General features: G+C 64.2%; 47 protein-coding genes and 1 pseudogene (1 of these 48 running past the window's edge). 31 read left to right on the forward strand and 17 right to left on the reverse strand.

The genetic code is table 11. The features are described from left to right. A pseudogene (locus tag AC27E8_RS11790) lies at nt 1-338 on the reverse strand (hypothetical protein); the annotation flags it as partial. A gap of 858 nt (nt 339-1,196) precedes the next feature. On the opposite strand from AC27E8_RS11790, the gene AC27E8_RS11795 reads away from it, so the two are divergent. Genes AC27E8_RS11795 through AC27E8_RS11805 form a run of 3 tightly spaced genes read left to right on the forward strand, consistent with a single transcriptional unit; the run spans nt 1,197 to nt 5,472 of the window. Further along, nucleotides 1,197-3,539 carry a hypothetical protein gene (locus tag AC27E8_RS11795; RefSeq protein ID WP_487098943.1) on the forward strand — a complete coding sequence of 781 codons (2,343 nt, stop codon included), beginning with the start codon at nt 1,197-1,199 and terminating at the stop codon, nt 3,537-3,539. Beyond that, nucleotides 3,536-4,255 carry an ABC transporter ATP-binding protein gene (locus AC27E8_RS11800; protein WP_487098944.1) on the forward strand — a complete coding sequence of 240 codons (720 nt, stop codon included), beginning with the start codon at nt 3,536-3,538 and terminating at the stop codon, nt 4,253-4,255. The genes AC27E8_RS11795 and AC27E8_RS11800 overlap by 4 nt, the downstream gene beginning before the upstream one ends. Then, complete coding sequence (locus tag AC27E8_RS11805) at nt 4,252-5,472, forward strand: ABC transporter permease (protein ID WP_487098945.1); 1,221 nt, start codon at nt 4,252-4,254, stop codon at nt 5,470-5,472. Before AC27E8_RS11800 ends, AC27E8_RS11805 begins: the two co-directional genes overlap by 4 nt. Nucleotides 5,473-5,537: 65 nt before the next feature. Here AC27E8_RS11805 and AC27E8_RS11810 read toward each other — a convergent pair whose 3' ends face one another. After that, the gene (locus tag AC27E8_RS11810) at nt 5,538-6,275 is read right to left on the reverse strand and encodes a hypothetical protein (RefSeq protein WP_487098946.1); all 738 of its coding nucleotides are present in this window, start codon (nt 6,273-6,275) and stop codon (nt 5,538-5,540) included. Nucleotides 6,276-6,371: 96 nt separating this feature from the next. Between AC27E8_RS11810 and AC27E8_RS11815 the strand changes: the two genes are divergently transcribed. The 3 genes from AC27E8_RS11815 to AC27E8_RS11825 all read left to right on the forward strand — a co-directional run bounded on the left by AC27E8_RS11815 (nt 6,372) and on the right by AC27E8_RS11825 (nt 12,349). Further along, entirely contained in the window at nt 6,372-7,307 is a 936-nt protein-coding gene (locus AC27E8_RS11815) for a ribokinase (protein WP_487098947.1), read from the forward strand. Between the two features lie 96 nt (nt 7,308-7,403). Then, on the forward strand, nt 7,404-8,681 hold the full coding sequence (locus AC27E8_RS11820; RefSeq protein WP_487098948.1) for an exonuclease SbcCD subunit D: 1,278 nt from the start codon (nt 7,404-7,406) through the stop codon (nt 8,679-8,681). Then, nucleotides 8,678-12,349: an AAA family ATPase gene (locus tag AC27E8_RS11825; RefSeq protein WP_487098949.1), complete on the forward strand. Its 3,672-nt coding sequence runs from the start codon at nt 8,678-8,680 to the stop codon at nt 12,347-12,349. Before AC27E8_RS11820 ends, AC27E8_RS11825 begins: the two co-directional genes overlap by 4 nt. Before the next feature lie 144 nt (nt 12,350-12,493). On the opposite strand, the gene AC27E8_RS11830 is transcribed toward AC27E8_RS11825, so the two are convergent. After that, on the reverse strand, nt 12,494-13,759 hold the full coding sequence (locus AC27E8_RS11830) for an MFS transporter (RefSeq protein ID WP_487098950.1): 1,266 nt from the start codon (nt 13,757-13,759) through the stop codon (nt 12,494-12,496). Nucleotides 13,760-14,118: 359 nt separating this feature from the next. On the opposite strand from AC27E8_RS11830, the gene AC27E8_RS11835 reads away from it, so the two are divergent. Next, nucleotides 14,119-16,512 (forward strand): heavy metal translocating P-type ATPase, encoded by a 2,394-nt coding sequence (locus AC27E8_RS11835; protein ID WP_487098951.1) that lies wholly within the window; start codon nt 14,119-14,121, stop codon nt 16,510-16,512. A 19-nt stretch (nt 16,513-16,531) separates the two neighbouring features. Here the strand turns inward: AC27E8_RS11835 and AC27E8_RS11840 are convergent, their stop codons facing one another. The 7 genes from AC27E8_RS11840 to AC27E8_RS11870 form a co-directional block, all read right to left on the reverse strand. Next, nucleotides 16,532-18,067, reverse strand: a complete 1,536-nt coding sequence (locus AC27E8_RS11840; RefSeq protein ID WP_487098952.1) for a class I adenylate-forming enzyme family protein — start codon at nt 18,065-18,067, stop codon at nt 16,532-16,534. Nucleotides 18,068-18,237: 170 nt separating this feature from the next. After that, nucleotides 18,238-18,990 (reverse strand): anti-sigma factor domain-containing protein, encoded by a 753-nt coding sequence (locus tag AC27E8_RS11845; RefSeq protein ID WP_487098953.1) that lies wholly within the window; start codon nt 18,988-18,990, stop codon nt 18,238-18,240. Further along, complete coding sequence (locus tag AC27E8_RS11850; RefSeq protein ID WP_487098954.1) at nt 18,987-19,526, reverse strand: RNA polymerase sigma factor; 540 nt, start codon at nt 19,524-19,526, stop codon at nt 18,987-18,989. Before AC27E8_RS11850 ends, AC27E8_RS11845 begins: the two co-directional genes overlap by 4 nt. A gap of 64 nt (nt 19,527-19,590) precedes the next feature. Next, the gene (locus AC27E8_RS11855) at nt 19,591-20,232 is read right to left on the reverse strand and encodes a hypothetical protein (protein WP_487098955.1); all 642 of its coding nucleotides are present in this window, start codon (nt 20,230-20,232) and stop codon (nt 19,591-19,593) included. Nucleotides 20,233-20,308: 76 nt separating this feature from the next. Continuing rightward, complete coding sequence (locus AC27E8_RS11860) at nt 20,309-21,433, reverse strand: molybdopterin-dependent oxidoreductase (RefSeq protein WP_487098956.1); 1,125 nt, start codon at nt 21,431-21,433, stop codon at nt 20,309-20,311. A 4-nt stretch (nt 21,434-21,437) separates the two neighbouring features. Continuing rightward, nucleotides 21,438-22,178, reverse strand: coding sequence for a twin-arginine translocase subunit TatC (gene tatC / locus AC27E8_RS11865; protein ID WP_487098957.1), 741 nt, complete (start codon nt 22,176-22,178; stop codon nt 21,438-21,440). Next, nucleotides 22,175-22,456, reverse strand: a complete 282-nt coding sequence (locus AC27E8_RS11870; RefSeq protein WP_487098958.1) for a twin-arginine translocase TatA/TatE family subunit — start codon at nt 22,454-22,456, stop codon at nt 22,175-22,177. The genes tatC and AC27E8_RS11870 overlap by 4 nt, the downstream gene beginning before the upstream one ends. 384 nt (nt 22,457-22,840) lie before the next feature. On the opposite strand from AC27E8_RS11870, the gene AC27E8_RS11875 reads away from it, so the two are divergent. From AC27E8_RS11875 to AC27E8_RS11950, 16 genes are all read left to right on the forward strand, one after another. Beyond that, the gene (locus AC27E8_RS11875; protein WP_487098959.1) at nt 22,841-23,782 is read left to right on the forward strand and encodes a hypothetical protein; all 942 of its coding nucleotides are present in this window, start codon (nt 22,841-22,843) and stop codon (nt 23,780-23,782) included. 326 nt (nt 23,783-24,108) lie between these two features. Next, nucleotides 24,109-25,068 carry an MTP-1 family protein gene (locus AC27E8_RS11880; protein WP_014463280.1) on the forward strand — a complete coding sequence of 320 codons (960 nt, stop codon included), beginning with the start codon at nt 24,109-24,111 and terminating at the stop codon, nt 25,066-25,068. 124 nt (nt 25,069-25,192) lie between these two features. Beyond that, nucleotides 25,193-25,813 (forward strand): tetratricopeptide repeat protein, encoded by a 621-nt coding sequence (locus AC27E8_RS11885; protein ID WP_487098960.1) that lies wholly within the window; start codon nt 25,193-25,195, stop codon nt 25,811-25,813. Between the two features lie 117 nt (nt 25,814-25,930). Further along, the gene (gene panD, locus AC27E8_RS11890) at nt 25,931-26,338 is read left to right on the forward strand and encodes an aspartate 1-decarboxylase (protein WP_487098961.1); all 408 of its coding nucleotides are present in this window, start codon (nt 25,931-25,933) and stop codon (nt 26,336-26,338) included. Between the two features lie 151 nt (nt 26,339-26,489). Then, nucleotides 26,490-27,572, forward strand: coding sequence for a homoserine dehydrogenase (locus AC27E8_RS11895; RefSeq protein ID WP_487098962.1), 1,083 nt, complete (start codon nt 26,490-26,492; stop codon nt 27,570-27,572). Between the two features lie 79 nt (nt 27,573-27,651). Beyond that, nucleotides 27,652-28,716 (forward strand): retroviral-like aspartic protease family protein, encoded by a 1,065-nt coding sequence (locus AC27E8_RS11900; protein ID WP_487098963.1) that lies wholly within the window; start codon nt 27,652-27,654, stop codon nt 28,714-28,716. 36 nt (nt 28,717-28,752) lie between these two features. After that, the gene (locus AC27E8_RS11905) at nt 28,753-30,417 is read left to right on the forward strand and encodes a GspE/PulE family protein (RefSeq protein WP_487098964.1); all 1,665 of its coding nucleotides are present in this window, start codon (nt 28,753-28,755) and stop codon (nt 30,415-30,417) included. 15 nt (nt 30,418-30,432) lie between these two features. Next, complete coding sequence (locus AC27E8_RS11910; protein ID WP_487098965.1) at nt 30,433-31,671, forward strand: type II secretion system F family protein; 1,239 nt, start codon at nt 30,433-30,435, stop codon at nt 31,669-31,671. A gap of 150 nt (nt 31,672-31,821) precedes the next feature. Continuing rightward, the gene (locus AC27E8_RS11915) at nt 31,822-32,346 is read left to right on the forward strand and encodes a type II secretion system protein (RefSeq protein ID WP_487098966.1); all 525 of its coding nucleotides are present in this window, start codon (nt 31,822-31,824) and stop codon (nt 32,344-32,346) included. Between the two features lie 142 nt (nt 32,347-32,488). Next, the gene (locus AC27E8_RS11920; protein WP_487098967.1) at nt 32,489-33,349 is read left to right on the forward strand and encodes a type IV pilus modification PilV family protein; all 861 of its coding nucleotides are present in this window, start codon (nt 32,489-32,491) and stop codon (nt 33,347-33,349) included. 1 nt (nt 33,350) lies between these two features. Continuing rightward, nucleotides 33,351-34,094, forward strand: coding sequence for a hypothetical protein (locus AC27E8_RS11925; protein WP_487098968.1), 744 nt, complete (start codon nt 33,351-33,353; stop codon nt 34,092-34,094). Nucleotides 34,095-34,118: 24 nt separating this feature from the next. Further along, a complete protein-coding gene (locus AC27E8_RS11930) occupies nt 34,119-34,652 on the forward strand; it encodes a hypothetical protein (RefSeq protein ID WP_487098969.1) in 534 nt (177 codons plus the stop codon). A 74-nt stretch (nt 34,653-34,726) separates the two neighbouring features. Continuing rightward, nucleotides 34,727-35,695 (forward strand): type IV pilus biogenesis protein PilM, encoded by a 969-nt coding sequence (pilM, locus tag AC27E8_RS11935; RefSeq protein ID WP_487098970.1) that lies wholly within the window; start codon nt 34,727-34,729, stop codon nt 35,693-35,695. Between the two features lie 3 nt (nt 35,696-35,698). After that, complete coding sequence (locus AC27E8_RS11940; RefSeq protein WP_487098971.1) at nt 35,699-36,304, forward strand: PilN domain-containing protein; 606 nt, start codon at nt 35,699-35,701, stop codon at nt 36,302-36,304. Next, on the forward strand, nt 36,301-36,891 hold the full coding sequence (gene gspM, locus AC27E8_RS11945; RefSeq protein ID WP_487098972.1) for a type II secretion system protein GspM: 591 nt from the start codon (nt 36,301-36,303) through the stop codon (nt 36,889-36,891). The genes AC27E8_RS11940 and gspM overlap by 4 nt, the downstream gene beginning before the upstream one ends. Before the next feature lie 54 nt (nt 36,892-36,945). Then, the gene (locus AC27E8_RS11950; RefSeq protein ID WP_487098973.1) at nt 36,946-37,686 is read left to right on the forward strand and encodes an NERD domain-containing protein; all 741 of its coding nucleotides are present in this window, start codon (nt 36,946-36,948) and stop codon (nt 37,684-37,686) included. A 154-nt stretch (nt 37,687-37,840) separates the two neighbouring features. Here the strand turns inward: AC27E8_RS11950 and AC27E8_RS11955 are convergent, their stop codons facing one another. Continuing rightward, on the reverse strand, nt 37,841-38,881 hold the full coding sequence (locus AC27E8_RS11955) for a type IV pilus twitching motility protein PilT (RefSeq protein ID WP_487098974.1): 1,041 nt from the start codon (nt 38,879-38,881) through the stop codon (nt 37,841-37,843). A 131-nt stretch (nt 38,882-39,012) separates the two neighbouring features. After that, nucleotides 39,013-39,798, reverse strand: coding sequence for a prepilin peptidase (locus tag AC27E8_RS11960; protein ID WP_487098975.1), 786 nt, complete (start codon nt 39,796-39,798; stop codon nt 39,013-39,015). A 178-nt stretch (nt 39,799-39,976) separates the two neighbouring features. Here AC27E8_RS11960 and AC27E8_RS11965 point away from each other — a divergent pair, with 178 nt between their 5' ends. Together AC27E8_RS11965 and AC27E8_RS11970 are read left to right on the forward strand one after the other, a co-directional pair. Next, nucleotides 39,977-42,622 (forward strand): DEAD/DEAH box helicase, encoded by a 2,646-nt coding sequence (locus AC27E8_RS11965; RefSeq protein ID WP_487098976.1) that lies wholly within the window; start codon nt 39,977-39,979, stop codon nt 42,620-42,622. Nucleotides 42,623-42,759: 137 nt separating this feature from the next. Further along, nucleotides 42,760-44,076 (forward strand): ArnT family glycosyltransferase, encoded by a 1,317-nt coding sequence (locus AC27E8_RS11970; RefSeq protein WP_487098977.1) that lies wholly within the window; start codon nt 42,760-42,762, stop codon nt 44,074-44,076. A 125-nt stretch (nt 44,077-44,201) separates the two neighbouring features. On the opposite strand, the gene AC27E8_RS11975 is transcribed toward AC27E8_RS11970, so the two are convergent. Next, nucleotides 44,202-45,545, reverse strand: a complete 1,344-nt coding sequence (locus AC27E8_RS11975) for a sigma-54 interaction domain-containing protein (protein ID WP_487098978.1) — start codon at nt 45,543-45,545, stop codon at nt 44,202-44,204. A 153-nt stretch (nt 45,546-45,698) separates the two neighbouring features. Between AC27E8_RS11975 and gabT the strand changes: the two genes are divergently transcribed. After that, nucleotides 45,699-47,021, forward strand: a complete 1,323-nt coding sequence (gabT, locus tag AC27E8_RS11980; RefSeq protein WP_487098979.1) for a 4-aminobutyrate--2-oxoglutarate transaminase — start codon at nt 45,699-45,701, stop codon at nt 47,019-47,021. Further along, complete coding sequence (locus AC27E8_RS11985) at nt 47,008-48,498, forward strand: aldehyde dehydrogenase family protein (RefSeq protein ID WP_487098980.1); 1,491 nt, start codon at nt 47,008-47,010, stop codon at nt 48,496-48,498. The genes gabT and AC27E8_RS11985 overlap by 14 nt, the downstream gene beginning before the upstream one ends. Nucleotides 48,499-48,556: 58 nt before the next feature. Here AC27E8_RS11985 and AC27E8_RS11990 read toward each other — a convergent pair whose 3' ends face one another. Then, nucleotides 48,557-49,495, reverse strand: a complete 939-nt coding sequence (locus AC27E8_RS11990; protein WP_487098981.1) for a hypothetical protein — start codon at nt 49,493-49,495, stop codon at nt 48,557-48,559. Between the two features lie 267 nt (nt 49,496-49,762). Here AC27E8_RS11990 and AC27E8_RS11995 point away from each other — a divergent pair, with 267 nt between their 5' ends. The 3 genes from AC27E8_RS11995 (at nt 49,763) to AC27E8_RS12005 (ending at nt 52,699) form a co-directional block, all read left to right on the forward strand. Next, the gene (locus AC27E8_RS11995) at nt 49,763-51,199 is read left to right on the forward strand and encodes a transglutaminase-like domain-containing protein (RefSeq protein WP_487098982.1); all 1,437 of its coding nucleotides are present in this window, start codon (nt 49,763-49,765) and stop codon (nt 51,197-51,199) included. A gap of 28 nt (nt 51,200-51,227) precedes the next feature. Next, the gene (locus AC27E8_RS12000) at nt 51,228-52,283 is read left to right on the forward strand and encodes a glycoside hydrolase family 130 protein (RefSeq protein WP_487098983.1); all 1,056 of its coding nucleotides are present in this window, start codon (nt 51,228-51,230) and stop codon (nt 52,281-52,283) included. A 134-nt stretch (nt 52,284-52,417) separates the two neighbouring features. Then, on the forward strand, nt 52,418-52,699 hold the full coding sequence (locus AC27E8_RS12005) for a hypothetical protein (protein WP_487098984.1): 282 nt from the start codon (nt 52,418-52,420) through the stop codon (nt 52,697-52,699). Between the two features lie 68 nt (nt 52,700-52,767). On the opposite strand, the gene rocF is transcribed toward AC27E8_RS12005, so the two are convergent. From rocF to pruA, 3 genes are read right to left on the reverse strand one after another with little or no spacing between them, the layout of a single operon-like run. Beyond that, complete coding sequence (rocF, locus tag AC27E8_RS12010) at nt 52,768-53,664, reverse strand: arginase (RefSeq protein WP_487098985.1); 897 nt, start codon at nt 53,662-53,664, stop codon at nt 52,768-52,770. Between the two features lie 15 nt (nt 53,665-53,679). Next, on the reverse strand, nt 53,680-54,891 hold the full coding sequence (locus tag AC27E8_RS12015) for an ornithine--oxo-acid transaminase (RefSeq protein WP_487098986.1): 1,212 nt from the start codon (nt 54,889-54,891) through the stop codon (nt 53,680-53,682). 44 nt (nt 54,892-54,935) lie between these two features. Further along, the gene (pruA, locus tag AC27E8_RS12020; RefSeq protein WP_487098987.1) at nt 54,936-56,486 is read right to left on the reverse strand and encodes an L-glutamate gamma-semialdehyde dehydrogenase; all 1,551 of its coding nucleotides are present in this window, start codon (nt 56,484-56,486) and stop codon (nt 54,936-54,938) included. A 262-nt stretch (nt 56,487-56,748) separates the two neighbouring features. Between pruA and AC27E8_RS12025 the strand changes: the two genes are divergently transcribed. After that, nucleotides 56,749-57,671, forward strand: the 5' portion of a protein-coding gene (locus tag AC27E8_RS12025) for a sigma-54 interaction domain-containing protein (RefSeq protein WP_487098988.1). Its footprint extends 541 nt past the window's final position; only the first 923 of its 1,464 coding nucleotides appear in the window; its start codon is at nt 56,749-56,751; the stop codon falls past the right edge of the window.

Consider the following 57,671-nt stretch of genomic DNA (forward strand, 5'->3'; position numbering starts at 1 on the left):
CAGAGGTCCGCGCGTCGTAGCGCCTCCTCGAAGGAGGAAGCGTCGACAATCACACGGTTACGGTCAAGCCAGTTGGTCAAGACGACATATGCCACGAAGACGCTGCCAGCGCAAAGTAGATATGCATATGCAACCCATCGCCAGTGTTCTGGACTGTGTGTGTCATGCATGGCCATCGGGAGGGCTTTGAGCCCGTGCCACACCAGGATCGCTGCGAAAACAATCGCAGCCATGAACAACACCGGATGGCGACGCGCCTCTCGCCATGCCCACCGGAAGAAACCTGCGACAAAGTCGAAGAATTGCTCCAAGTCCGAAGAACGCGTGTTCATGCTCATGACCTTCACCTTCTTCTGTGTTCATTTCATCCACCAAGGGAGATGCAGGACAGAAGCTTGTCCTCATGGCACAAGCTCCGTCTGGGCTTGGGCATGTTGCGACCCAAATGGTCGCACCCCGTGACGACCTGCGATGAATTGCATTTCTTTCTCCGTTGCAAGAAATTCCATCGGCGAACAGCCCAAGGACTCTGCGAGTTGGCCCAGATACACATCCGTCACACAAGCTTCGGGCGCCAGGCTACGGACCAACGCCCACTTGGCCAATAGCGTTTGTCGCTACCGAGCCACGGTTTCGACATCAAACGCTGGGCCTGGCAAAACGCGTTCGAAGGACTCCGAATCTTCGACCACCGATTCGATCACGTGTTGCCACATCGGGTCCCATGGCCAACGTGAGCGGTTCAGATCCTCCGTCGGTTGCCGAAGGACAGTCACGGGAGAAACCAGCATCGGAGGCATTTCGGGAAATGTGTCACCACTTCGTCGACTTCCATCTCCGCGAAGGTCCGCGTACCGTGGCGGAGCTGATGGAACACCTCGCGACGGAGTTCAATTTCCGCGCGCCATACGGGTGCGCCGGTCCAGCCGTTTCGCTCCCATAAGTGCAAGAAGAATTTCGCCTTCGCAGACTTTCGACTCGAGCACAACTCATGGTGCATATCGTAAATCCTTTCTTGCAAATTCAATACTCCTTCAATCCACTCGCCCTACATTATGTTTCGAGAGCCATAGCAGAGGGGCATTTGCCGCATTCTAGCGAGACGGGTGTGGGGTGAAGCTGTGATGGCCATCGAGCCTGGATCCAATCCAAGAGTTCGAATCCACCGCGTTGGGCGTTCGCGGCGGAGGTGGATCTTGACAGGCGCCGCTGTCGTAGTCGTTTTAGGCGTCGGGATTCCTGTCGGGCTGAGTCTGACGAAGTCAGGAAGTACGGTGTATGCCGGCACAGAGTACACAGTGGGCTACCGTAGCATCACAGAGACCGTGAGCACGTCCGGTACAATCGCGTCGCCGTCCACGTACAATCTCGATTTCCTGTTATCCAATGCGCCGGTCAGTGCCATCTACGTGAAAGTGGGACAGCCTGTGCGTGCCGGACAGGTGCTCGCCAAACTGGACGATTCGTCGGAACAAGTGCAGTTAGAACAGGCTGAGGCGGCTGTGACGGAAGCAAGAGCACAGCTGATGTCCGCAGAGGCGAAACTGGCTCAAGATAAGTCAGGGGCAACACCTCAGACGATTGCGCTCGACAAGAACGCCATAGCCGACGATGAAACCGCTGTCCAACAAGCAAAGCAGGCATATCAACTGGCCTTGCAGGCGTATAACGACCGCTCGTCGCAAGAGGAGGCCGTTCAACAGGCCGAGTTGAACCTGGCGGAGGCCAAACAGCAAGAGAACGCCGCGTCCGACGCGGTGCAGCTGGACGAGCAGCAAATTGCGGCCGATCAAGCTGCCATCAAGAACGCCGAGCAGCAGTTGCAGAGTGATCAACAATCGGCGTCGAATTCACAGACGCTTGCCCAACAAGCTCTCCAATCGGACGAAGTTACGCTCCAGGCTGATCAGGAACAACTGCAACAAGATGAGCAACAGCTTCAGAAGGACGAGAATAACCTGCAGGTTGTCGAGCAGGAGAACCCGAATGTGACCCAACAGCAAGTGGAGCAGGCATACGAGCAGTATCAACAGGAATTGAGCTTCTACAACAGTTGGGCGCAAGGCGGTTATGCGGGAACGAATCCGTATCAAACTGCTGTCAACAATGCTCAACAGATTTACGACAACCTGAATAACGCGTATCAATCCATACAAAACGCGCAGAATCAAGTGACTCAAGATCAGGAGAAGGTGAATCAGGACGAGGATGCTATCCAACAGGTACAGTTGAACATCTCAAAGGACCAGGCGGAGTTACAGCAAACCCAATTAAATAGCCAGCAGACGGTGTCCAAGGACGAACAGACCATCCAAAGTGATGAGCAACAACTTCAGAACGAGGAGATCGTGCTGCAAAACGACGAACAACAAGCCAAGCTCAATGAAGAGAAGGCACAGGATACTGTGCTGCAGGACGAACAAGCGCTGCAGGCGGCCGAACAAGCGTACAACGACCGTACGAGCGCAGAACAGGCGTTGCAACAGGCCAAGAACAACGTGACGCAGGCGGAAGAACAGCTTCGAACTGCTGAGCTTCAGTTGCAAAACGATCAACAGCCCGCGACGGCATCGACCATCGCGTCCGATGAGGCTGCGGTGGCCAACGCGCAGGGGCAACTCACGAGTGCGGAGGCGAATCTCCAGGCGGCCGAACAGTCGGAATCGGAGACCGTATTGCGCGCGCCTATTGCAGGCGTGGTCACCGCAGTCAATGGCCAGGTGGGCGAATTGCCGTCGCAAGGGGGTTCGGCGTCCGGCACATCCAGCGGAAGCGCGGGAAGTACTGGATTTATTCAACTCGAGGATCTGAATCCCTCTGATCTCCAGGTCGATCTGGAAGTCAACGAATCGCAAATCGGTCAGGTAAAGGCTGGAGATCCCGTGACGTTCACCGTCGACGCTTATCCCAACAGGACGTTCTCGGGCACCGTCGTGCAAGTGTATCCAACACCGACCACAACGAATGACGTCACGCAATATGAGGTGGTCGCGAATGTGGACAATGCCGGCGGACTTTTGAAGCCGGGTATGACAGCGAGTGCTGACATCGTGACGTCAACGCTTCAACACGTGCTTGCGGTTCCGGCCATTGCCTTGCACCAGGTGGGATCCTTGGAAGGTGTCTTTGTCGTCGGATCGCGTCCTGTTGGCGGTGCCTTCTCGGGCGGGAATCAAGCCCCAATCCGTCAGTTTGGTAACGGAACCGGCGGTGGGACATCCAGTGGCCTGGGGAATGGAAACGAAAACACGAGCGGTGGGCAGGGTGGCTTCTCGACTTCCGGGCGCGGAGCATTCCGGATCAGCAGCTTCGCCCCAAAAGGGACCTACTTTCAGCCCGTTCAGGTCGGCGTCATGGGCAACAACTTGGTGCAAATCGTCGCTGGACTGGTACCTGGTGAAAAGATTCTCTTGACCTTGCCTGAGTCCACGGCAAGCGCCCTTGTGCAGAGCGAGTCCTCGACATCTCCGTTCCGGTTTGGAGCCGGATTTGGTGGAGGCTTTGCCGGCGGCGCCGCTCGGGGAGGCCGTCAAGGATGAGTCTCTCAACCGAACGTCATCCCCTCGTGCACATGGACCATATCGTGAAGGAATACGTCCTCGGCGACCAAGTCATTCGGGCACTCAATGACGTGACCCTCGACATATGGCCAGGCGAGTTCGTCGCCATCATGGGTCCGTCGGGATCGGGCAAATCGACCATGATGAACGTCATGGGATGTCTGGACGTGCCTACGAGCGGAACGTACGTACTGGACGGCGTGGAAGTGTCGATGCTGTCGGAGGACGAGCTTGCCGCGGTGAGGAATCAGAAGATCGGTTTCATCTTTCAAAGTTTTAATCTCTTGCCGCGAATGACTGCTCTCGAAAACGTTGAACTTCCGATGCTGTACATGGGCGTTCCGCCTCGACAACGGCGCGAGCGAGCGATGGAAGCGTTGGACCTGGTCGGCCTGAAGGAGCGAGCGCACAACCGCCCAAACGAACTTTCGGGTGGGCAGCAGCAACGCGTCGCCATAGCTCGGGCGCTCGTCAATCAGCCGGACATCATTCTTGGAGACGAACCCACCGGCGCCTTGGACAGCAAGACGACCGAGGACATCCTCGCGCTACTCCATCAGTTGCACGAGCAGGGCAACACCATCATTTTGGTCACGCACGACGCTGAGGTCGGTCGCCACGCGGAACGGATCATCCGATTTCGCGACGGGCGCGTTGAGTCAGATACCGCCGTGGCCTATGAGGGGGAGCGATGATGTTCGTCGAGATCGTCCGCGTGGCGTGGAGAAGCATCCAAGCGAATAAGATGCGTTCGTTTCTAACGATGCTCGGTATCATCATCGGTGTCATGGCGGTTATCCTGAGTTCTGCGATTGGCCTCAGTGCGAAAGCGGGCGTGACCAAACAGGTGGAGAGCCTTGGCTCGAACATCCTGACCGTGCTGCCAGGGGCGGTCACCGTGGGTGGTGTCAGTCGAGGGTTTGGAGCCGTGTCCACGCTCACTGTGGCGGACGCCCAGGCCATCCTCGCGCAGGACCCGGATGTGGCGTATGTATCGCCAATGGTGACGGCGAATGAACAGGTGATCTACGGCGACAACAACCTGAACACGTCCATCGAAGGCACGAGCGCCGATTACCCGTCTATCCGCAATGTCACGATGGCCATGGGACGCTACTTCCTCCCTTCAGAAGTACAGGACGCGTCTGATGTGGCCGTGTTGGGCAGCCAGGCATACCAGAGCCTCTTTTCGGGAACTACCGTCAATCCCATCGGACAAACCATTGACATTGGGGGAATTCCGTTTACGGTTGTCGGCGTAGCAGCGAGCCAGGGTGCGAGCGGCTTTTCGAATCAAGACGATGCCATCGCGATTCCGTACACGACAGCGATGAACCTGTTTGCAAGTGGTAACACGGTGAACGAGATTCTGGTGGCGGCGAAATCGCCGGACGTGATGGACCGGGCGCAACTCGAGATGGAGTCGACGCTACGGGCGATGCACCAACTGGCCCCGGGGGCGTCCGACGATTTTCAGATTGTCAACCAGGCCACCATCCTGAACGCGTTGAGCGGTGTTTCGCGCATTCTCACATTGTTATTGGACGGCATCTCCGCCATCTCCCTGCTCGTCGGCGGCATTGGGATCATGAACATCATGCTTGTGTCCGTGACCGAACGCACGCGTGAGATTGGTATTCGCAAGGCGATTGGCGCAACGCGCCGCGTGATCTCCGCTCAGTTTTTGACGGAAGCTACCATGCTCAGTGTCGCCGGAGCCATGGCGGGACTTCTGCTGTCTGGCGTGGGTACGTTGATCATGTCCAAGGTGACAGGAGACGGAAACCTGTTTTCGCCCGTAGCTGCCGTGGCGTCACTCGGGTTTTCGTTGGCCGTGGGCTTGATTTTCGGGGTTTATCCTGCACGAAAGGCGGCGAGCCTCAAGCCCATTGATGCTCTTCGCTTCGAGTAGACTTGTGGAGCATCACAGTCTGAAACGCCGGACGGCATCTGCTTGTGCCGCCCGGCGTTTCACGTTTAGGATGAGGTCGACATCGAAGTTGTGGAATTGGTGGCGTTGCTCGTCGCGCTTCCCGTGGATGTCCCGGCGGCGTTGCTCGAGCCTGTCGCGCTCGAACTGCTGCTGGAGCCCGTCGAGGAGCTTGTGGTCGATCCCGACGTTCCCTGTGCCGGCGCGGGCGCGGTCGGCGTCGCTCCGAGTTCCAGAATCGCCTCGCGCAGCTTCGCGATGAGCAGATTCTCCAAGTTCCACAGTTGCCGCAGCTGTCCGGCCGGCGGATTCGTGGCGGAGGTGACTTGATTCAGCTCCTGAGAGAACTGGTTGTATTCCTTTGCAATCTGCTGTTCGAGCGCGGACAGTGCGCGCGAGTCTCGCAGCGCAGCCTCAGCTGCCGCGACTTGTTTCAAAATCTGGTTCATGGCCTGTCGAGCCGCCTGGCTGCTCGTCGCATTTTGCAGCGACGTCAGGTCCGACTGGAGCTCCGAGATGAGCTGTGTAATCGCAGGCGACTGCGTGGATGAATTTTCGGCGTTCTGGACAAGCGACTCGTACTGCTGATAGAGCGCTTCCACGATAGCCGCGTTCGACTTCACGAGCGAGAGCGAAATGTTCTCATGCTGACCACGGGTTATCGCGGCCGGGAGGCCTGGGTGCAGCCCGCGCGGCGCGGCAAGTGCGATGGGGCTGGCTGCGGCGAGGACGGTACCGACCGTGGCGACTGCAGCGAGCCGGCGGGTCCAACGTGCGCTTGTCATCGACATCCCCCCTATGATCACGTGAAAGATGTTCCTCTGTATCCATCGAAACTAGGACACAAAGCTCAAAATCGCCTTGAAAGCGGAGGTGGGCGCGTGGACGCGGTCGTGATCGGCAGCATCAACGTGGACCTGGTGGTGCGGGTGCGGGAGATGCCGGCGCCGGGTGCGACGGTGTTGGCAGAATCGGCTCGACATCAGGTGGGGGGCAAGGGCGCGAATCAGGCCATTGCCGCGGCGAGGCAGGGCGTGCGCGTGCGCATGATAGGCGCTCTGGGGACAGACGCGTTCGCGCCGATGCTCAAGCGTTCGCTGGCCCATGCAGGCGTCGAGGTCGCGGGCGTGGAGGAAGTGCCGGGGCCGAGCGGCATGGCGCTCATCTTCCTGGAGCCGAGCGGGCAAAACCGCATCGTGGTGGTTCCGGGCGCCAACGCGGCCCTCTCGCCGGAATCCGTGGAGCGCGCCTTGCTCGCGACGGAGGCGCCGCGGGAGATGGCCGTGATGCTGCAGAACGAGATTCCGGTGGACGCCGTGATGGCTGCCATTCGCGCGGCTCACCTGCGCGGGTGGCGCGTGGTGTGGAACGTGGCGCCGCCGTCGGAGGTGCCGGCTGGTGTGCTTCGCCGAGGTGACGTGATCGCGATGAACGAGGTGGAAGCCGCCCGGGTGACGGGGCGCGAGGTGTCCGACGAGCGCGCGGCGGCAGAGGCGGCGGAGGCCATGCTGGCGCGCGGGGCGGGGCTCGCCATCGTGACGCTCGGCCCAAAGGGCGTCGTGGCGGCATCGGCACGCGGCACCTTTCACCTGCCCGCGTGGCCGGTCGAGGTTCGCGACACCACGGCCGCGGGGGACACGTGGCTTGGCGCCTTTGTAGCCGCTTGGGACGGCGGCGAGGATGTCCGCGAGGCCCTGCGCTACGCCACGGCCGCCGCATCGCTCTGCGTGTCCCGCATGGGCGCGGCTGACAGCATCCCCGCGCGCAGGGAGGTGGAGGCGTTCTTGCGATCTCGGCCCCACGGCAAATTCGTTTGACGGGTCCAGCAGGAAATCCGGCGTTCGCCGTCGAATCGAACATGTGTTTGCAACGGCCGTGTACGGCCGCACTTCGTTCGGAAAGAAGGTCTCCTCATGCGCATCCTCCACACCGCCGATTGGCACTTCGGCAAGACGCTCGAAGGGCGGGATCGCACGCCCGAACAGTGGAAGTTCATCGAGGAACTCGCCGCCATCTGTGACGACGAATCGGTGGATCTCGTCCTCATGGCGGGGGACGTGTACCAGACCGTGAATCCCAGCGCAGAGGCGGAGGAGATGTTCTACCATGCGCTCCACAGGCTGGCTGCGGGCGGGCGCCGCGGCGTGGTGATCATCGCCGGCAATCACGATCACGCCGACCGCATTCGCGCCCCGCGCTGGCTGGCGGACTCCCTCGGCATTGTGCTCGTCGGCCTGCCGAAGGACGAGATCGGCCCGACAGAAGCGCGCCGGGATGCCGTGTGGCGGCCGTGGGGCGGCGTGGGCGCCGTCGAACTGGCCGTCCCGTCGTGTCCGCACAGGGCCCGCATTGCCGCGGTGCCCTACCCCTCCGAGTCGCGGCTCGGCGAGGTCCTCTCCGACTCCCTCGAGGAGCGCGAGATGCGGCGCAGCTACAGCCAGCGCCTCGCCGACTGGTTTGCCGATCTCGCCCGCCACTTCCGCCCCGACACGGTCAACCTGCTCGCGAGCCACGTCTATGTCGCGGGCGGGATCGAGAGTGACTCCGAAATCCAGATCCAGGTGGGCGGCGCGTATGCGGTGGATCCGTCCGCCTTCCCCGCGAGCGCGCAATACGTGGCGCTCGGCCACCTGCACCGCCCGCAGGAGATGGAGGGCCCGGGCAGAGTGCCCATCCGCTACGCCGGATCGCCCATCGCGTACAGCTTTTCCGAGGCGGGGCAGCAGAAATCGGTGACGCTCGTGGAGGTGGAGCCGGGTGAGCGCGCGCGGTGGCGGGAGATTCCGCTCGCTTCGGGGCGGCCGCTCGTGCGCTGGCGCGCGTCGAGCCTCGCCGAAGTGCACGCCTGGCTCGGCGAGGGGCGGGATGCGGACGCGTGGATCGATCTCGAGGTGCGCGTGGACACCGAGATGGCGCTGCGCGACATCCAGGACCTGCGCGGTGCAGCGCCTCACATCGTCCACATCCGGCCCGTCCTGCCGATGCAAGAGGCTGCCGAATCGCTGGACGTGCAGACGTCGAGGTCCGCCTCGCCCGAGGCGCTCTTCCGCCGCTTCTTCGAAGAAAAGGTCGGTGTGCCGCCGGACGATGCGCTGGTGCAACTGTTCCTCGAACTCGTCCGAGACGTGGATGTGGACGAAGCCGAGGGCTCGACGGAATCCGCTGACGCCAGCGAGGAGGTGGGCGCATGAAGCCCATTCGTCTTGTCATCCAGGGGCTCCGGAGCTACCGGGAGCGGCAGGAGATTGACTTTCAGGCGCTGACCGAACACGGCCTGTTCGGCATCTTCGGGCCGACGGGAAGCGGGAAGTCGACCATCCTCGACGCCATCACCCTGGCGCTCTTTGGGAGCGCCACGCGGGCATCTCACAACACGCAGGGAACGGTGAATCCGCTCGAGGCGCGGATGGAAATTGTGTTTGAGTTCGAGATTGGCACCGGGGAGAGGCGCAGGCGGTATCGCGTCGAGCGAGCGTTCAAGCGCGGAAACACCGCGCTTTCGGTGACGACGGCCGCGAGTCGTCTGCTCGAGCTGGAAAACCCGGAAAGCGGTGCGCCGGGGCTCGTCATGGTGGCGGAGGGCGCGAGAGAGGTGGACGCCGCCATTCAGCGCATCCTCGGGCTCACGGACAAGGACTTCACCCGCGCCGTCGTTCTGCCTCAGGGGCAGTTCGCCGAATTTCTCCGCCTGTCCGGCGCGGAGCGCGGCATGATGCTGGAGCGGCTGTTCGGCCTCGAGCGGTACGGCAAGAAGTTGGCGGACAAGGTGTCGCAGCGGTTGGCGGAGGCCAACCAGGAGGTCGGCCAGCTCGAAGCGGCCCTTGCCGAGGTGGGAGATGCATCCGAGGAGGCGCTGGCGCGGGCGCAGACCGCGCTTCAGGAGGCCACCTCGGCCCTTCGGGCGGCCGAAGCGGCGCGGCGAGACGCGGAAACGCACCTGCGGGATCTCGAACGCGTGGCCGAGCTGGATGCGGAGCGTAGACAAGCGGAGGCCGAGGCGGATCGGCTGCGCGAGCGGGCGGACGAGATGGCGCGCGTGGAGGAGAGGCTTTTGCGCCATCGCCGCGCGTCCGTCCTGATGCCCTTGGTGAAGGCGTGGGAAGAGGCGGCGGAAGGGGTGCGAGCGGCCGAGGCGGGCGCGCAGTCTTCCAGTGCTGCGCTCCAAGCGGCCGAGGCGCGGGTGGATGAGGCCGCGCGAGCGGAGCGGGAGGCCGCGGCCAGGCGAGAAGCCGAGGAGCCCGCGCTTCTCGCGCAACAGGCCCTTCTCCGGGAGGCGGAGGCGCTCGAGCGCGCATGGCAGGACAAGGCGCGTGCTGCGGCGGAGGCAGAGGCAGAACTCCAGGCGCAGCGGGCGCGCTTGGCGGCTGCGCAGGAGACGTGCGCCCAGTTGGAGGCGGAGGCGCAGGCACTTCGGGATGGAATCGAAGAGGCTGAACGCGCGTTCCGGGCGCACCATGTGCCGCCAGAGGTGCGATTCGCCTTGGACCGCCTCCGCCGCGCGCGCGACAATTGGAAGGCCGCAGCCCTTGCGCGGGCGCAGGAAGCGAAGCGCCTCGACGTGCGGCGAGCGGAGGTGGAGGCCGCAGAACGGGCGTACCGCGCCGCGCAGGAGGCGAGAAGCGCCCTGCTCGACGAGGCGCAGGCGCTCGATGGGGCCAAGGCGGCGCACGAAGGCTCTAAGCCTGCGGTGTCGCGCGACGGGATCGCCCATCTGCGCACTTGGCTTCTGCGCGCGGAGGAGCGCGTGCACGAGCTCGCGCAGGCGGAGCAGGCTGTCGCCGCGGCCCGAATACGGCTGGAGACGCTAGAGCGCGCGCGTGTACAGGCGGAAGAGGCTCGAGCGGCGCGTGCGAACGCGGCCGAGGCGGCTCGGGAGGCCATGGAACGCCTCCGGTCCGAGCGGGACAGGCGGTGGTCCGCGCGGGAGCGCGAGCTTCTCGCGGCCTTGGCGCGTGAACTCGTGGAGGGGCAGCCGTGTCCGGTGTGTGGTTCGACGCACCACCCCAGTCCGGCCGTCGGCGATGTGGATGAAGCGGAGCCATGGACCGACGCCGACGATCTCGCCTTGGCCGGCGCGGAATCCGCGTGGCGCGAAGCGGAGGACGCGCTTCGCGAAGCGGAGCGACAGTATCAGGCGGCGTTTGCGCAGGCGGAAGTGGCAGAGCGCGACCTGGCGCGGGCGGAGGAAGAACGCGCGTACAGGCTGTCGGCACTAGCCGAACTGTGGTGCGACGCCCCGGGCGCGGCGGAGGCTGACGTGCCCGAATCGGCGGACGGCTTTCGACCGCATCTGCGCCGCGCGGCGGACGAGATTGCGGCGGGAGAAGAGGCGTGGGCGGCGTGGGAAGCTCGGGCGCAGGAGTTGGCGGATCAGTTGGCGGTCCTCACCGAGCGCCTGCAGCGCGCCTCCGGGGAGGTCTTGGCCGCGGAGGAGCGCCTGAAGGCAGCGAAGGCCGAGTGGGAGCGCCAACGCGCGAGCGCGGATCTGGCGGAGGAGCAGGTGCGGGCGTCGGCGGAGGCATTGCGCCTGGCCGCTGAAGCGGTGTCGCTTGGCGACGGGCTCGAGGGCGAGGCGCTCGCCCAGGCGGTCGAGGAGCGGCTGCGCCGCCTGGAGGACGACGATCGCCAGGCTGCGGAGGCGGATGCGCTGCGCCAGCGGCTGGCGGCGGATCTCGCACAGGTCAACGCCCGCCTTGAACGGGCGGAGCGGGAGAAAGTTGAGGCGGAGCGCCTCGGGCACGAGGTGGAGATTCAGGTTGCGCAGCTTCGTTCAGCCGAGGAGAGCGACAGGCGCAGGCTTCATGAGATGACCGGCGGGCGGCCGGTGGCGGAGGCTCGCGCAGACGTGGAAGCGGCGCTCGAAGCCCTGAGGCGCGCACTGGCCGAGGCCGTTCGCGCGAGGCAGGAGGCCGACGTGGCGCACGACAAGGCTCGAACAGAGGCGGCGCAAGCCGAGGCGGCGCTACAAGCCGCCCTTCGGTCGGAGGCCCGCGCGCGAGAGGCCATGGATTCGGCCCTCGCCGAGTCCGACTTTGCCACGCCGGGTGACGTGCGGGACGCGCTGCTCGACGCGCGTGAAGCGGACGCGCTGGAGGCGGAGATGGAGCAGTACCGGGACGCGGTGCAGGCGGTGAGACAGCGATTGACCGATCTCGAGCGCCAACTCGCAGGCAGGCGCGTGGACGAGCAAGAGCTTGCCGCGGCCCGGGCCCGTGCACAGGCGGCCGAGGCGGCGCACGGCGAGGCGCAACAGCGCGTCGGCGCGTGCAGGCAACAACTGGAGGACCTTGAAGCCCGGCGCACCCGCTTCACGGAGGTGAGCACGAAGCTCGAGCAGGCGCGTGAGATAGCACGCAGGCTGAAGACGCTTAGCGATGTGCTGCGGGCCAACGCGTTTGTGCAGTTCGTGGGGCGCGAGGAGATGGCCCAGGTGGTGCGGCAGGCGTCGGATCGGCTTGCTTCGTTGACCCACGGCCGATACCGCCTCGTGCTCGCGCCGAACGGCGATTTTGTGATGCGCGACGATCACCTTGGCGGCGTCGAGCGCCCCGTGTCGACGCTGTCGGGCGGGGAGACGTTTGTGGCCTCGCTGTCCCTCGCGCTGGCGCTCTCCGCGCACATCCAGCTTCGCGGCCAGCATCCGCTCGAGTTTTTCTTCCTGGACGAGGGCTTCGGCACGCTGGATCCCGAACTGCTGGACGTAGTCATGTCCTCGCTCGAACGGCTCCGCCACGAGCGCATGGCCATTGGGCTCATCAGCCACGTGCCGGAACTCCGCGAGCGCGTGCCGCGCCGGCTGGTGGTCGAACCCGCGGAGCCTGGCGGGCGCGGGACGCGCGTGCGGCTGGAGCGGGCGTGAGGGAGAGGTGGCGTCGAGCGCGATATGCCCGAGGAGCCGACGTGCTCATGCGGTGGGCCGGATGCGAGCTCGACGAAACCGGGTGTTGCGCGCATGGCTGGGGCTGTCGAAGGTAGGCCCGGCGGTGGCGGTCGGCGCTCTGGGTCAACCTGTGAACTGCGTCCCTTCATCGGCGGATGGCGTGCGCATGCCGTTCGGCGCTCCGGGCGTGTCGCCGAGGCGCCTGACCACCCGCGCATACCCCGCGAATGCCGCCGTGGCCGCCGCACTTGCTCCTGTTGCCACCCAGAGGATGGGCGAGATGCCGGCGAGATCGAACAGGTGGCCGAACAGGACGGGCCCGAGGAGGCTGCCGACGTTGCCGATGGCACCGACGAGTCCGAGGTAAAACGCCGCGTGTGGGCCGGTCATGCGCGTGAGGAGTTCCGGCACCGTCGGGGCGTTCAGCATCTCGCCGAACGTCGCCACCACCATCCCAGCCACCAGCGCGGGATACGCCCGGTGCGCCATGGCCATTCCGGCGAACGCGGCGGCGTACAGCGCGCTGCTTAGGATGAGCTGTGCGGTGAGCTGGGTCACGCGGCGCTTGATCCAACCGGTCACCGGCTGGCCCACGAGAATCAGCATGCCGTTCACCGTCCAGAGCACGCTGTACGCGTCCGGGCGGTGTCCGGTCTGGTTGAGATACGGCGCCACGCCGGAGTTCCAGGCCGCGAGCGCGAGGCTCAGGGCCAGCATGCCTGCCCCAAGCAGCGCATAGACCCGGTAGTTTCGAAAGAGTTGCCAGGCCGACCCATCGATCTGTGGCATGGCGTCGATGGGGGCATCTTCCGTTTCGGGTCCAAGCCTTTGCAGAAACCGCCACATGAACGCCGCAAACGACATGGTGAGGAGGCCATTCAGGAAGAACGTGAGCGTAAACGACACGGACGCGATCACGCCCGCGAGCGCCGTGCCGACGGCGATGCCGATGTTGGTCATCACGTACATGGTGTTGAACAGCCGCGCGCTGAAGGGCTTCCATCGGTTGCCCACAAACGCGTTCAGCGCGGGCTGCGTGGCGGAGATGAGAAAGCTGTTCGCCGCGATGGCTGCGGCGTAGGGCGGCAGCGAACGCGCCAACATAAGGCTCCACTGGGCGAGCGCGGTCAAGAGCAGCGATCCGACGATGAGCCGCATCGGCCCGAGCCGGTGATACATGGCGCCGCCCGCGAACTGGCCAAGGGCGCCCGCGAGCGATTGGCCGAACAACACCCAGCCGGCGGCCGCGTAGTTGCCGTGGAGCACGTTGTGTACGTAGATGGTGGTGAGCGGCCAAATGAAAGCGCTGCCCATCGCGTTGAACAAGCGCGCGACGAGAAACGCGTATGTCTCTTTGGGCAAGAACTGCGTGAAGCGGCGCGACAGCATGGTTGCGTCTCCTGCGTGCGACGTATCGGTCCGCGTCATGGACCGATTCTAAAGTTAACGCTTGTTTACCCGCCGTGCAACCAGATGAGCCTGTGTTAGGGTGCGGGGCGTGCGGCGTGGCCTGCGAACGAGGCTCGACTCGCGTCATCTGAGGCGGGGATCGATTCCATGCGGACATCTGCTCCGGCCCATTCCCTTGACACCATATACCCTACAGGGGTATGGTTATTTCAGAGGCGGGCGTGTTCCGCGTCGATGGTTTGCCGCCCGACAGGCGAGCCTACCCGAGAGCGCGATGGAGTCGCTGGTGGCGACTTCTCTGTCGTCGCGATGGCAGGCAAACATGCGGGGGTGAGGACATGTCAGAAACCCGCGAATTGACGCTGCCCATCGAGGGCATGACGTGCGCCGCCTGTGCGGCGCGGATCGAGAAGAATCTGGCGAAGCTGCCGGGTGTGCAGCAGGTGAACGTGAATCTCGCGTCCGAGCGAGCCCGCGTGGTGCTGACGCCTGACACGCCGTGGGCCGAGGTGGTCGACAGAATTGAAAAGACCGGCTACTCGGTCCCGCTGCGCGAGGTGGACCTGCGCATCACGGGCATGACGTGTGCCGCGTGCGCGGCGCGGATCGAGAAGGTGGTCGGGCGCCTGGATGCGGTGAAAGAGGTGAGCGTCAACCTGGCGTCGGAGAGGGCGCGCGTGGCGTATGTGCCCGGCGTGATCGACGTCGAGGACATCATCCGCGCGGTGGAGAAGGCGGGCTACGGCGCGGCGCTCGCGAGCGAAGTGGAGGCGGAGGAAGAGGCGCGCAAGCGCCAAACGTATCGGCGCGATCTCGCCACGTTCGCCCTGTCCGCCCTGCTCACGCTGCCCCTCGTCGCGCAGATGTTCGTGATGCTGGCGGGCGGGAGCCCGTTTCTTCCGAACTGGGCCGCCTGGCTCCTCGCGACGCCCGTCCAGTTCTACGTGGGCTGGCGCTTCTACAAGGGGGCGTACCACGCGCTGCGCGGCGGTGCGGCCAACATGGACGTGCTCGTGGCGCTCGGCACCACGGTGGCGTACGTGTTCAGCGCCGTCCTGACGGTGGAAGGGCGCCGGGACGTGTACTTTGACAGCTCGGCGACGGTCGTGACGCTCATCTTCATGGGCAAGCTGCTCGAAGCGCGGGCCAAGGCGAGATCGAGTGCGGCCATCTCGTCGCTCGCGAAGCTCGAGGCCAAGGTGGCGCACGTCCTGCGTGACGGCGAGGAGGCGGACGTGCCGGTTGAGGCGCTTGCGGTGGGCGATCTCGTCCGCGTGAGGCCGGGCGAGCGAGTGCCTGCGGACGGCGTTGTGGTGGAAGGATGGACGAGTGTCGACGAGTCGTTTCTGACCGGCGAGCCGCTGCCTGTGACCAAGCGCCCGGGCGATGAGGTGGTGGGCGCGTCCCTGAACCAGGCGAACCCCTTCGTGATGCGCGTCGCGAAGGTGGGGAGGGACACGGCGCTGGCCCAGGTCATCCGGCTGGTGGAGCGCGCTCAAGGATCGAAGGCGCCGGTGCAGCGCCTGGCGGATCGCATCTCCGGCGTCTTTGTCCCGGCCGTGCTGGGGGTGGCCCTCGTCACGTTCCTCATCTGGGGCGCCTTGGGGCACTGGTCGCACGGGCTCTTTGCGGCCATCGCGGTGCTTGTGATTGCCTGCCCGTGCTCGCTCGGCCTGGCTACGCCGACGGCCATCATGGTGGGAACGGGGCTTGGCGCCGAGCACGGCGTCCTCGTGAAGGGCGGCGAGCATCTGGAGACGGCGCAGCGGGTGGATACCGTCGTCTTTGACAAGACGGGGACGCTGACGGTGGGGAAGCCCACTGTGGCGGAGATCTGGGCGGCCGAGGGTGTCGCGGAGGCGGACGTCGTGAGGCTGGCCGCGGCGCTTGAGGCGCAGAGCGAGCATCCGCTTGGCCGAGCCGTGGTCGAGGCGGCGAAGGAGCGCGGCGTGGACGTTCCGGCGGCGAAGGACGTGACGGCCGTGCCGGGGCGCGGCATCGAGGGCGTGGTGGAGGGCGCGCGCGTGCGCGTGGGCAGCCCGAGTTTCGTGTCCTCCGCTGCGCCGGGTTTGCCGGAGGAGGTGCGCGGCAAGCTCACGGGGCCGGGGCGCACCGTCGTGGTGGTGGCGCAGGAGAATCGGCTGATAGGTGCCATCGCCATGGCCGACGAGGTGAAGCCGGACGCGCGCGAGGCGCTGGATGCGCTTCGGGCGATGGGCGTGGACGTGTGGATGATGACGGGCGACGCGGAGGAGACCGCGCGCGCAGTGGCGGCGCGCCTCGGCATTGAGCACGTGGTGGCCGAGGTCATGCCTGGCGACAAGGCGGCGAAGGTGGAGGCGCTACGGAAGTCCGGGCGCGTCGTGGCCATGGTCGGCGACGGGATCAACGACGCGCCGGCGCTCGCCGCGGCGGACGTGAGCATGGCGATGGGCACGGGCGCCGATGTGGCACTCGAAGTTGCGGACGTGGCGCTGATGCGCGGCGACGTGTGGGCCGCGGTGGACGCGCTGCGCCTCGCCAAGGCGACCATGCGCAAGATCCGGCAGAACCTGTTCTGGGCGCTCGTGTACAACGTGCTCGGGATTCCGCTCGCCGCCTTAGGCGTTTTGAGCCCCATCATCGCCGGGGCCGCGATGGCCCTGAGCTCGGTGAGCGTGGTGTCGAACAGCCTGCTCTTGCGGCGCACGCGCCTCGGCTCGCCGCCGCGCCAGCAGGCGGCGGGGGCTTAGGTTTCGGCCGGCTCCCCGCTCACCTCGCGGCGGCCATCTGCCGCAGTTCTCGCCGCAACACCTTGCCGGTCGACGTCTTGGGGAATGCATCCACAAAGTGATAACGTCGCGGGCGCTTGTACGGCGCGAGCTCCTCGCGGCAGAGCGCCTCGAGTTCCGCTTGCACGGCGATCGGATCGGCCGATTCGTCGATGCGGACAAACGCCACGGGGATCTCGCCCTTCAGCGCGTCGGGCGCGCCGACGACGTACGCTTCCAGCACCGACGCGTGCCGATAGAGCACCGTCTCCACCTCTTTCGGATAGATGTTGAACCCCCCGTAGATGATCACGTCCTTCAGGCGGTCGACGGCGTACAAATAGCCGTCCGCGTCCTGGCGGAACACGTCGCCCGTGTGCAGCCAACCGTCTTTTTCGATGGTCTCGGCCGTCCGCTCGGGCTGCCGCCAGTACCCCTGCATGACGTTGAATCCGCGCACTAGAAGTTCGCCGGGTTCGCCCACCGGCACGTCCCGGCCTTCCGCGTCGACAATGCGCACCTCCGTCCCGGGAATCGGCAGGCCGCAGGACGACAGCCGGCGCTTGTCCGGGTGGGGCGGCTGCAGCGTCGCGAGCGGCGACAGCTCGGTCTGGCCGTAACCTTCCACAATGACGATGCCGGTTTGCGCCTCGAACTCGCGGATGGTCTCCACGGGGACCGGCGCGCCACCGACGAGGCCCACGCGCAGCGAGGACACATCCGCCGGGTGCCTCTTCAGCGCCTCGTTCAGCAGCATGAAGATGCTCGGCACGCCGCAGATGAACGTCACCCGATGCCGCTCGATCTCGCCAAGCACGGCGCGGGGCGCGAACGTGCCGGATCGGATGAACAGCGTGCCGCCCGCAAGCAGCGCGTGCAAAATTTCGACGCAGATGGAGAAGCAGTGCGTCATGGGGAGCAGGTTCAGGATGCGCTCGCCGTCCGTCGACTCGAGGTAGTCGCACACGGTCTGCGCGGTGCGGAGCACGCCTTCGTGGCTCAGCATGACGCCTTTCGGCCTGCCCGTGGTTCCCGAGGTATAGAGGATCATGGCCGTGGAATCGGGGCGAACGTCCGCATTGTGCGGCGCCCCTTCGCCGCCCGACGCCACGCGATGCCACAGCACATCTGGCGTGAGCCACCGCTCTACGCTCGCCACATCGCCGTGCGCGGCGAGTGCTTCTGCGCGATCCGGCGCGCCGATGAAGGCGCTTGCTTCGACGTCCTGAAGGATGAACGCCATCTCCGGCAAGGACAGCGTCGGGTTGATGGGCACGGCGATGGCGCCCATGGAGGTGACGGCCCCGTACGCCACGACCATCTCGGGCGAATTCTCAAGCGCGAGCGCGACGCGATGGCCTGGCCGAATGCCCTCGTCCTGGAGCCACGACGCCACCGCGGCGCACGCGTCGGCATAGGCGCGGTAGGAGAGGGATGCTGGTTTCTCGCCATCGAGCTTCCAGACGAGGTACGGCGCGTCGCCCATGCGCTCCGCCTGGGCCTTGATGATGGCTGGATAGGTGAAGATTCGTTCCACAGGATAGCCCCCTCGCTTTCTACCGCGAGTATAGCACGCGGGGGAAGGCGCGGAGGCTCAATCGCGCAGGTCAAGGCGGCGTACCTTACCACGCGGGGGAAGGCGCGGCGGCTTGCCACGCGGGGGAGCCGCAGCGGCACGACCGCGGGGGGCAGCCCCGCAGCCAAGCCTCACAGCGCGTTGCGCGGCAGCTTGGCGATGAGCACGCGCGTCCCCTTCGGCCGCACATCCTTCGCGTCCGGCTCCCGCGTGATGCCCACCATCTCCGCTTCCCGCGGCGGGCTCGGGAGCATGGCAATTCCGACGCCGTGCGGATCCACCCTGAGCGTCGCCGCGAGCTGATGCACGTCACCGTGCACGTACCACACGCTGTACGCGCCGGGCGCCGATACCGGCTTCAGCCCCTCCACCACAAGGACGAGCCGCTGCGACGTTCCCTGGCGGAACACGTACAGGCTGCCGCGCGCCTCTCCAGCGACGGGCTTCATCGCAACATCGGCGATGGGCGTGCTCGCCGCACTGGCGATGGCATTCGCGGGCGGGCCCTGCGGCGAAGACGCGGACTTCCATACCAGCGCGAGGGCGAGCGAAGCCGCGGCAGCGGCGAAGGACGCGGCATACGCCCAGATCTGGTACACGCGCTCCGGCCGCACGCGCCAGCTGCGCCGCCCTGCCTGCGCAGGCACATCTCGCCCCAGCACGCGGGAGAGAATGTCCTTCTGCCACGATTCCGCGTACGCGCGATCCGCCTCGTCCGGTTCGACCTCGAGGAGCATTTGCCAGGACGGCATCACCTCGGCGAGCGCCCGCTGGCACGCGCTGCAGTGGGCCACGTGGCGCTCGAACGCCTCGAGCGTGGGCTCGTCGAGATCGCCCGTCAGGTACGCGCTGAGGTAACGGCACAGGCGCCGGGACGGACTCATGGTTCCACCTCCGGATATTCAGCCAACTGTTGTCGAAGCCCCCGAAGCCCTCGGTGCAGCCGCGTCTTCACCGTCCCGAGTGGAATCTGGAGGCGCTCGGCGACTTCACGCAGCGTCATGCCGTGCACGTACGTGAGGACGAGCACGTCGCGCTCTTCCGCCCGGATGGCGCGCAGGGCGCGGGCGAGATCGGCCCGGAGAAGTGCAGCGTCACTCGGAGCGTCGGACGGGGCGCGGGGGTCCACCTCGAGCTGGAGGACCTGCTTGTGGGGCTTGGCGCGGCGCAGGTGATCCACCGCGATGTGGCGCGTCACGACGGCCAGCCAGTGGGCGACCGGCCCCAGCGCGGGATTGTACGATCGCGTCCGCCAGACGCGCAAAAAGACGTCCTGCACGACGTCTTTGACCGCATCCGAATCTCGTATCATGTTGCGCGCGATGGCGGTCACGCGCGGCGCGTGCCGCTGGTACAGTTCTTGGAGCGCGTCCGCTTCGCCCGCCGCCACGCGCATCATCAGTTCCTCGTCAGATACCACGCAATTCTCTCCTCGCGCACCGCCGCGGCGCGTGTGCCGCGGCAGCGCGGATGGCGTGATCGCGTCACTTCCTGGCGCCTGCGTGCTCGTGCGCGACGGAGGTCTTCACGGGCTTCGCCGCGTTCATCCATGCGGTGCCCGTGGCCTGGCCGTAATCCGCGAGGAAGTCGGACGCCGCGAACCACGCGACGAGTTGGCCGTTCTTCTCAGGTCCGATGAGCACCACCGGCTGCGCGGCTCCCTTCGGCCACTGGATGGCGTCGTGAAACGAGAAGTCGCCCTGGCTGTCGAGCTTCACCGGCGGCAGCACGATGGGCGAGGCATTGGCGAACGTGATCTCCGCCCCGACCTCCGCGATGCCGTTGGTGGTGCCGCCGATCTTGGCCGGAACCGGCTGGCCGTTCTCCATGTAGCCCTGCTTCGGAATGATGAGCCACTTGCCGCTCGCCGTAAACAGGTTGCTCTTCAGTTGGTACGATCCGTCCACCACCCACGGCGCCTTGCCCGCCGGCACGCCGCGGATCACCACGTTGGGAATGTTGCCGTACAGCTTGCCCGACATCACCACGGCTGGGCTGATGCTCGCCTCCCCGTGGCTCGCTTTCGGCGCCTTCGCGGCGGCAAAGACCGGCGAGACTGCGATGGCCGACGCCGCCATCACGGCTGCGGCAGCCCCAAGTGCGCGCTTCCAGTTCCCCTGACCCATGAAATCTACCTCCTCTTTCGTTTCGGGCTTCACGCCCATTTCACCTGTCCATACGAGGCGCAACGCCGCTTCGGTTTCAGCGAGATCCGAAATACGCCTCGGTGGGATAGCCGAAGTGCTCCCAGTAGCCCGTGATGGGCTCGGCCGAGAAGCTCACGCGCACCACCCACTTGATGGACTTGTACCCGTACATCTTCGGGACCACCAGGCGTAGCGGATAGCCCTGTTCCCGCAAGAGAGGCGCGCCGTCCATCTCGTACGCCAAAAGCACGGTCGGGGCCAACGCCTCCGCAAGTCGCAGGCACTCCGTGTACACCCCGTCGCCGGAGTAAAAGTGCACGTACTGCACGCTGGAACGCGGCTTGGCGAGCAGTGCGAGTTGGCTCAGGTGCACGCCCTTCCAGCGGACGTGCGGCACGCTCCAGCCCGTGACGCACTGGAAGTTTTGCGTTTCGTGGACGGCCGGAAGAGATCGCAATTCCGCGTGCGTGAGCGAGAGCGGGTGCTCTACGTCGCCGTCCACCAGCAGGCGATAGCGCGCGACGTCGATCTCGGGATACCCGTTCACAACCGTGTAGTACGCCGGAAAGGTCTGTACGCCGGGCGGGGGTCCTGCCGATCCGGCCCTTGACGCGCTTCGCAGGCTGCGCAGCCAGGCGGCCGGATCGACCGCGGTGAGGACCAGCGCACCGAGCGCGCCGGTGGCGAGCGACACGAGGAATCGCCGCCGCTCCCAGTCCACGCGCTCGTACAACAGGCGGGAGCGGGGCCGGATGCCGGTGACCTTCAGGAACGCGTGGATGAGGATCCACGTCCCGAGGCAGGCGGTGAGCCAGCCGTGCCATGTGAACGCGCGGCTGCGCATGCCGGATGGAAACGCGGACACCCACCACAGCATGATCCCGGTTGCGACGATGGGGCTGCCGAGCAGGACGGGGAGGGTCCAGTCCCACTTTGAAATTCGCCGTCCCTTCGGGAGCACGCGGACAAACGGCACCAAGAGCGTGACGGCAAACACGAGGCCGAGCAGGATGTGCAGTCGGTAGACCAACGGAATGTACGGGATCATGAATCGATGAATTGCCGGAAGGTACAGCGCGAGGCCGCTCGCGACGAGGAGCGCGAACGAGACGATGGTGTAGTGGTGCAGATAGCGTAAGGGCCTCGGCCAGCGCCGGGCCTTGGACGGCGCGGATGGCATGGTCTCACCCCTCCGAGAGCGCGGTGGTCCGCGCCGTGTCGCGCGACTTGCGGCGATGGATGACGGACGCGAGGGCGACGCTGGCCTCGTACAGGGCGAAAAGCGGCACGGTCACCGTGAGATGGGCGATGAGTTCCGGCGGGCTGATGAGGACGCCGATGATCACCAGGGCGAAGTAGGCGTACTTGCGCTTGGCGCGCAGCGCGCTCGGCGTCAGAAGGCCCATCGCGGTCCCGCACGCCACGAGGACGGGCAGCTCAAACGCGGCGCCAAACGCGAGCACCACGGTGCCGACGAACGACAGATAACTTCCGTAGCGCAGGTAGACGCCGAGGTGGGACCACGCCGCAAGGGCGACCAGGTAGCGCACGAGTCGCGGCACGACCACCCACCACGCGAAGGCGGCGCCGGCCGCAAACAGCAAGAGGCCCGCCGTTAGCCCCGCGCGTACGAGCCGGCGCTCGGAGACGGTCAAGGCCGGCGCGACGAATCGCCACGCCTCATACAGCAAGTAGGGCAGTGCGGCGAAGAAGGCGAGGGAGAGCGCCAGTTTCAGATCTTGCACGACGACCTCGTCCAGGCTCGTGACGATGAGGGCAACGTGCAGTTGACGCACGGGTCGCATGGCATCGCGGATGAGAACAGGCAGCCAGGCCACCGCCGCCGCAAACAAGACCGCGTAGGCGATGGCTGCTCGAATCAAGAGCCTCCTCAGCGCGCGAAGGTGGGTTTCCCATGCGCTCATGGGCGCGCGCCACGCTCTCCGGGCGATTCGGGCACCGTCGCAGCCTGCTCCATTGCTGCGCGCTCGCTCGAGCTTCGGGAGGGCTCCTCCGGCGCCGCTCCCTTCGCGGGCGAAGGCGTCGCCGGCGCTTCTCCGTCGCGATCGCCGAGCGCGGTGCGAAATTCGCGCAGGAAGTGGCCGACGGATCGCCCGAGTTCGGGGAGTTTCTTCGGTCCAAAGACAAACAGGGCGGCGACGACGATTAGCAGCACGCCTGACCAGCCGATGTTGCTCAACATCGCGCATTCTCCTCCCATGCTGCGTGATGGGGCGAGGCCATCGCGTGCCGAGCCGGGTGCCGAAACCAGGTCACGCCCTTCTATGTCTTTCATACGAGATTAACATCAACTTCGGTTTTGAGATCATCGAGCGACGGCGTTTCCCGGACGAGCCCATTTGCAAGCAGGCGACTCGACGCCTCGATGCGTTCGCCTGTGCGCAGGCTGCGTGATGTGCCATCATCATGGACAAGCTGATCAAGTGGCAGGAGATTCCTCGCGCGCGGCGAATTCCACAAATGAATGTCGAATGGGGTAGAACGCGGTCGAATGCTTCCCGCTGCATCGTGGTTCATCATCTGCGCCCGCGCCACTGTGGCGCGTTGGCCAAGGGGAGGAAGGAACATGCTGCGCCGCGCTCGCACGTATCTCGTCGGCCTCGGCACCGCCTCGTTCATGTTGCACCCTGCTTTCGCATGGGCTGCGGCCTCCGCCCAGCCGGTCCCCGTAGGCTTCTATTACGGCTGGGTCACGCCTGAGACTGCGGCCGATGTCCAAGGCTACCAAGCCATTGTTCTCGGTGCAGATTCCGAATCTTCTGGCTACGCCAATCAGCAGGCGGTGGAGCAGCTCGTCTCCTCCAGTCCAAACATCTCGTTCTACGGTTACGTCAACCTGTCGGACGGATCGAATCCCATTCCCATGCGCGAGCTGGCCCAGGAGTTCGCCGAATGGAAAGCGCTTGGCGTGCGCGGCATCTTCCTCGATCTCGCCGGGGCCAATTACGGCGTTCCGCGTGCGCTCCGCGCGTGGGCCGTCGCGCAGGTGCACGCCTTGGGCATGCGCGCCGCCGTGAACGCCTGGGATCCGACGGACGTGCTCGGCGTGGGCCTGGGCCCCGGCGACGCGTACGTGGCGGAGGACTGGTACATGGCCTCGCGCCAGCCCGCCGTCGAATACCCGAACAACGCGCCATCGCGCGATCTCGCCGCGCTCAACCAGCTCGAGGCGCAGGGCGCCGGGGTCTGGGCCGTGACGCAGGAGAACGAGTTCACACCGTCCATCACCGGGGCCGAGGTGGCGCGCGACGTCCAGGCCATGCGCCAAGTGATCCCGATGGCGACGGGGTTTGCCGTCGGCGGTCTGAACTATGGCGCGGACTCAAACGCCATCGTGCCCGCGAGCAGCATTGCAGCGGCATTGGCCACGAGCCCGCCTGCGGCGCCGTCCACGCAGTCTGCGAGCGGGAATGCCGTGGCCAGTGCGGATGCAACGCGGCACCCGGCCCTTCCCCAAGCTGTCAAGCGGGCGCTCATCTCGGGTTTTCGCGCGCTGTTCCATCCCTGAAAGACGGGGCGATTTGATCTGGAGGCCGCGTCGTTCGCTTGGCGCGACGACTCTGGCGAACCCGTTTGCGTCTGCGCGGATAGACTTGGGTGAAACGGCTGCGATGAGCCCTTGAATCCGTGGGTCAAAGCCAGTATGCTGGGGCTGATCGCGTCGAAAGATTGCGCGCCGCGCGAGCCCGTGTGGGCGAAAGGGAAACTTTCTCGCGCACGCAGGCGTCTTTCGTACAAGCCGCTGGCGTGGGCGCTTCTCATTTCGCGCGCGATGGCGGCGTCGCTTTGCATACAATGTGTACTACATCAAGGGAGTGCCCAACGGTGAAATCTATGAGTGCCGCGAAGCCATGTGAGTGGCTTGCACAGGAGTATCGGCAGCATCGTCAGGTGTTCCGAGCTGAGAAGATTCGCTTTCGCGGCGTCGACGGGCGCGACGTGTACAACATCGCGGCGCCACTGATCGATGAAGGTCGGGCCATCATCCCGGCTCGCGTGGAGCCACGCGATAGTGAGTTTTCCGAAGTCATCTTTTTTCACGAGGCTCCAGACGGCGTGTGGTCGCGGGCTGAAGAGTTGCGGACCTTCCGCGGGCTTCAGGATCCGTTTCACGCGCGCATCCACGGTGAGTTGGTGTTCGGGGGCGTCGAGATCTGGACGAATCCGTTCCACAACTACGAGATCGAATACCGAACCGTGTTCTACCGCGGCAAGTCGGTGGGCGATCTCCGGCTCTTTGCCGTGGGGCCGCAGTGGATGAAGGACATTCGGCTCGTCGAATTGCCGGACGGGCGAGTGGGCGTGTTCACACGGCCCAACGGCAGTCGGTACGGCGGTCAGGCGCAAATCGGCTGGACCATCCTGTCCTCGCTCGACGATCTGTCGCCCGACTCGATTCTGAAGGCCGAGTGTTTGCCGGATCGCTTCCACCCGGGCGAGTGGGGCGGCGTCAACGAGGCGCAGCTCCTGGACGAGCGCACTGTCGGCGTGCTGGGGCACATCGCGTATCGGTCAGAGGACGGGTCGCTGCATTACAAGGCGATGTGTTTTTCCCTGCATCTTGATGAGGAAATTGTCACACCGGTGCGGGTCATCGCCGAGCGGAGCGACTTTCTGTTGGGCGATGCGAAACGGCCGGAGCTGGCCGATGTGGTGTTCAGCGGGGGCCTCGTTCGGTATGAGGACGGCACGGCGCATCTGTACGCCGGTGTGTCGGACGCCGAAGCGCAGCGCCTGTTGATTCCCGATCCGTTCGCCGCCCAGGTGCGATATGCGCTGGAAATGGAGGCGTGACGCCTCGGCGTCGCGCCTCACAGGCACGTGCAGAGTCTGGTAGGGGCTCGCTTCAACTTGTCCTGCTGTGTGTCGGCAGATGTGGTACAATGGCCAAGAAGTCGGGACCTTGGGAGGAGATTGGATGAACCGCAAGCTTGTTGTATCTGCTGGGTGTGCCGCACTGATGGTGGGCCTGGTAGCAGGGTGCGGCACAGCCAACAATACGACGAATTCGGCGAACACGGCCGCGCAAACTCCCGCGGCGAAGAGCAACACCACGGTGGTCCAGCAGGGGCACAACAACCTCGTGGTGGCGCCCCCGAGTGTGGTGGGCAGCGCCAACCTGAAGCGGCTCACGGCCATTGCGAACAAGGAGCCGTCCAATTTTGAGGCGCAGCTGAATGCGGCGGAGAGCGCGTCCGCAAACGGCAACACGGCGCTCGCCATTCAGTACTTCAAGCGCGCCGCGCAGGCGAATCCCAAGTCTGGTCTGGCGCTGACCGCGCTCGGCAATATGTACCGCGAGCGCGAGAATCAGCCGAAGGAAGCGATTCCGTACTACCAGAAGTCCATTCAGGTGGATCCGTCGTACGGCTGGGCCTACTGGCAACTGGCGCAGGCGTACCTCACGCTCAAGGAGACCAGCCTCGCGAAGCAGACGCTGGAACAGGGCCTGAAGAACGTCAGCAAGAAGGACGCGGCCTATGCGGATATCCAGTCGACGCTCGCGCAGTTGAACGGCTCGCAGAAGGCGTCCAAGTGACGCGGACGAGCCTTCCATTTCGGCTTGCCTCGCGCCGCGCGAACGCGTAACATGTCGGAGGAGGCGTCTGACGACTCCGCTCTGCTGCGAAAGCCCCGCGGGAATGGAGGGGGTTCGATGTTTCGCACGCTGATGAAGTCCAAGATCCACCGCGCTACCGTGACACAGACCAACCTGCACTATGTCGGCAGCATCACCATCGATGAAGACCTCATGGAAGCTGCCGATCTCGTCGAGAACGAGAAGGTCCAGGTGGTCAACATCCACACGGGCGCGCGGTTTGAGACGTATGTGATCCCTGGTGACCGCGGCTCGGGCGTGATCGGCTTGAACGGCGCAGCGGCGAGGCTGGCCGAGCCGGGCGATTTGGTCATCATCATTTCGTACGCGGCCTACAGCGAGGAGGAGGTCCGACGTCACCGCCCGACCGTCGTGGTGGTGGACGCCGACAATCGGCCCGTCGAGGCCCTCGCCTCCGAGGCCGAAGAGAACAAGCGCATCGAACACGCCACAGCGCGCGTGTAACGCGGCTTCGTTGTTCAGGAAGGGCATCCGAAAGGGTGCCCTTTTGCTATATCGGCGGCGTTCTCCCTGATGCAGGGGGGCGCCTTCCCCGCCAATGGGGATGGCAAGCGCCTGAGATACTCCTCACAATGGAAAGGCGGCGAGAGATAGATTGAAACGCGTTCGACTGGGTCTCATCGGTTGCGGTGTGGTGGGAAGCGGTGTGCTCCGCGTGTTGAGCGATCGCGGCGGTGTCATTGGGGACATGCAGGTGGAGCCTGTGCGCATCGCCGTCAAGCACCTGTCGCGCCCGCGGCCTTCCTATGTGCCGCGGGAGAAGCTGACGGACGACTGGCGATCCGTCTGCCTTGCCGACGACGTGGATGTCGTGATTGAGGTGATGGGCGGCGTCGACGTGGCGCACGAGGTGGTCCGCACGGCGATCCGCGCAGGCAAGCCCGTGGTGACCGCGAACAAGGCGCTCATGGCGGCGCACGGCCCGGAACTCCGGGCGCTGGCGCGGGACCAGGGCGTGGCGCTTCGATACGAGGCGAGCGTGCTCGGTGGGGTGCCCGCCATTCACACGCTGCAGACCTACTTCCGCGTCAATCGCGTCACGGCCCTGCGTGGCATCGTGAACGGGACGAGCAACTACATCCTCACCCGCATGACGCACGAGGGCGCGAGCTTCGCGGACGCGCTCGCCGAAGCGCAGGCGCTCGGCTACGCCGAACCCGATCCCACGTCGGACGTGGAAGGCCACGACGCGTTCTTCAAACTTCAGGTGCTTCTCCAGGTGCTCGGCGTCGACACCGAGCCGCTCAGGAATGAGGTCTTCGCTCCGGCGTTGGGGAAGCGGCCGCCAAACGCGTGGCCGGCGGCCTACCTCGCGGCGCCGCGGGAAGGCATTTCGCATCTTCGTCCGGACGATGTTCTGCGGGCGAGATCGCGCGGGGAGAAGCTGAAGCACGTCGCCACCGCCCGCTGGCGTGAGGACGGCGTGGTGGAGGTGTTCGTCCGCGTCGAATCTCTCCCCCCGTCCGATCCGCTGTTTGGCATCGACGGGGTCGAAAATGCGCTCGCCATCACGGGCGACGTGGTGGGCACCGTGACGCTCACTGGCCCCGGCGCCGGCGCGCTCCCGACCGCGAGCGCGGTGCTGGAGGACGTGGTCCAACTGGTCGAGGTGCCGCATGCAGGAAACGCAGGCGTCGAGGACGAATTAGAGTGGCGAGTGAATTCATCCAGAAGGTAGGCGAACTATGATCTCTCGTCGCTCTTGGCTCGCAAGCCTCGCATCGTTTGCTCTCGCATGCGCACCACTGGCGGCTCCCATGGCGCAGGCCGCGGCGCGCCCGTCTTCGAGCGTGCCGCACGTCAAAGTCGCGCCTGGACACGTGCGCGTGATTATCCACGGAAAGCTGTACGATGCCATTCGCGTCGGCAACGATACGTACGTCGAGGAAGCCGCGTTCAACGCCTTCGGCACGCCGTACGTCGATCTCGGCAACGGCAGCATCGCGCTCACGGGTCGCAACGTGCAGGGGGTCATCTATTACGGGAAGACGTACGTGCCTTGGTCGGCGCTCGCCCCGTCGGTCCGTGCCATTCCGCTCAAGGGCGGGGGTTTTGAGTTGGTCAGCCAGCCGGTCAAGCATAGCTACGCAGTTTTGATTCAGACCTCGCAGGCGGTGGCGGGCAGCGTAGCGGTGTTGAACGTGGAGACCGTGGACGGAGACAACGCCGTGCCGGGGCAGGCCATCACCATTTCGAGTACAGGCTTCAGCCAACTGGAACCGTCCTCCGGCGCGTCTGCCATCCACGTCACCACGGATAGCTCGGGCACGTGGCAGGGTGGATTGACCGACTCGACGGCCGAAACGGTCTATGTGACCGTCTCGTGGAAGACGCCGTCGGGCGGCGTGGTGCGTCAGACCGTACCCGTGCCGTTCCAGGCGCAAAAGACGAATGGAACGTCGGGCAACGCCAGTGGCCCCGCCTCGCAGTCTCCACCCTCGCTCAGCTCGGAGCATCTCGTGGCCTCCACGCCGGTGAGCTTCTATCAGAACGGCGTGTTCCTGCAGGCCTCGAGCGGGGGGGAATCCATCACGTTCCAGTTGGACACGGGCGCGTATGAAACGCTTCTCGGCGGGTCGCTTGCCGCCCAGCTCCATCTGCCGAATCTCGGCACCATAGAGGTCGGCGGGATCGGCGGGACGGATGAGGCGTACATGAGCAAGGTGACGCTGAGCATCGGCGGTCACGTCTTTCCGGACATCCCCTGCATCGTGGATCCGAGCTGGACCGGGGTTCCGCTTTTGGGATACGGGTTCTTCCAACAAAATGGGTATGATCTCTTGATCTCCCAGACGCAGAGTGCCTTGTACATCATGAAGTGAGGACGTCGGCCAGCGGCGCATGTGGAGGTGACAGCGTTGGCGCGAAAGCGAATGGGTGAGTTGCTCGTGGAGTCGGGCATGCTCGCGCCGGAGCAGTTGGAGATGGCACTCGCGGAGCAGCGGGAGACCGGCGCTCGGCTCGGGGACATTCTCATCAACAACGGCTACATCACCGAGCAGCAGCTCGTGGAAGTCCTTGAGTTTCAGCTCGGGATCCCCCACGTCATCCTGGCGAATATGAAGATCGATCCCGAGGTGTTGAAGCTTGTGCCCGAACGCCTCGCGGAGACGTATGTTCTGATTCCGTATCGAAAGAGCGGGAATCGCCTGTACGTCGCGATGGCCGATCCGCTCGACTACTACGCCATCGACGATCTGCGCCGGTCGACCAACCTCGTCATCGTGCCCGCCATCGCGACGCGGCAAGACATCCAGGCTGCCATCTCGCGCCACTATCGAGGGAACGAGGTGTTCGAGACGGCGGTGAGGTCCGTGGCTGAAGCCGCGCCGCAGCGCGCGGAGCCTGAACCCGAGAACCGCGCCGACTCGCCCGTCGTTCGCGCGCTCAACCAGATCCTCATTGAGGCATCGGACGCCGGCGCGTCCGACGTGCACCTGGATCCGCAGGCGGACGGGGTGCTGCTTCGCTTCCGCGTGGACGGCTTTCTCCGCACGGAGCGCGTGATTCCTCGCAATCTTCAGAGCGGCCTCGTGGCGCGCGTGAAGATCTTGGCCCGCCTCAACATCGCGGAACAGCGGCTGCCGCAGGACGGGAGGTTTGAGTTTGCGGAGGGCGGGCGCAAGGTCGACGTGCGCGTCTCTACCATGCCCACCGCGCACGGCGAGAAGGTTGTGCTCCGCGTGTTCGATCTCGCCAAGCGCGCGTTCAGCCTGGACGAGCTCGGCTTTTCGCCTGCGAATCGGGCGGCGTTCGAGCGCATGATCACGAAGCCCTACGGCGCCGTGCTCATCACTGGGCCGACGGGATCGGGCAAGACGTCGACGCTGTACGCGGCGCTAAAGCGGCTGGCGACGCCGGAAGTGAACGTCATCACCATCGAGGATCCCATCGAGTATCAACTCGAGGGCGTGAATCAGGTCCAGGTCAACCCGGCCGCTGGGCTCACGTTTGCGCGCGGCCTGCGCGCTATCCTCCGCCAGGATCCCGACATCATCATGGTGGGCGAGATCCGGGACAACGAGACGGCCGAGATCGCCATGCGCGCCGCGCTCACGGGCCACCGCGTCCTGTCGACGCTGCACACGAACGACGCGGCGAGTGCCATCAACCGGCTCATCGACATGGGCGTGCCGGCCTATATGATGGCGTCCGGCGTGACGGGCGTGGTGGCGCAGCGCCTGGTGCGACTCGTGTGTCCGCGCTGCAAGCATGAGCGCCCGGCGACTCCGCTCGAGCAGGAGCTTCTCGAGCAAAACGGTTTTTCTGCGGATCGGCTGGTCGAGGGTCGCGGCTGCGCCGCCTGCGGCAATACGGGGTACAAGGGCCGCATGGCTGTGCAGGAAGTGCTGGAAGTGGACGACGACATCGCGCGACTCATTTTGACGTCGAGATCGACCGAGGACTACCTGCGAGCGGCGAAGGAGCGCGGCATGCGGACCATGTTCCAGGACGGGTTGGAAAAGGCGCTGCAAGGCAAGACGACGGTGCAGGAAGTGCTGCGCGTGACGGCTGCGACGTGAAGGGGGTGAGACGAGGTGAGCGTGTACCGGTATGAGGCCATTGCGCGCCCCAACCGGCGTGAGCGGGGAAAGATTGAAGCGGATTCGGAGGCGGACGCCATTCGCGCGCTTGCGGAGCGCGGCCTGTTTGTGGTCGGGCTCAAGGCGATGAGTGAAAAGTCGGATCTCTGGAACCGCGAAATCAAACTGAGCTTTCTCGAGCCGAAGGTCAAATCCGAGGATTTCGTCCCTTTCTGCCGGCAATTCGCGACGCTCGTTCGGGCCGGCGTGCCTCTTGTGCCAGCGCTTCAGGTCTTGGAGGAGCAACTCAAAAAGGGGCCGCTGAAGAAGGCGGTGGCCGAGGTGGCTGCGAAGGTCGAGGGCGGAACCGCGCTTTGGGAGAGCTTGGCGGAGTACCCGAAGGTGTTCCCTCCCATGTTCGTTCAGATGGTCCGCGCGGGCGAGGCGAGCGGTTCGCTCGAGGAAGTGCTGGAGTCCACGGCAAGATTTGAGGAGGGCCAGCGCGAGACCGTGTCGAAGATCAAGTCCGCGCTCATGTACCCGGCGCTCGTCTCGGTGATGTCGGTGCTGGTGGCCGGGTTTTTGATGATCAATGTGATTCCGTCGTTTGTGTCGGTGTTCGCCTCGATGCACGTGACGCTGCCGCTTCCGACGCGCATTGTGTTGTTTTCCGCGGACGCGGTGAAGCGATTCTGGTACGTGGCGCTCCTCTTGGTGGTGCTGTTGATAGGCGCGTGGATTTTCGTCAGTCGCCATGGCGAAAGCCGATACTGGCGAGATCGCCTGCTTTTGCACATTCCCATCTTCGGAAAGCTGATGCGCTATCGGGCCATGGCGCAGGCGTCGCGCACGCTGGCGATGCTGTTTCACGCGGCTCTGCCGGCGCTGACCGCAATGTCGCTCGCGGCCGACGCGGTGAGCAACCGGTATGTCCGCGTGAGCCTGCGGCAGGCGCGCGACACCCTGGGAGAGGGGGGCGCGCTGTCCGAAGCGCTGCAAAGGGCGGGCGCGTTCACGCCGCTCATGGTGCAGATGGTGCGCGTCGGCGAGACCACGGGCCATCTCGACGATATGCTGGCACGCGTGGCGACGTTCTACGAGTCCGAGCTGGAGGTGATGGTGGAGCGACTCCGGCAACTGCTCGAGCCGCTGTTGACGACGGTGCTGTCCGGCGTGGTGGGCATCATCGCGTTGTCGGTGCTGTTGCCCATGTTCTCGCTGTACAACAACCTCGGGTCGTACGGCGTCTCGTGACAGCTCGCGCCGGTGTCTACGAAAAATGTGGCCAAATTGACTAGAATGCATGTACAAGTGCACTTCCTGCCAGTATAATAGGTGCCATCAAAGGTCCTCATTCGACACGTAGGCTCGTACTTAGTCGAGCAGAGGGGAAGGGGAGTTCTGATGGGTCAGATGAGAATGAAGATTTCGAATGTGAAACAAAAGCTCCGGGATCAGCGCGGCGTGACGCTGATCGAAATGCTCGCCGTCGTCGTCATCCTGGCGATTCTCGCGGCGGTCGGCGTGCCGATTGTGCTGGCGCAGATTCAGAAGGCACGCGTGAACACGGATAAGTCGAACGAACAGTTAATTGCGGATGCGCTGCAGCGTGCGGAGTATGATTATCAGTCGAACTCGACGAACCAGGGCAGCTTATACATTTCCGCGCCTGGTCCCATTATCGGCAACAATACGGCACAAATCAGTAATGGTACAAATAACACGTCAGTGTATTCATATCTCTTGAACGGTAGTTTCAGCGGCAGTGGCACGGGTTACATCACGAGCATTCCGAATCCACAGTCGCAAACGGGAAACTTCTCTATAGTCAATGGCCTTCCGACGAACTACTCGGGTCCGTATGTCACCTTCACGTATCCCAACAGTACGAACGGAACGATGCAGACGTGGTACGTCGCTATCCAATAAAAATCTGATATATATATACAGGAGACATCGGTTTTATTTAGAAAGCTCCCCGCGCGGGGGCTTTCTGTGTAGATGCGGCCCGACAACTATGGGGTTCAGTCCCCCAGTTACACGGGGGTGTGGGGCGTTGGAGGGACTGAAGGTGCGCACGTGCAAGCTTGACAACAACGGTCGTGGCTGGAGGACGCGGTTCAAGGGCTTCACGTTGATTGAAGTGTTGGCGAGCGTGGTCATCATTGTGATGGCGGGAACAGCTGCGCTTTTTGCGGTGGAGTCCGTGCAGGCGGGACAGCTGAAAGAGGCCGAGTATTCGAAGGCGTTGGGGCTTGCAACGACGATTGCGGAGGAGATACGCGACAGGGATCCGAATGCACAGATTAGCGTGTTTGCACCCATTGTGCAGATCGCGTCCCCTTTGAAGTGGGGAAGCATGATTTCACAATTGTTTTCATCACAACCGATGTTTCAACAGGTAGTCTCTAGCGTGTATTCGAGCCTTTTAAACGACATATCGCAGCAAGGTTCCTTGAGCAGCTTCGATTTACTAAATATTGTAGAAAATATCATTAACTGGCCAAGTACCCAGTGGGGCCAAAAGATCCAAGCATGGACACAACAGGGGCAGATAACTATTATTCAGCAGAGCATTCTTCAGCAAGCGCTTGTGCCTTTTGAAGTCGTAGTGCCAGGTGATTCGTTGGGTGACAATCCGCCACCGCAGGATGCTGTCTTATATGTGCCTTCTCCAGCCAGTCTGTCCTCCGAATCGTCACCGGGAAGCATCAACGGTACCATGACTTATACCGAATTCGTGTTGGCGTTGGCAAGAGGAGGTAAGATGTGGAATCAACCGTACACGCTAATGGATGGGTATACATGCACCGTCAATGCGCAACGCGTGTACCCAAATAGCAGTTTTATGCCAGGCGAGTGGAACTATACCGTGACGGTTCAAAGCCCACACGGGGCCACGGCGAGCGTCACGGTTCCGGTGGTGGGATAGCGTGCGATGGCAATCGTTTCGAGGAAAAGATCCAGCGTGTGGCCTCACTTTGCTTGAAACGCTGGTGGCGATTCTAATCACGGCTATCGTTGGTACGGCACTCGTGGGGACCATCTGGCAGGTGGCTCTACGGTCACAGCGCATTACGGGGGCCAATCAGGCCATGGAGAGCGTTTTGACGATCACTCATGCGTTGACAGAAATGACACAGTCTGCCTCATACATGCAGATTCAATATACACGAGGCAATATATCCATTTGGCTGTTTCGCGGTGGTACGACCGTTGGGAACGTCGTGAGTTCAAGTCAACCATGGCTCGTCAATACAACAACTATTTCTTCCGGAAATGTTTCTTCTGGCGTTGCGAACGCAACATGTTTCTATGTCTTTGACTTCGTTCAGCAACCTAATCAGCTCTGGAACATCTATGGAGGGGCAGCTAAGCAGCCAAGCATAATGCCGAATTTCGGTAATCAACCTCTTGCCCAAAATGTGAATGTGCAATGGTACTTGCCCAATCTGGCAACATCGGCTTCCAATACTACAAATATGTCAAACGCCACTTGGTCTCAAATATTCACGCAGCTCTTCTATGGAAATTCAGCTATCGCCAATTCGTCGGTGTCGAGTGGAGAAGTGATCCATGGATTTATTTTGAGGATATCCGCCGCTTACAAGGCACCGAACGGTCAAATATCCACTTACGCTGTGACAGCCGGTTACCACGATATGAATCAAGGATGAGTGTTGTGACGAGGGGGAGGGTTGATGTTGCCTCTTATGAGAGCTGTAAGATCCGAACGCGGCTTTTCTCTTATTTGGTCACTGGTCTACGTAGTGATTCTGGCGTCACTCGTGAGTACCGCACTTATTTGGAGCCGCTATGCGCTTCGAATGGGTGGGCTAGGCCAAATATGGGATGAACGCAACGAATCTCAGTCTCAGGCGGCGTTCGATCAGGCAGCGCTTCAGGCGATGCAATTAGCAGCCCAACAGGCTAGGATTTCGACCATACCTTCAATCGACGATTTGAAGAATGTACTACAGCAGCAGGTGTTTCCTGCGCTGCAAAATCAGCAGATGCTGGCTTCTGTTGTATATACCTACCAAGTATCTTGGAACCAACAATATCCTCTAGGGCAGGATCAGTTGAATAATTTCAATTTTCTCCCACACGCCGTGATTCAGGTACAATCCCTGCAGGGCGGGTATTCTGCGTACTATAACGTAACGTACGCACTAAATGTCACTATCAATATTCTGCCAACATTCCAGTGGGTTTTGCAAATTACTCCGGATTGACGAAATGAACTGATACAAGATGCTCTCCACTATAGAAGAAAGCGCCCATCTTCAAGAATGGAAGGGGTAAAGGGATGCCGCTTCGTCTCACCACCTCATCGCGTTCTACCTCGGTTGGTGTGGAGATCTGCGACGCAGGTCTGCGCATCGCTGAGGTGGAACCTGGCAGACCTCTCCGCGTGTCGCGGCTCGAAACGGCGCCTTGGGATCTCTCCCAAACGGTGCGCGATCCGTATCCAACGTTCGCGCTGGCGCCTATCTTGTCGCACGCGTTTGACGCCAATCGGCGTAAGAAGCTGACGGTCCACGTCGCCCTGCCTTCGCGGTTTACCGTGATCCGACAGCTCACGCTTCCGGCAGTGGGCGAGAAAGAGCTCCAAAGTGCTATCGAGCTTCAGATTCAGCACAACATCCATTTGCCATTTGACGAAGCTGCGTACGATTATGTGCTGTGTGAACCTCCCGAGGACGAGGCGGACAGCGTCAGCGTGCTGCTCGTCGCAGCGGACAAATCGCGCGTCAACGATGTCATCCAGGGGTTTCGAGCTGTCGGTATGCGTCCGAAGACCATCGACATTCACGCGCTAGCACTGTATCGCTTGATTCGGCGCTTTCGTCCGGACCTGCCCCAGAACTTTCTGTTGTTGGAGACCAGCGAGGATACCGTGGACCTGCACGTCTTTCACGATGGTTTGCTTTATCTCACGCGCCAAGTTCCGGTCGCACTTGCGCCCACGTCCGACGTTCCAGCCTTCGACTATGTGAGTCAGTTTGACGTCGAGATCGAGCGCACGCTGAACTTCTTTATGTACACGTTGAATCAGCGCGAGGCGGGATTTGAGCGGGTTTTCGTCACGTTGCCGCGCGACGTGGACGCGTCCGAACACTTACAGGCTCTCGAGGAACGCATCGGGATGCCGTGCGAAGTCTTACCGCTGGCGGAAATGATTCGGCGCAACTGCGAAATCGGGCCGGAAGCGCATCGCATGCCCGATCTTGCGGACTACGCAGCGGCCATAGGCCTTGCGCTCCGGGGAGTGTGACCTATGGACATCAACCTCATGCCAAAACCAGTAAGCCGATCCGTCCGCATGCGCACGCCGGTGCGCGGCCGATGGCCGTGGATGGTCATAGGAAGTGGTGTGGCTGTCGTGTGTATCGCCGCAATTGTGGTGTCTCATCTCGCGGTGGCGCGGTCGGCGGCATCTCTGAATCAGCTCCAGCAGCAGGTTCAGCTTTTGCAGGCGCAGACGCAATCCGTCTCGACGAGCCAATCCGCGGAAGAGGAGACGGCGGCGCGGCAGATCGTCCAGTCGAGTGTGCGGTACGACGTGATTCTGAAAGATCTCGCGCATGATCTCTCTCCTTCCACCACAGTCGACTCGATGCAGCAGGCCGGCACCACCCTGACGCTCGCCGGGCGCACCAACAGCGTTGCCAGCGTGGCGGCGTTCGAAGCGGCGGTTTCGCGTGAACCGTTCACGTTAAGTGCGTCCTTTACGGCAGCGGCTCTGCAGGGCAGTGGCTCCAATGTGCCGGGCTCCAGCCAGATGGCGCTGGGGCACGCCATCGTCGCGGGAGCAAGCGGATCCAATTATCGCTACGATTACACGCTGACGGTGGTTCTGAAGTCAGGAGGTGGGGCCCCTTGAAGCTGACCCTGTCGAGATCGCTCTCGCAGCGGGACAAGTCTATCCTGCTCGTGCTCGGCGTCGTGGTGGTGCTGTTGCTGGTGTACCTGATTGGCGTACGACCGGCTCTTGATCAACTGTCCAACTTGGCGCAGGAGCGGTCGTCTTTGGAGCAGACGCTCGCATCTCTGGGTCAAGTCCATGCGCGGCAACAACAGGTGGAACAGCAGGGCAAGAACGTGCTCTCCCGTGTCCCTATCGGCCCACACGAGGCGAACGCGCTCGAGGTCATCAATGAGATTGCGCAGAAGGACAAAGTGACGCTCGTTTCGGTGGAACTGGGTCAGGGGACGGGATCGACAGGGGCGTCGCCGACGATGCCGTCGGGATCGGGAAGCGCGACGAGTTCGTCCCAGGTGCAAGGTGGGGCGCTTCCGAGCCTTCAGTACACCATTTCGGCCACAGGCAGCACCTCGGACCTCGAGGCGTTCTTCGCCGATCTCGCCACAGCGCCGCGCCTGATGACGGTGCAGTTGCAGAGCGCCGTGGGGACCGCGAGCGGCGTCACGGCGAACTTTACGCTCACGGCCTACTACCGCAACGGCTGACCATCATCGGCCGCAGACCGTGGGCTGGGGAAGGATACGAGAGGAGGCGCCTGTTTGTTCACGGCATTTGGCATTGTTCTGTTTGCTCTCATCGTCCTCATGGCCTATCTTCTGCGCAACCCGCAGTTCATTGGCTACGCGGGTGAAAGCATCATTCGGAGACGGCTCTCATCTTTGCCCCAGGGTGAATATCGTGCGCTGCACAACCTGCTCGTGCCGCGCGAGGACGGCAAGCGGACGCAGATCGATCACGTCGTCGTCTCGCCTTACGGCGTCTTCGTGATCGAGACCAAAAACTATCAAGGCATCATCGTGGGGAAAGATGAATGGAAGGAATGGACGCAGGTCCTGAATCGGCGTACCAAACACCGCTTTCTGAGCCCTGTGGTCCAAAACGAGGGACACATTCGCGCGCTGGCTCACGCGGTGCCCGAAGTGCCGCGCAGCGCGTTCCGCTCCATTGTCGCCTTCAATGACAAGGCGCGGCTTGATGTCGAATCGCAGAAGGCCGAAGTTGTGCATTTTCGCCATCTGGCTAAGGCCATCCGCGCGCATCGGGAGAAGATCATCCCGGAAGAGACTGTGAATCTGGTCGTGGAGCGATTGCAATCCGTTGACATCAAAGGCGACAAGGCTCGCCAGGAACACATCAAGGGCATTCGCGAGATGAAACGGCAACTGGCCGCCAACGTCTGCCCGCGCTGCGGCGGCGATTTAACGATCCGCAAAGGAAAGCGCGGCGATTTTTACGGGTGCTCGAACTATCCTCGTTGCCGCTTCACGCGGTCGGTGTGACTGGGCTTCTCCCCGCGAAACTGCGGGTGCGAACCCGCGCGACTCGGCGTTTGGGCCCTCTGCTCCGTCCCTGCTGCGCCCATCCACGAGAAATCCCCGCTGGTCCTCGTCAGCGGGGATTTCTCGTGGATTCGGCCCGCCGCCCGGTCACGGGTCACGACTGCTGCGTGAGTTGCGCAGGCTGCCATTGCCGCAGGATGGCTGGCGAGATCTTCCCTTGCTGCACCAACTCCCGAATGCTCATCTCCATGGTGATCATGCCGAACTGGCGGCCCGTCTGCATCATGGCGCCAATCTGGTGTGTCTTGCCGCTGCGGATGAGGTTGGCCACCGCGGGCGTGTTCACGAGCACCTCGAACGAGGCCACGCGCCCGCGACCGTCGCGCGTGCGATGCAGGCGCTGCGAGACGACGCCCGCCAAAACGCCCGCGAGCTGGATGCGGATCTGCCCCTGCTGCTCCGGGGGAAATACGTCAATGATGCGCTCCACCGTCTGCACCGCGTCCGACGTGTGCAGCGTGGCAAACACGAGGTGGCCCGTCTCGGACGCCGTGATGGCCGTCGCGATGGTCTCGAGATCGCGCATCTCGCCGACGAGCAGGATGTCCGGGTCCTGGCGGAGTGCCGCGCGCAGCGCGGGCGCAAAGCCCGACGTGTCCTGGCCAATCTCGCGCTGGTCGATGATCGACAGCTTGTGCGTGTGCAAGTACTCAATCGGGTCCTCCAAGGTGATGATGTGCTTGCGCTGGGTCTGGTTGATGGCGTCAAGTACCGCCGCGAGCGTGGTGCTCTTGCCGCTCCCAGTCGGGCCTGTGACGAGGACCAGCCCGAAGGGTCGGTTCATCAACGATTTGAGCACGCTTGGCAGTCCGAGTTCTTCCATCGTCGGGATGCGCTGTGGGATGAGCCGTGCCGCGATGCTGATGGAGCCCCGCTGCCGATACGCGTTCACGCGGAAACGCGCCACACCCGGAATGCTGTAGGAAAAGTCGATCTCGCCCGCCTCCATGAAGCGCTGCCAGCGATCCTCCGAGAGCATTTGGCGAGCGAAGGTCTCGAGATCGATAGGCATGAGCTTGGCACCCATCGGCTCGAGATCACCGTGCACGCGATAGGTGACCGGCGCACCCGCTGAGAGATGAACGTCTGAAGCTTCTTTCTCTTTCGCCAAGGCTAAGATCTCGTCGATTTGCACCCTTGAACCCCTCCTTGAATCGGCGACGTCGCCACTCACCTGGGTGTCGCGGCGCGGCGGGTTGAAGCGTGGTACCCTGCATCGCCATTGGCGTGAGCGTTGCATGGCCGCATCTTCCCGCAGCGCAGGTGTCACGGCCCGAGCCCCGTCAGGCGCGCGTACCCATGCCACAGGTCCGGTCCCACAAACGCGCATGTGGCCGCGGCCAGCGCCAGAAACGGCGCAAACGGGATGGGCTGCTGGGGTTTGACGCGCCCTGCGAGCCGCAGGGGCAGTGCGGCGAGTACACCGTAGATGGCGGCGAGCACGAAGGCCATGACCATGTAACCCGGCCCGAGCATTGCCCCGATGCCGAGGTTCAGTTTGGCATCGCCCATGCCCATCTTTCCGCCCGTCACAAAGTGAATGGCCGCTACGATGACGTACCCCACCGCGGCACCCGCGGCCGCCATGAGCCACGTGCGAATGCCGGTCAGGCCGCTCCCCAAGAACAAGACGGCTCCCGCCGGGAGCGTCAGGACGTCCGGCAGGGTGAGCGACGTGAGATCGCACGCGACGGCCGACGCGAGGTACAGCCAGAACGTCCACCAGACCGCGAGCTGGGCATGGTTGCTGGTCTCGTTAGCGGCGGAGAGCGCGTAGGCCACACCCGTGGCGAGCTCGATGGCCGGGTATCGCCACGAGATGGGCGCCTTGCACGTGCGGCAGCGCCCGCGAAGCACCAGCCACGACAGAACCGGAACCAGTTCCCAAGCCGCAAGGTCCCGGCCACAGTTTGGGCAGTGCGATCCCGGCCAGACCACGCTCTCCCCGCGCGGGAGCCGATAGCCCACGACGTTTGCGAACGATCCGAAGATGAGTCCGTAGATGAAGGCCAGTGCAATCAAAATCTCGTGGGTTGCGGATTCCTGCGCCATTCCGAAACTCCCTTGTGGCACCTCTGGCTGACCTGTGCGCGTCTGGTGATACAAACCAATACGCTTTTCCTCGCCCAAATTCCTGCTGAGTCGACGCAAATGGACAAGCTTTTGTGCGTTCCTACCATGACAACTTCGCCCAACTTGGTATGTTGAAGAGGACGAGCGAGGCGGAGGGATGGTTGTGGACTTACAAACCTTTTATGAGAAGCATGGGTTTGCGCGCTTGTACGAGTGGACGCTGCCCCCGCGAGAGGCCGGGTATGAGCCGATCTCGTCGCTCGCGGCGGACGTTGCCCCGGAGGCGCGCCGGTACCTTGAGGCCATCTATCCTCGAGGGCTGTATCGGCATCAGGTGAAGGCCATCCGCGCGGCGTGCCAAGGGGAGAACGTGTGCCTCGCGACCGGCACGGCCTCCGGCAAGAGCGCGCTGTTTTTCGCGGCCGGGATCGACACCATGGCGAAACGGTACAAGGCGCGCGTGCTTGCGATGTATCCCACGCGCGCGCTGGGGCGGGAGCAGGCCGATCGATGGCGGCAGGCCATCGCGGCGGCTGGAGCGGACTGGAAGGTCTGTCTCATCGACGGCGGGGTGCCGATGACGGAACGGGAGTCCCTGTTGCGCGAGAGCGACGTCATTGTCATGACGCCGGACGTGGTGCATACGTGGCTGTTGCCGACACTCTCCTCGGCGGCCGTGCGCACGTTTCTGACGCACCTTCGACTGGTTCTGGTCGACGAGGTGCACACGTATTCGGGCGTCATGGGGACGAACAGCGCCTTTTTATTTCGGCGCCTGGCGCACGTGGCGGACGTGCTGGGCGGGGCGTTTCGCATCGTGTGCGCGTCGGCCACCATCGCGAAGCCGGAAGAGCACGTCGCGAAATTGTTTGGGCGGAGGTTCTTCGTCGTTGGAACAGAAGACGACACCTCGCTGCGTCATCCGACGGGCGTGGAGTTTGTGGCCCTTCCTGCGGGCGGCGATTTGCTGCAGGCGGTGGCACTTCTCCTTCGCCACATCGCGGGCCAGGGGAGCCGCGCCATCGCGTTTCTCGACAGCCGCCAGCGGGTCGAGATCATCGGCTCCATCTTACAGCGCCAGGACGAGGACGAGCCCGACGAGGATGAGGCGTTGGGCCGGAACTTGCGGGAACTGGAGCATATCGGAATCCTGCCGTATCGGTCCGGGTATGAGGAGGCGGATCGCCAAGCCATTCAACGCGGACTGACATCCGGCGCGCTGCGGGGCGTCGTGAGCACGAGTGCGCTCGAGCTCGGCATGGACATCCCGAATCTCGACGTCGCCGTGCTCGTTGGCGTCCCACAGTCGCAGACAAGCCTTCTGCAGCGTATTGGCCGCGTCGGGCGCCGTGGGCCAGGTCACGTGGTCATCCTACACGCCCAAACGGCCCTCGACGACGCGGTGCTCGCGAATCCGTCGTTCCTCTGGGAGCGACCGCTCACCGAGGCCGTCCTGTACCTTGATCACCGTCGGGCGCAGTACATCCACGCCATGTGCCTCGCCGGGATCGGCGGTGAGCACGATCTCGCCCTGAACCGCCGCCCGGGCGATCCGGACGCGTTTCAGCTCTCTGAAGCGGTGGAGTGGCCGGATGGCTTCGCTGAATTGTGCTTGGCTGAGCGATCCGGCCAGATCCCTCCCGAGTTTGAGACCATGCGCATTGAGGCAGGCGACAGCCCGCACCGCACGTATCTCCTGCGCGACATGGAGCGGCGGTTCACGGTCGAGCTGCAGGCGGCAAACGAGTTGGACAAGCTTGGGGACCTCTCGATGTCCCAGGTGATGCGCGAGGCGTATCCCGGCGCCATCTACCGCTACATGGGCCGTTGCTATCGCGTCATGCGCGTGTATCATCCGTCGGGAAAGATTGTCGTGCGGCCTGAGAAACGGTACCACACCAAGCCGAGCGCCATCCCGCCGCGCATTTCGCCGCAGATCGACCGCCCCGGCACGGCCGTGTATCAGGCGGGCACCGGTTTCATCGTCGCGAGCGATCTTTTAGTGCACGAGATGGTCACCGGCTTCGTCGAGTATCGCGGCAGGACACCCCACCGATTCGATTACCCTATCCACAATGATCCCGATCTGCGCGGCGTCCAGTTCGACATGCCGCTGTTCCAGCGCCGATATGTGACCCACGGCGTGTCCTTCTTCCACCCCGACCTGCGCGATCACGACGCCCTGAACGCGCTCATGTCCCTTCTGTTGGAGGCGTACGCCTTCGTCGTTCCCTTCGACACCCAGGACGTCGCCGTAGGCATTGCGCGCGTGAGCGGCGCGCGAAACCCATCGCTGCCACAGGACGCCCGCCTCCTCACGCTCTACGATCGCGTCTACGGCAGCCTGCACCTCGCGGCGCGCATCCTGGAGCCCGGCGTGTTGCCGCGGGTGGCTGAGCAGATGGAGGCATTTTTGCATGCGCGCTTCTGGAATGAGATCGATCCCGACCTCAGGCCCATCGCCAAGGCGTGGGTCTCCTCGTTGCGCGAGCCGCTCGTCTCCGTGGGTAGCGAGGCAGAGGCGGCCCCGGCGAGCGAGGGCGAGTCGCGCGTGCGGGTCATTCTTCCGGGCAGCGTCGGCTACGTGGAACTGGAGGGCCGCCGATTTCTCGTCGACGCCGTGTTTTTCAAGCCGTCGGGCCTTCACTACCGCGGCAGGTACCCGGACGACACGTCGCACCAGTCGTGCGAGATTCAGCTCCCCGTGCATCTGGTGGCCGAGATGCCCGGAGAGTCGCGGTGGGGCTTCTACGACATCGAGCGCGGCGAGGTCGTCGAGGTTTCTCCTGAAGGCAATCGGTGACGCCGGACGCGCAAGGCTATGCGCGGGCGCCTGCCGCCCTATCGCACGGGAGGTGTGATAGACTAGCTTTCGAGGCTCGCTGTGCCGAAACGCGGTGAGCCGGGGTCAAATTCATCACGGGCACAGGAGTTATCACCATGCGAATCGGACGGACATGGCTCGGTGCGCCAGCGTGGTTGTGGCTGCTCGCGCTCGCGCCACGCCTTGTGACCATCTTCGTGTATGGACCGCATCTCACGATTCACAGCGACGACGAAGGTTACTACCGAAGTGCACTGTGGCTCCTGCAAAAGGGCACCTTTTCGTATTACACGCCGGACGCGCCGACGGTGCACATGATGCCCGGGATCACGCTTTTGTTGGCCGGGATCCTCTGGGTGTTTGGGACGGGGACCGTCGGTCTGTATGCAGGGAAAATCGTGTTCACCCTCATTGCGACGCTCGGCATCGCGGGCATCTACCGCGCGGTGAGCCGGATCAGCCGGCCCTGGGTCGGTGCCGTGGTCGCCGCGGCCATCGCGCTGTACCCGCCTGAAGTGCTGGTGGACACGCTCTTTCTCACGGAGCCGCTTTTCATGGCGGCCTTCGCCTGGTTGTTCGATTTCACGTTCAAAGTCGCGGAGTCCAGGCGGCTGCGGGACGTGCTTGGGCTCGCCGTCCTGTTCATGCTCGCCATCTATGTGCGCCCGAATGTCGCGCTCTGGATTGTCCTCGCCCTCATATACTTCCTGATGAAGGGCTATCCCCGTCCGCTCTTCTGGCGACATCTCGGGGCGGCCGTCGTGGTCGGGCTCATCTTCATGGCGCCTTGGTGGATCCGGAACGAGATGGTGTTTCACCGATGGATCCTCTTCACCGACGACAGCTGGAACCCGCTTCTCCTCGGCACTTTTGAGGGGTACGGCTATCCGCCTCCAAGCAACGAGGGCGCCATCGAGCACCAGTTGCTGCGCGAGTATCCGAGCCTGCGGCCGCAGTCGATGCACGAGTTGACGTGGTTTCACCTGCAGAAGCAGATTGCGTTCAAGCGCATGGGCGAATGGTTGAAGACCAATCCGTCCTCCTTCTGGACGACCTATCTCTGGCTGAAGCCGCAGATTCTCTGGCTGCGCGCCTACTTGCCTATCCCCATCTTCGGCATCACCGAGGCTTCCCTTCGCGGGCTGCAGACGTGGGTCGTGGATGCGTCCATCGCCGGCCACTTGGTCGCGATGGTGTTTGCCCGCGGGCGGCGGCGCGAGCTCTTGCTCGTCTGGCTCACGTTGCTCTATTACACGGCCTTGTTCTCGTTCTTCTTCGCGTTCGAGCGGTACAACGTGCCTATCGACTGGCTGATGTTTTCGGGCGTGCCCTTGGCCGTGTGGGCGCTTCTGCGCGCCATCGTGGGCGAGGAGCGCAAACGCGGGCGTGCCAAGTCAGGGCGTGGGCGATCGCGCCGCCGCGCCGCTCGCTGACCCACGCTCTGGCGTTCTGCGGCAGGCAGCCGGCCGCGCGCCCGAATGGCGAGCAGCCAGCGCGCCCGACGGGTGCGCCGCATCTTTCCGGACGAGGTGGCGTTATGGGAGGCGGCGCATCTGGGTCACGTGTCTTGCCAAGCGGAGCGTAACCCAAGGCGCCGCGCGTGGTACTGCATGCGCTGACGGCTGATGCCAAGCGATCGCGCCGCGCGGGTGAGGTTGCCGGAGGCCGCTTCGTACGCCCGGCGAATGGCGTCGTCGGAGGGGCGTTCGGCGCGCGCCGCGTGCGCGCCTTCTTGCGGGGCGCCTTCGGCGAGGAGCGGGTGTGCGGATCGAAGCATCGCGGCCGAGATTTCCACGGCTTCGGGCCAGAGGGCCAGGGCGGATCGGACGGTCTGCTCGAGTTCGCGCACGTTCCCTGGCCAGTCGTGACTCGTCAAGAAAGCCAAAGCGCCGCTCGTGAGCCGCGCGTCGCGCCCTTCCCCATACTTGCGCAAGAAGGCCCGGGCCAAAAGCGGGATGTCCTCAGGCCTTTCCCGAAGCGGCGGCAGGTGGATGGCGATCGCGCCGATGCGGTACAGGAGATCCGGGCGCAGGAGCCCACGCGCCATCGCCTCCCTTGGCGGCACGTTCATGGCGGCCACGACGCGCGCGTCTGTCTGGACGGATCGCCTCGCGCCAATCGGCCAGATTTCGCCGTCTTGCAGTGCGCGCAACAGCTTTGCCTGCACGGCGGGGGACATGGCATGGACCTCGTCGAGGAACAGTGTGCCACCACTTGCGAGCTCGAGGACCCCCGCGCGGTCCACAGCGCCCGTGAACCCGCCTCGCCTCGTGCCAAAGAGCACGCTCTCCGCGAGCCCTTCCGGCCACGCTGCGCAGTTTTGCGCCAAAAACGGGCCGTGTTTGCGCGCGCTCGCCTCGTGAATGGCCTGGGCGAACAACTCCTTGCCCGTGCCCGTCTCGCCCACGAGGAGCACCGGCAGGTCCGTCCGCGCCGCGCGCTCGGCGAGATCGAGCGCCTGCCGCATGGCTCGGCTCTCGCCCAGGATGTCCGCGAACGAGTATCGGCGCCTGACGCGCGCGTCTGCCGCTTCCTGTGCAGTCTCGCGCGGCACCGCAATCTCTATGGCGCCGATGATCTCCCCCGCAACGACGACGGGCTTGGTGCGATTCTGGGTCACCACCCGCCGCCCGTTGCGCGCCACGTAGACCTGCTCGTCAATCTGCACCGGATGGCCGGTCTTCAGCGCCCGCCACAGCGTGCTCGTCTCCTCGTTGAGCTCGTACAGCTCAAACACGTTTTTCTCCAGCACCTCGTCCGGCCGATACCCGTCGATCTCGCCCATCACGCGGTTGTACACGCGCGTCCGCCCGTCGCGATCAACCGCGTGTACGCCGACCGGCGCGAATTCGAGGATCTCCTGATACAGCTTCCAGACGTCCGCCACCACGCTCGGTTCCATGCGTTCGCCTCCTCGCCGCCTGTCTCCGTTTTGCGGTTTTGCGCGCCGATTTTGCGCCGTCAGAATCATCATACACTGTTCTGGCGCGGCCCGGCACCTGGCACGGCGCTTGCTCGTATCTTGAGGCAGATTCCTTGAAGGAGGCGGTGCACGATGGCCGACGTGAAGACGCTCCCTGGACGGGCGAGCGCACCCCATCTGCAGGACGCGGAGGCGTACCTGGCGCGCGCGTATCGCCCGTTTTTGCCCGCGATGATCGCCAGAGCTGAAGGAAGCCTGCTCTTCGATCTCGACGGCAACCGGTACATCGACTTCGTGGGCGGCGTCGGCTGCCTGAACGTCGGACACAGCCACCCGAAGGTGGTGGCGGCCGTGATCGAACAGGCAAGGCGGTTCACGCACACGGACTACACGATGTTCCCGTACACACCGCTCATCGAGCTGGCCAAGCGCCTGGCGCCGAAGACCCGCATCCCGAACGCGAAGGGCCTCTTCTTCAACTCCGGTGCCGAGGCCGTGGAGAACGCCGTGAAGATCGCGAGGTGGGCGACGGGGAGGCCGGGCGTGATCGCGTTTGACGGTGCCTTCCACGGGCGGACGTACATGGCCATGAGCCTCACGAGCAAGCTTCACCCGTACAAGGCCCACTACGGCCCGTACGCGCCGGAGGTGTACCGGCTCCCGTACCCGAGCGCGACGCACGGGCCGCGTCTCGACGAGTTCCGGCGGTTTCTCGAGCGCGCCGCGGTGACGTGGTTCGATCCGGCCCAAATCGCGTGCGTCATCGCGGAGCCTATCCAGGGCGAGGGCGGGTACATCGTGCCGGTGGAAGGGTTCTTCCCACTTCTGCGCGAATTTTGCGATAAGCACGGGATCCTGCTCGTCGCGGACGAGATCCAAACCGGCTATGGGCGCACGGGGCGGTTTTTCGCCATGGAGCACGAGGGCGTGGTGCCGGATCTCATGACGTGCGGCAAGTCCATTGCGGCCGGACTGCCGCTTTCCGCCGTGTTCGGCCGGGCCGAGATCATGGACGCGCCAGCCGAGAACACGCTCGGCGGCACCTACGTCGGCAACCCGGTGGCTGCGAGCGCGGGGCTCGCGGTGCTCGACGTGATGGAGGAGGAGGGGCTCGTGGCGCGGGCCGAGGAGGTCGGCGCGCGCATCCGGGCGAAGCTCCTCGATCTCATGAGCGAGTGCCCGTTCATCGGCGACGTGCGCGGGCGCGGCGCCATGCTCGCCGTGGAGTTTGTGCACCATCGCGCCACGATGGAGCCGCACCCGGGCATGGTGGCGCAGATCCTGCGCCTCGCGATGGAGCGGGGGCTTCTGCTCATGAAGTGCGGCGTGTACAACAACGCGATTCGCTTCCTCTGTCCGCTCAACATCCCCTGGGACGTGCTGGACGAAGGGCTGGAGATTTTCGCGGCGGTGGTCCGCGAGGTGAAGGAGCGTGAGGCGCATGCATCGGTTTGACCCTTGTCTGAACTTCATCGGCGGCAGGTGGTGCGAGCCGAAGACGGGGCAGTACGGGGACAACGTCAACCCCGCAAACGGCGAGGTGCTCGGGGTGTGGGCGAGATCGGGCCCGGACGATCTCGACGACGCCGTGCGGGCGGCCCGCGAGGCGCAGGCCGCGTGGCGCCTCGTGCCCGCACCGGAGCGCGCGAAGGTGCTGCGGCGCGTCGCGGATCTATTGCGGGATCGCAAGGAGGAACTCGCGCGGACGCTGACGATGGAGATGGGCAAGGTCATCGAGGAGGCGCGCGGCGAGGTGCAGGAGGCCATCGACATGGCCGATTACATGGCGGGCGAGGGGAGGAGGCTCTTCGGCCAGACCACGCCCTCGGAACTGCCGGACAAGTTCGCCATGAGCGTGCGCGCGCCGGTGGGCGTGGTGGGGATCATCACGCCGTGGAACTTTCCCATCGCCATCGCGTCGTGGAAGTCGCTCCCAGCCATTGTCGCCGGCAACGCCGTGGTGTGGAAGCCCGCGGAGGAGACGCCGCTTCTCGCGCGGGCGTTTGCCGAGGTGTATCAGGAGGCCGGGCTGCCCGCGGGGGTGCTGAACGTCGTGTTCGGCGACGGCCCGGTGGTCGGCGAGGCGATGCTCCATCACCCTGGCATCGACGTCATCTCCTTCACCGGATCGACCGAGACCGGGCGGCACATCGCGAGCCGCGCGGGCGCGAATCTGAAGCGCGTGTCGCTCGAGATGGGCGGCAAAAACGCCATCACGGTGCTCGCCGACGCAGATCTGGACCTCGCCGTGGACGCCATCGTCTGGAGCGCCTACGGCACGAGCGGCCAGCGGTGCACCGCAGCGAGCCGCGTGATTGTGGAGCGAGAGGTGGAGGAAGCGTTGCTCGCTCGCCTGCTCCCGCGCGTGCAGGCGCTCCGCGTCGGCGACGGGCTGGATCCGGCCATCCAGGTTGGCCCCGTCATCCACGAGGAAGCGCTCGCGAAGATCGATGGGTACGTGCGGCTCGGCGTCGACGAAGGCGCGCGGCTCTTGACCGGCGGCCGCAGGCTGACGGAGGGGCCGCTGGCACGTGGCTTTTACTATGCGCCGACCGTGTTCGCGGGCGTCCGCCCCGACATGCGCATCGCGCAGGAGGAGATCTTTGGCCCGGTGCTCTGCGTGATGGCCGTGGACTCGTTCGAGGAGGCCATTCGCGTCAACAACGGCGTGAAGTACGGGCTCTCGGCCAGCATCTTCACGCGCGACGTCAACCGCGTGTTTCGCGCGATGCGCGATCTCGACACCGGCATCGTCTACGTCAACGCGGGCACGACGGGAGCCGAAATTCACCTGCCGTTCGGCGGCACCAAGGCCACCGGAAACGGACACCGAGATTCCGGCCAGGCCGCCCTCGACGTCTTCACGGAATGGAAGACCGTGTACGTCGACTACAGCGGTCGACTGCAGCGCGCGCAGATCGACAACAACTGACGAGACGAGATGGGCGCACCACCGTGTTCCGGCGATGCGCCCTCGCGTTCTTTTGCTCTCACGACCAGTAGGACCGCATCGATCCCGCCATCTGCAGCGCGGACTGGATGGGCGACGCCGCGCTGTTGGTGGTCTGGACCTCGTACACGTTCCCGTTCTGGCTCCAGATGACCGTCACCGTGACATTCATGCCAGACGGGTTTTGGTTGTCCACAATCACGCGGCCAACGCCGTCCGTCGCGGGAAGGGACGTGCTTGAGAGCGCGCTCACGAGCTTGTCCACAATCGGCGTCGGCGGCACCGACGTGTTCTCGTTCACCACCTGGAAGTTCCATCCGTTGTCCGACCAATACACGACGGTGGAGTTGCCCACGGTGGCCATTTGGGCCGAGTGGTTGTTCGGCAGCACGATACCTGTGCCGCCCGAGGGCATGGCGCCGCCGTGGACAGCGCTCGCGAACGAGGAAATGCTCGACGCCGCCTGGCTCGTCGAGACAAAGTGGTCCACTTCATATGACGCGTACGGCTGCCCGCCCGTCAACAGATCCACGTGATAGCCCACGAGGAACTGAGGCCCGTGCGCGCTCGGCTGTGTATTGTGGGCGTTGTACGACGTCGATCCCCCTCCCGCCGGCTGCGGCACGTAGGTCGGCGCATCCGCCCCTTGGAATCCGTTCTCGCCGAGGCTCGTCATGGCCTGCTGCACAATGGTCGGGAACGCGCTGGCGTCGGCCGGCTGCGATCCGCCCTGCGACGAGTTGCTCGTGTTTTGCATCGACGTGCTGTTTTCCGCCGCATTGGTCGTCGAGCCGCTGCCCGTCGAGTTCGAGACATTTGTGGTGTTGTTCTGCGGCTCTTGGGTCACGTTGGTCGCGTTCGTCGTGTTGTTCAGAGGCGGTGGGCTTCCGCCTGACGATCCGCCTCCGCATCCCGTCGCCAGGAACAGGGCTGCCGCCACTGAAAGCAACGCGTATCCGTAGGTTCTGGATTTCGGCATGTCGTGATCCTCCTCGAGGTTGGAAGCGCCGACGCGGGTCGGCTCCCTGGCCACGCGAATGGTATCTCTCCCTAAATCTCTTCGACGCCACCCCCCATTTTCCTGTCCGTGCCGCGCTTCGCCACCATTCGCTATTTCCCGAGAAATGTCGACGGCGCCCGACAGCGTTCGCAGGATTTGGTCGATGCGCGGCGTATTGTTCCAGCATGTGTGTCCTGCGTTCGAATCCAGCCCCATCTTATCGAAGCATCCGGAGGTGCTCGCCGTTTGTTTCGCCCTCGCGCTCTCGCAACGTTCGGTAAGCTTGGCGCGCTGCCGATTGCCGCGGCTGTTTCCGCGTATTTCGCCGCGCTTCCAAGTGTCTCTGCATCCATCCATGCCGCCCCTCCTTCCTCGAGTTCGGCGGGCGCATTCGTCGTCCCAGGCGTGGGGCAGGTGTCGGTTGCGTGGTGGCAGGAGGGTGGGCGCGTGTATGCGCCGCTTTCCGCCTGCGTCGCCTGGTTCAACCTCATGCACGTTCCTCAGGCCTTCACGTCGAGCGGATGGGTGGTGGGAGATCTCCCGTCTCCTGCGCAGGCGCCCCCATCTTCGGGCCCGCTTTTCATCTGGTATTGGCAGCCCGCTCACGGCGACGAGGTGACGTACGCGGGGCCCATCGACGCGCATGCCATCGCCAAAAGCGGTCAAGTCTACGTGGATGTGGATGCGCTGCAGCAGCTGTTGGCCGCCTTTCACGTCCAGACGCGCTGGCAAGGCTCGCAGCTGGCTGTGATCGATCCCGCCCCACAGGTGTCGCTCCCATCCTGGGGCGTCGCCTCATCCGCGTACCAAGTGCAGGGAGATCTGTGGCCCGAGCCGTGGTTCTACGGGGAAGCAGGCGTCACCTCTTCGGCGCTTTACAATCCGCTTACACCGGTTCTCCCTCTTCGCCTGAAGGCTCAGGATGGGTTTTCGGGCGAGGCGATGATTACGGTTCGCTCGCTTGCGCGCGCGGACGAAGTGCATCGCTACAGCGCCCGCATGATCCATGGCGCGCTCGACGCCACCATCCGCCTGCCTTTCACGGGACTTCTGGGCGTCGAGGTGGATGAAGTTCTCAACGCGTCGACGCTCCAGCTGCGCCCCTTGGCCTACAGCCGCGCCATCGAGTCCGCGGCGCCCAATCTCTCGCTTCAGAGCCTCGGGCTCCTTCAGAGTTGGTTTGTGAACCACAACGAGTCGCCGCAGGTAGCAGAACTTGCGGCTTCCATCGCGCACACGAGCCCAGGCGCACGGGCGCTCTCGCCGCAGCAGGTGGACGCAGAGATTCAGGCCATTTCGGACTGGGCGTCGCTGCACATCTGGTACAATTGGCCGGCTTACCTGCACGGTCAGGTTCCGTGGCAGCAGATGACCACCACGCTATCCCTTCACGAAGGCGTGTGCCAGGACATCTCGGGCGTCGCGGCGGGACTCCTGCGCGCGCTCGGGATCCCGGCGCTGGTCGTGCAGGGGCAGGGCCTGGGGCAACTTGGATGGGGTCCCCATCAGTGGGACGAGGCCTGGGACGGGCAGCGGTGGGTGGTCTTCGATCCAACGTTTGACGCCGTGTACACGAGCGATCAAGGCATCGCGCCGCCCTCTTCCGTCACGCACCACGACTTCGATCCGCCTCCGAGCGTGTTTGATCAAACCCACCGCGGCGGCCAGATCGCCGATTGGTAACCCGAACTTTGCAGCAGACGAGGAGAGGATGTTTGTGAACGTGCATCGATATGCCGAAAACCCGCTCATCACCCCGAAGGACGTGCCACCTTCGCACCCCGATATGCGCGTCATTGGCGCCTTCAATGCAGGTGTCGCTCGCGTGGGCGACGAGACCGTGCTCGTGCTGCGCGTCGCGGAGCAGGCGAGCGCGGACGAGGACGCCGTGGGCGTGCCTGTGTACAATCCCGCGCACCGAACCGTCGAGGTCCACTGGTTCAAACGTTCGGATCCGCACTACGACTTCTCCGATCCGCGCGCGGTGCGCCGCAAAGACACCGGCGAAACGGTGTGGCTCACGTCCATGTCTCACCTGCGCCTCGCGCGAAGCCGCGACGGCCGCCATTTCACCGTGGACGAGAAGCCGTTTCTCGCCCCCGAGACGCCCTATGAGGCGTTTGGCGTCGAGGATCCGCGGGTGGCCGAGATCGCCGGCGTGTACTACATCACCTACACCGCCGTGTCCGATCACGGCGTCGCAGTCGGCCTCGCCGCCACGCGGGATTTTCACCACGTCTGGCGCCTCGGCCTCATCCTGCCGCCGGAGAACAAGGACGCCGTGCTGTTTCCCGAGCGCGTCGGCTCTCACTACTACTTGCTCCATCGCCCTGCGCCGCGCGGCCTCGGCGAACTCGACATCTGGCTTGCCGAATCCCCCAATCTTCGCGCCTGGGGCAACCACCGCTTTCTGCTCGCACCCCGCAAGGACAGCTGGGACAGCCTGCGCGTCGGCGGAGGCGCCGTGCCCATCCGCACGGACAAGGGCTGGCTCATCCTGTACCACGGTGCCAACGCGAAGAACGAGTACGCCATGGGCGCTTGCCTCGTGGACCTCGGTGATCCGTCGCGCGTCCTGGCGCGATCGGCCGAGCCCATTCTCAAGCCCGAAGCGCCGTACGAGCAGGCGGGCTTCTTCCGCGGCGTCGTGTTCTCCTGCGGGGCATGGGTCGAGGGCGACGTCGTGCACATGTATTACGGGGTCGCCGACGAGTCGCTCGCGGGCGCGGACCTTTCCCTGCGCGACATTCTGGATACGCTCGCGTGAGGACCTAGGCGCGCCCGCTTGTCGCGCAGCCCCATGTCTCGCGCAGCCATCGCTTTTTTAGAGAATTTTTGATGTCGTGGCCGTCTTTTTCTTGTATATTGATCTTTAACAAGCGATAGGTGGTGGAATGCAGTTTGGACCAGGAAATCTTGTATCTGACGCGATCCGGCAAGGACCTCGCGCGCAAAACCCGCCGCTGGCTTCGCCAACATCCGGAGGCGACCCTCGGCGAGGTGGCCGAGCAGGTGCGCGAGCTATTTCAACTTCGCGATCTCGGCGATCTCGCCGATCGCCCGCTGCGCGAGCTGCCCGAGTGCCGCTGGATTGTCCTCGGCGAGAACGATAGGGGCCGCATTGAGGTGCAGAAGGACGTGGCTGGCCTGGGCGACGTCCGCTACGTGGAGACGAGAGGCTGAGGTCTTGGTCGCTTCGCAGGCGACGCAAAACAGGGGGGCTGCCGAACTACGGCGCCCCCTGTTTTCTTTCACATCACGCGCTTGCCAAACAGCGATTCCAGGAGTTCCACGGCCATGCGGCCCGTCTGGTTCCGGTGATCCAAAATGGGGTTCACCTCGACGACGTCGACCGAGAGCAGCTTGCCGCTCGCGGCCAAGAGCTCCATGGCGAGATGGCCCTCGCGGTAGGTAAAGCCGCCGTTGACCGGCGTGCCGACGCCTGGGGCGAACATGGGGTCGAGGGCGTCGAGATCGAGACTCAGGTGAATGCCGCGCGTGCCGTCCGACGCAATGCGGATGGCCTCCTGCATGACCGCGTCCATGCCTCGGCGATCCACGTCTTGCATGGTGAACACGTGAATGCCGGATTGGCGAATGAGCTCCCGCTCCTCAGGATCGATGGACCGCGCGCCGACGAGCACCACGTTTTCCGGCTTCACTTTCGGGCGAATCCCCCCGATGCCGGTGAGCGCTTCGTGGCCGAGGCCGAGGCTCGCGGCGAGCGGCATCCCGTGGATGTTGCCCGAGGGCGTCGTCTCGTCCGTGTTCATGTCGCCGTGCGCGTCAAACCAAATGACGCCAAACGGCTGCCCCGCGCGCGCGATGCCCGCCAGGCTGCCGATGGCGATGGAGTGATCGCCGCCCAGAATGACGGGCGTGTGACCGCCCTTCAGCACGCCTTCCACCTTCTCGCAGAGCGCCTCGCAGACGGAGACCACCTCGCGCAGGTACTTCAGCTTCTGATGCTCAATCCGCCTCGTCTCCGGCGTCGGCACCGGCACGTCGCCGAGATCGGACACCTCATAGCCGAGTCGCTCCAGCTTCTCTTTCAGCCCCGCGTAGCGGATGGCGCTCGGGCCCATGTCCACTCCGCGTCGGTTCTGGCCGTAGTCGGACGGGACGCCGATGATGTGAATGTCCTTCATGCCTCTCCCTGCTTTCTAGCGCGCCTCTCCCGCGAATACGCTCCGGATCTGCTCAAACGCCCACGCCAGGTCGTCTTCCGTGATGACGAGCGGCGGTGCGAAGCGAATGGTGTTTTCGTGCGTCTCTTTGCACAAAAGCCCCGCCTCTTTCAGCCGTTCGCAGTACGGCCGCGCCTTCTCGTGGAGTTCCATGCCGATGAACAGCCCCTTGCCGCGCACTTCTTTGATGGCGGGGTGCTTGAGTTCGCGGAGCCATCCGAGGAACTTCTCGCCCAGCGCGCGCGATTTCTCCGGCAGCTTCTCCTCGACGATCACGTCGAGCGCCGCGATGGCCACCGCCGCGCCGAGCGGATTACCGCCGAACGTCGACCCGTGCGATCCGGGTTCGAACACCCCGAGAATGTCCCGGTTCGCCGCCACGGCGGACACGGGGAACACGCCGCCGCCGAGCGCCTTGCCGAGGATGTACACGTCCGGCACGACGCCCTCCCAGTCGCACGCGAACATCTGGCCGGTGCGGCCGAGGCCCGTCTGAATCTCATCTGCCACAAACAGCACCCCGTGCTGACGGCACACTTCGTACGCCTCTCGCAGATAGCCTGCAGGCGGCACGATGATGCCCGCCTCGCCCTGGATGGGCTCGACGAGGAACGCCGCGGTGTTCTCCGTGATGGCCCTCTTCAGCGCCTCGATGTCCCCGTAGGGAATGATGCGGAAGCCGGGGGTGAGGGGGCCGAAGCCGCGCCGGTATTCCGGATCGCTCGAGAACGAGATGATGGTCGTGGTCCGCCCGTGAAAGTTGTGTTCGGCGACGATGATCTCGGCCTGGTCGTTCGGCACGCCCTTGACGTCGTACGCGTACCGCCTGACCGCCTTGATGGCCGTCTCCACCGCCTCGGCGCCCGTGTTCATCGGCAGCACCATGTCCTTGTGCGTGAGCTTCGCGATGCGCTCGTACAGCTGGCCGAGCTTGTCGTTGTAAAACGCGCGCGAGGTGAGCGTGATGGCGTCCGCCTGATCCTTGAGCGCCTGGATGATGCGCGGATGGCGGTGACCCTGGTTGAGGGCCGAATACGCGCTCAGCATGTCAAGGTAGCGGTTGCCCTCCGCGTCCCACACCCACACGCCTTCTCCCTTGACGAGCACCACGGGAAGCGGGTGGTAGTTTTTTGCGCCATATTGCTCTTCGAGCCGCAGCGCTTCGCGACTCGTCAACTGTGTCGCCATGCGATTCACCTCAACAGGCGGGCGAAACCGCCCGCCGAATTCCGTTACAGAAGCTCCGATACGCTCTTCATCTGCGTGAAGAGGAGCAGGTAGTCCGGGCCGCCGGCCTTTGAGTCGGTGCCGGACATGTTGAACCCGCCGAACGGGTGGACGCCGACGACGGCGCCTGTGCACTTGCGGTTGAAGTACAGGTTGCCGACGTGGAAGTGATGGCGCGCGTAGGCCAGGTGCTCGCGATTCGTCGACAGGACAGAACCGGTGAGGCCAAATTCCGTGCCGTTGGCCACGTCGATGGCCTCTTCGAACGACTTCACCTTCGTGAATGCCACCACTGGGCCGAAGATCTCCTCCTGCATGATACGCGCGTCCGGCTTCACGTCCGCGAATACCGTCGGCTGGATGAAGAAGCCGGTCTCGTTGGACGCCGTGCCGCCCGCGACGAGCCGCCCTTCGCCGCGCCCAATCTCGATGTAGGTGGTCACCTTCTCAAACGCCTTCTGGTCGATCACCGGCCCCGTGCCGACGCTCGCGTCCCGCACGTCGCCCACCTTGAACGCCTTCGCGATCTCGGCGACGCGATCGACGAGTTCATCGTAGAGCGACTCGTGCGCGATGACGCGCGAGCACGCCGAGCACTTCTGGCCGGAGAAGCCGAAGGCGGACTGGGCGATAATCTGCGCGGCCGCCTGGACGTCGTAGCCCTCGTCCACGACGATAGCGTCCTTGCCGCCCATCTCGGCGATGAACCGCTTGATCCAGCGCTGGCCGGGGATGCGCTTGGCGGCGAGCTCATTCAGGTGCAGGCCGACCTGCTTCGAGCCGGTGAAGGAAATGAACCGCACATCCTTGTGGCCGACCATGAAGTCGCCGATTTCGGCCGGATCGCCAGGGACAAAGTTGACCACGCCCGGCGGCATGCCGGCCTCTTCGAGCGCCTCCATCAGCTTGTAGGCGATGACGGGCGTCTGGATGGCGGGCTTCAAGAGGACGGTGTTGCCCGCGACGACGGCCGACACGGTCATGCCCGTCACGATGGCGAGCGGGAAGTTCCACGGCGGGATGATGGCGCCCACGCCGAGCGGGATGTACTCGATGTGGTTGTCCTCGCCCGAGATGGGTGTGAGGAGATCGTCCGCCCGGCGGGCGAGATCGATCATCTGGCGCCCGTAGTATTCGAGAAAGTCGATGGCCTCGGCGGTGTCCGCGTCGGCCTCCGCGCGGCTCTTGCCAGCTTCGAGCAGCATCCACGCGGAAAACTCGTGCTTTCTCCGGCGGATGATAGCCGCGGTCTTGAAGAGGAGCGCGGCGCGCTCGATGACCGGCATGCGCGACCAGGTCCGGTAGGCGTCCCAAGCGGCCTCGAGCGCCTGCTCAATCTCGTCCTTGCCGGCCATGGCGACGCGGCCGATGACCTCCGCCTTCTTGGACGGGTTGATGGACTCGATGTAGCGGCCGGTATCGATGCGCTTGCCGCCGATAATGAGGGGATACGTCCGGCCGAGCTCTCGTTCGACCTTGGCGAGGGCTGCGGCGAACGCCTCCTGGTTGGCCGGGTTGTGGAAGTACGTCAAAGGCTCTGGGCGATACGGAATCATCGTATGGCCTCCTTCGAAATCGTGTGATACGTAGGGCCAGGGTCCGCGCAGGCTCTACGAGTACTATCGAAGCAAACTTTGTGCCAAATGGCCAGCGCAGGGTCAGGCAGGTGTCGCATCCGAAGCGACAGGCACAAAAAGGGCCTTGCGCTTTTCGGACTCGGACTGCAAACTATGCTTGCATGCCGATCCGGGCAGGCGCGACATGGCTCTTTGTATATTGATGCAAGCGAGGCTGGAACATGCGGAGAGGAGGCGAGGAATGCGCGCGCAAGATGCGGAGGCTCGACGCACCTTGTTGGAAGCGGCGCTCGACGCGCTGGACGAGGGCGTGCACGTGGTGGACGCGGCGGGCGTCACGGTGTTTTACAACCGGAAGATGGCGGACATCGAGGCGATGGCGCGGGAGGACGTGCTGGGCCGTCGGATTGACGACGTGTTCTCGTTTCCGGACACCGCGGGGAGCACGCTGCTCGACGCGGTACGGCGAGGCGTGCGGCGCGACGACGTGCGCCAGACCTACTTTAACCGGCGGGGGCAGGCCATCACCACGGTGAATCGGACGTTCCCCGTCTATGCGGAGGGGCGGATACTGGGTGCGGTCGAGATCGCCCGGGATGTGACGAGCGTCGAACAGTTGAGGAGCACGGCCTTTGGACAGGCGGGCGTGCGCTACACGTTCGCGTCCATCATCGCGGAGAGCGCTGCGATGCGCGAGGTGCTCGAACAGGCGCGGCGCGCCGCGCGCACGGACTCCTCGGTGCTCATTGTCGGGGAGACGGGCACGGGCAAGGAGCTTCTGGCGCAGGGCATTCACGCGGCCAGCCCGAGGAGGGACGGGCCGTTTGTGTCGCAGAACCTCGCTGCCATTCCGGACACGCTCGTCGAGGGCATCTTGTTTGGCACGGCGCGCGGGGCGTTCACGGGCGCGGTGGATCGGCCGGGGCTCATCGAGCAGGCGAACGGGGGCACGCTTCTTTTGGACGAGCTGAACGCCATGTCGGCGTCCCTTCAGGCCAAGTTGCTGCGCGTGCTCCAGGAGCGCGTGGTGCGCCGCGTGGGGGACCTGAAGGATCGCCCCGTGGACGTGCGCATCCTCGCCACAATGAACGAAGAGCCAGGCCACGCCATCCGCGAGGGCCGGCTGCGGGCCGATTTGTTCTATCGCCTGAGCGTCGTGACGCT

The organism is Alicyclobacillus sp. CIJ1 (assembly GCF_057538885.1).

What these genes read in the sequence shown, in the direction of transcription:
- AC27E8_RS11800 (WP_487098944.1), top strand. Translation starts at nt 3,536, where the DNA reads ATGAGTCTCTCAACCGAACGTCATCCCCTCGTGCACATGGACCATATC.
- AC27E8_RS11805 (WP_487098945.1), top strand. Translation starts at nt 4,252, where the DNA reads ATGATGTTCGTCGAGATCGTCCGCGTGGCGTGGAGAAGCATCCAAGCG.
- AC27E8_RS11810 (WP_487098946.1), bottom strand. Translation starts at nt 6,275, where the DNA reads ATGACAAGCGCACGTTGGACCCGCCGGCTCGCTGCAGTCGCCACGGTC.
- AC27E8_RS11820 (WP_487098948.1), top strand. Translation starts at nt 7,404, where the DNA reads ATGCGCATCCTCCACACCGCCGATTGGCACTTCGGCAAGACGCTCGAA.
- AC27E8_RS11825 (WP_487098949.1), top strand. Translation starts at nt 8,678, where the DNA reads ATGAAGCCCATTCGTCTTGTCATCCAGGGGCTCCGGAGCTACCGGGAG.
- AC27E8_RS11830 (WP_487098950.1), bottom strand. Translation starts at nt 13,759, where the DNA reads ATGCTGTCGCGCCGCTTCACGCAGTTCTTGCCCAAAGAGACATACGCG.
- AC27E8_RS11835 (WP_487098951.1), top strand. Translation starts at nt 14,119, where the DNA reads ATGTCAGAAACCCGCGAATTGACGCTGCCCATCGAGGGCATGACGTGC.
- AC27E8_RS11845 (WP_487098953.1), bottom strand. Translation starts at nt 18,990, where the DNA reads ATGAGTCCGTCCCGGCGCCTGTGCCGTTACCTCAGCGCGTACCTGACG.
- AC27E8_RS11855 (WP_487098955.1), bottom strand. Translation starts at nt 20,232, where the DNA reads ATGGGTCAGGGGAACTGGAAGCGCGCACTTGGGGCTGCCGCAGCCGTG.
- AC27E8_RS11860 (WP_487098956.1), bottom strand. Translation starts at nt 21,433, where the DNA reads ATGCCATCCGCGCCGTCCAAGGCCCGGCGCTGGCCGAGGCCCTTACGC.
- tatC (WP_487098957.1), bottom strand. Translation starts at nt 22,178, where the DNA reads ATGAGCGCATGGGAAACCCACCTTCGCGCGCTGAGGAGGCTCTTGATT.
- AC27E8_RS11870 (WP_487098958.1), bottom strand. Translation starts at nt 22,456, where the DNA reads ATGTTGAGCAACATCGGCTGGTCAGGCGTGCTGCTAATCGTCGTCGCC.
- AC27E8_RS11875 (WP_487098959.1), top strand. Translation starts at nt 22,841, where the DNA reads ATGCTGCGCCGCGCTCGCACGTATCTCGTCGGCCTCGGCACCGCCTCG.
- AC27E8_RS11880 (WP_014463280.1), top strand. Translation starts at nt 24,109, where the DNA reads ATGAGTGCCGCGAAGCCATGTGAGTGGCTTGCACAGGAGTATCGGCAG.
- AC27E8_RS11885 (WP_487098960.1), top strand. Translation starts at nt 25,193, where the DNA reads ATGAACCGCAAGCTTGTTGTATCTGCTGGGTGTGCCGCACTGATGGTG.
- panD (WP_487098961.1), top strand. Translation starts at nt 25,931, where the DNA reads ATGTTTCGCACGCTGATGAAGTCCAAGATCCACCGCGCTACCGTGACA.
- AC27E8_RS11900 (WP_487098963.1), top strand. Translation starts at nt 27,652, where the DNA reads ATGGCGCAGGCCGCGGCGCGCCCGTCTTCGAGCGTGCCGCACGTCAAA.
- AC27E8_RS11915 (WP_487098966.1), top strand. Translation starts at nt 31,822, where the DNA reads ATGGGTCAGATGAGAATGAAGATTTCGAATGTGAAACAAAAGCTCCGG.
- AC27E8_RS11930 (WP_487098969.1), top strand. Translation starts at nt 34,119, where the DNA reads ATGTTGCCTCTTATGAGAGCTGTAAGATCCGAACGCGGCTTTTCTCTT.
- pilM (WP_487098970.1), top strand. Translation starts at nt 34,727, where the DNA reads ATGCCGCTTCGTCTCACCACCTCATCGCGTTCTACCTCGGTTGGTGTG.
- AC27E8_RS11940 (WP_487098971.1), top strand. Translation starts at nt 35,699, where the DNA reads ATGGACATCAACCTCATGCCAAAACCAGTAAGCCGATCCGTCCGCATG.
- AC27E8_RS11960 (WP_487098975.1), bottom strand. Translation starts at nt 39,798, where the DNA reads ATGGCGCAGGAATCCGCAACCCACGAGATTTTGATTGCACTGGCCTTC.
- AC27E8_RS11965 (WP_487098976.1), top strand. Translation starts at nt 39,977, where the DNA reads ATGGTTGTGGACTTACAAACCTTTTATGAGAAGCATGGGTTTGCGCGC.
- AC27E8_RS11970 (WP_487098977.1), top strand. Translation starts at nt 42,760, where the DNA reads ATGCGAATCGGACGGACATGGCTCGGTGCGCCAGCGTGGTTGTGGCTG.
- AC27E8_RS11975 (WP_487098978.1), bottom strand. Translation starts at nt 45,545, where the DNA reads ATGGAACCGAGCGTGGTGGCGGACGTCTGGAAGCTGTATCAGGAGATC.
- gabT (WP_487098979.1), top strand. Translation starts at nt 45,699, where the DNA reads ATGGCCGACGTGAAGACGCTCCCTGGACGGGCGAGCGCACCCCATCTG.
- AC27E8_RS11985 (WP_487098980.1), top strand. Translation starts at nt 47,008, where the DNA reads ATGCATCGGTTTGACCCTTGTCTGAACTTCATCGGCGGCAGGTGGTGC.
- AC27E8_RS11990 (WP_487098981.1), bottom strand. Translation starts at nt 49,495, where the DNA reads ATGCCGAAATCCAGAACCTACGGATACGCGTTGCTTTCAGTGGCGGCA.
- AC27E8_RS12000 (WP_487098983.1), top strand. Translation starts at nt 51,228, where the DNA reads ATGTTTGTGAACGTGCATCGATATGCCGAAAACCCGCTCATCACCCCG.
- rocF (WP_487098985.1), bottom strand. Translation starts at nt 53,664, where the DNA reads ATGAAGGACATTCACATCATCGGCGTCCCGTCCGACTACGGCCAGAAC.
- AC27E8_RS12015 (WP_487098986.1), bottom strand. Translation starts at nt 54,891, where the DNA reads ATGGCGACACAGTTGACGAGTCGCGAAGCGCTGCGGCTCGAAGAGCAA.
- pruA (WP_487098987.1), bottom strand. Translation starts at nt 56,486, where the DNA reads ATGATTCCGTATCGCCCAGAGCCTTTGACGTACTTCCACAACCCGGCC.